Genomic DNA, 55,384 nt, shown 5'->3' with positions numbered 1-55,384 from the left:
CAAAATTGAATCGCGGAAAGCGATGGAAGAAGCCGGTGTTCCAGTAGTTCCGGGTATAACATACCCATTAGCTGATGCGGAGGAAGCGGTGCAGGTAGCCGATCGTATGGGTTACCCGGTTATGCTCAAAGCTTCAGCAGGTGGAGGCGGTATCGGGATGCAGATCGTTCGCAGTGCAGATGAAATTCGAAAGGCGTTTGAGGGGAACCAAAAACGGGCGACGAATTTTTTTGGTGATGGTGCTATGTACATAGAGAAATACGTAGAAAATCCAAGGCATATTGAGGTTCAAATCCTGGCTGATGGATTTGGAAATACAGTTTACTTATGGGAACGTGAATGTTCGGTACAGCGTCGTCATCAGAAAGTGGTAGAGGAAGCTCCCTCATCGTTTCTGGATGAAGTCACTCGCAGCAAGATGGGGGAGGCGTCGGTAAAGGCGGCTAAATCAATCGGATATCGAAATGCTGGTACGATCGAGTTTTTGGTTGATGAGGATAAGAATTTCTACTTTCTTGAAATGAATACCCGCTTGCAAGTGGAACATCCGGTCACGGAAGAAATTACCGGATTGGATTTGGTTGCAGAGCAGCTTCGGATTGCAGCGGGCGATTCATTGAATTTTACGCAGGCGGATGTTACACGTGAGGGTCATGCGATTGAAGTTAGAATCTATGCTGAGGATCCTAAAACATTTTTCCCATCTCCGGGAACAATAACGAAATTAATATTACCTGAAGGTCCTGGAGTTCGTCATGAATTAGCTGTACATGGTCAATCGGTCGTTACTCCTTTTTATGACCCCATGATTGCTAAGCTCGTTGTAAAAGGCGAGGATCGCGACGAAGCGATTGATCGTCTGCAAGATGCGCTAGCCCATTATGAAGTGCAGGGAATTAAAACGAATATTCCGATGTTACAAGAAGTAGCAGCACACCCGGCATTCCGTTCAGGTGATACGACAACCAGCTTTGTGGCTAAGTACTTACAAGAAAAACAAGGAACCGCGATGAACCGCGTGAAATAGGAGGAATAAAGATGGATCAAGTATTATCAAGTATGGCAGGGAATGTATGGAAGATTCTCGTTAAAGTTGGGGATCAGGTGGATGCAGGACAGGATGTGGCCATCTTGGAATCGATGAAAATGGAGATTCCAATTGCAGCGGACTTCGGCGGGACTGTCAAAGAAGTAAAAGTAAATGAAGGAGATTTTGTAAATGAGGGGGACGTATTAGTTGAGCTTGAATAACTATTCCAAATGAAGAAGGGATGGCGGAGGGAACCATGCTTACGAATTTTCCAACCAGCGTAACAATAAAAGAAGTAGGGCCGCGAGACGGACTGCAAAATGAACAGGCATTTATTTCAACGGAGAATAAAATTTCTTGGATTAATCAACTGTCTCTTACGGGATTGAAATATATTGAAATTACTTCTTTTGTAAATCCAAAATGGATTCCTGCACTTGCCGATGCTGTTGAAGTGGCAAAAGGGATTGAGCGAATCCCAGGGGTAACTTATACAGCTCTTGTTCCAAACCGAAAGGGTTTGGAACAAGCTCTCGAGGCTAATGTGGATGAAGTCGCTGTGTTTATGTCAGCTAGCGAAACACATAACCAAAAAAATATTAATAAATCAATTGAAAATACATTTCCTCTTTTAAAAGAAGTAGTGGAAGATTCCTTAAAGGCAGGAAAGTCTAGCCGCGGATATGTTTCAACAGTATTCGGGTGTCCTTATGAAGGTATCGTTGATATAGAAAAGGTTATTAGGGTATCGGAAACTTTGTTCGAGATGGGAATTGGGGAACTGTCTCTTGGCGATACCATCGGTGCGGCTAATCCAAAGCAAGTACAAGACGTGTTAGAGGCCTTATTAAGGCGTTTTCCTGCGAATAAATTAGCTTTACACTTTCATGATACCCGTGGAACAGCCTTGGCTAACATCTTAGTATCGTTAGACATGGGCATTACCACATTTGATGCCTCCCTTGGCGGTTTAGGAGGATGCCCATATGCACCCGGTGCATCTGGCAATGTGGCTACAGATGATCTTCTTTACATGCTGAACAGTATGGGAATTACCACAGGGTTGAATCAGGAAAAGCTGATGTCCGCATCCCGTTTTATTCAGGATAAGGTAGGAAAACCTTTACCGAGCCGGAGTCTTCAAGTCTGCGGCTTGAATGGATAGGCCGGGTTGATTATTCGGCATACATATAGGAGGGGGAAAGAACATGGGGAAAGCTGTGTTGGTCTCAACATTGGATAATGGAATTGTTCTTATTACTTTAAATCGCCCGGAAGCTGCCAATTCATTATCATTACAAATGTTGGAAGAACTTCAAGAAGCGATCGTTACATGTAAATTTGATCGGTCGGTGCGCTGCGTGGTTATCACTGGGGCTGGGGAGAAAGCCTTTTGTGCAGGGGCAGATTTAAAAGAACGTGCAGAAATGGACATGAACCAGGTACGTAAGACAGTTTCTTTGATCCGCGGGAACATTAATGAATTAGAAGCCTTGCCTCAGCCGGTCATTGCAGCCGTGAACGGAGTCGCTTTTGGAGGGGGAACGGAATTGGCGTTGGCTTGTGACATCAGGATCGCTTCAGAAACAGCGAAGTTTGGTCTTACGGAGACTTCACTCGGAATTATTCCGGGTGCAGGTGGAACACAACGTTTGCCGAAATTGGTAGGGAAGGGGCGAGCCAAGGAGCTCATTTTCACTGCCAGACGGATTGATGCCGGGGAAGCACGGGAGATTGGGTTAGTGGAGTATGTGATGCCGGCTGAATCCTTGCTGGACAAAGCATTAGATATAGCCAATCAGATCGTTCGAAATGGCCCCATTGCAGTCACTCAGGCAAAGTTCTCCATCGATAAGGGGTTTGATGTGGATTTAAGCACCGGGCTTGCTATTGAGCAAAATGCCTATGAATTGACCATTCCGACGAAGGATCGATTAGAAGGGCTGCAAGCTTTCAAGGAAAAAAGATCTCCGGTTTTTGTTGGAGAATAATAGAAATTAGTTTAGTAGAGGAGGAAAGACAATGTCAGTTGATGTGAAAACCATGCAGCAAATGCTGCAGGAAAGAATTGAACGGATTCAAAAAGGGGGATCCTCTAAATATCATCAGAAAAATCAAGAGCAGGGTAAACTGTTTGTTCGTGATCGTTTAAAGCTATTGTTTGATCCGGGTTTTGAGCTGGAGGATGCGCTATTTGCAAACTGCTTAGCCGAGGACCTTCCGGCTGATGGAGTAGTAACGGCGATGGGGAAGATCAACGGCCAGGTTGTTTGTGTAATCGCGAACGATTCAACGGTAAAGGCCGGTTCTTGGGGATCCCGAACTGTAGAGAAGATTATTCGGATGCAAGAAACGGCAGAAAAAATGAGGGTGCCACTCATCTACCTTGTAGATTCTGCAGGGGCGCGTATTACGGATCAAGTAGAAATGTTTCCTGGGCGCCGTGGGGCTGGCCGGATTTTTTACAACCAGGTCAAATTTTCGGGTAAAGTTCCACAGATCTGCATCTTGTTTGGTCCGTCCGCGGCAGGGGGAGCTTACATCCCTGCGTTTTGTGACATTGTCATAATGGTGGATGGAAATGCATCGATGTACCTTGGTTCTCCGAGGATGGCAGAAATGGTTATTGGGGAAAAAGTAACGTTGGAAGAGATGGGCGGTGCACGCATGCATTGTTCTGTTTCAGGATGCGGGGATGTACTGGCTAAAAATGAAGAAGAAGCCATTGCGATGGCCCGAAATTATCTCTCTTATTTTCCTGCTAATTTTTCCGAAAAACCGCCGGTCCAGGAAGCATTGGCACCCAAACACTTCGAGAAAACGTTGGAAGAGCTCATCCCATCCAATCAGAATGTCCCTTTTAACATGTATGATCTAATTGACCGGATCATCGATGAAGGTTCGTTTTTTGAAATTAAAAAGCTGTTTGCGAGCGAATTGATCACTGGACTGGCGAGGATGAACGGTAAATCAATCGGAATCATTGCCAATCAGCCACGGGTTAAGGGTGGTGTCTTGTTCCATGATACGGCGGATAAGGCAGCTAAATTTATTACCCTTTGTGACGCGTTTCATATCCCGATTCTGTTTCTCGTTGATGTCCCTGGTTTTATGATTGGTACCAAGGTAGAACGGGCAGGAATCATTCGCCATGGTGCGAAAATGATTTCCGCTATGTCTGAAGCAAGTGTACCCAAAATCTCGGTTATCGTCCGTAAAGCATACGGAGCAGGTCTCTATGCCATGGCCGGTCCTGCGTTTGAACCGGATTGTTGTCTCGCCTTGCCTACAGCTCAAATTGCGGTCATGGGACCGGAGGCTGCGGTGAATGCCGTGTATGCCAAGAAAATTGCCGGGTTACCTGAAAATGAGCGGGCCTCTTTTATTGAACAAAAGCGGGAGGAATATAAACAGGATATTGATATATACCGACTAGCCTCCGAAATGATTATCGATGGGATCATCCCGGCCAATTCGTTACGTGATGAGTTAGTGAATCGATTTGAGGCGTATTCATCAAAGTACGTTGTCTTCTCTGAGCGGAAGCACCCTGTATATCCAGTCTAATCTACGATTATTTTATAGAAAATATGATTTCAAAATAACATTTATAAAAGGAGAATAGTTAGATGAAGATTTTTGTTATTTTAAAGCGAACCTTCGACACAGAAGAAAAGATCTCCATACAGAACGGTAAAATTAATGAGGAAGGCATTGAGTATATTGTCAATCCGTACGATGAGTACGCCATTGAAGAAGCCATTGTTCTTCGCGATAAGCATGGCGGTGAAGTAACGGTTGTGACAGTTGGGGAAGAAGAAGCGGAAAAAGAACTTCGTACGGCTCTTGCGATGGGGGCAGATAAAGCGGTACGGATCGATAGTGAAGACATAGATGAGCTTGATCAATTCACAACGGCCACCCTTCTTGCCGCCTATTTGAAAAATCAGGAGTATGACATCATTCTTGGAGGAAATGTCGCGGTTGACGGAGGTTCTGGACAAGTCGGGCCACGTGTTGCGCAAATTTTAGACATTCCACAAGTGACAACGATTACAAATCTTGAAGTTGCCGATGGAAAAGCGACCATTGTCCGTGATGTAGAAGGGGACGAAGAAACGATCGAAGTATCACTGCCTGTTCTTATCACGGCACAACAAGGTTTGAATGAGCCGCGTTATCCATCGCTTCCAGGGATTATGAAGGCAAAGAAAAAGCCTCTTGAAACGTTAGATTTAGATGAACTTGAGTTAGACGAGGACGATGTAGAAGCAAAGACAACCACCGTTCAAATATTCCTTCCGCCAGCAAAACAAGCTGGAAAAGTGCTTGGGGGAGACGTTCCTGGTCAAGTAAAAGAGTTGGTATCACTTCTAATGTCTGAAGCAAAAGTCATTTAATGGGGGAGATTATGATGGCAAAAAAAGTATTGGTAGTTGGCGAAGTTCGTGACGGGGAGTTACGTAATGTGTCTTTTGAGGCAATCGCAGCAGGTAAAGAAGTGGCAGACGGCGGCGAAGTTGTCGGTGTCCTTCTCGGCGAAAAAGTCGATCATTTAGCAAATAGCTTGCTGCAATATGGCGCTGATCGTGTCGTTGTCGTGAATCATGCTGACCTTAAGAGTTACACAACAGATGCCTATCAACAAGCGCTGCTTCAAGTGATTGATGCGGAAAGGCCAGAAGGGTTCATTCTCGGTCATACAGCAATGGGGAAAGATTTATCACCACGTATTGCAATGAAGCTAAACGCTGGATTAATTTCAGATGCAATTGCCATTGAAAAAGATGGAGACGAAGCAGTGTTTACACGACCGATTTACTCAGGTAAGGCATTTGAGAAAAAGAAAGTCAAGGAAGGCATTGTCTTTGCGACCATTCGTCCGAACAACATTGCACCACTTGAGAAAGATGAAACAAGAACGGGGGATATCTCCAATTTAACGGTTGATATTAAAAATCTTCGTACAATCATTAAGGAGGTTGTTCGTAAAGCAACTGGCGGCGTTGATTTGTCCGAAGCAAAAGTCATCATCGCCGGCGGCCGCGGCGTAAAGAGCAAAGAAGGATTTAAGCCATTGCAGGAGCTGGCCGATGTGTTAGGCGGCGCAGTAGGGGCATCACGCGGGGCATGCGACGCAGAATATTGCGATTACTCCCTGCAAATCGGGCAAACTGGAAAGGTTGTTACACCCGACTTATACTTTGCGATTGGTATTTCCGGTGCCATCCAGCATTTAGCCGGCATGTCAAATTCAAAAGTCATTGTGGCAATTAATAAAGATCCAGAAGCACCAATCTTTGAAGCGGCGGATTATGGTATCGTAGGAGATTTATTTGAAGTTGTGCCAATCTTAACGGAAGAATTAAAAAGAGTGCTGAATGTAAAAGAAGAAATAACGCAATAAGAAGGAAAATAAAAAACTTCTTATATGCCCGTTTAACTGGGGTTCTGGTGCAAAAACGATCAGATAGCAAAACCAAAATGAATATCAGCTGACAAACTGGTACATTTTATTCGCAATCAAACACTTTGGGACGATTAGGCTCGCCTCTTTGTAGGCGGGCCCTTTATTTTGATTTATAGTAAGCAACCAAACACAACATGGTCTATTTTAATGCGTTATTACTTATTTTCCCACTTAAAGTACCCAATTATACTAAGACTAAAGTGCGGTAGAACTGCTTCTTTAACGAACGGGTGGCGATCGTGCAGCGGGGAGCAAACCAGGGGGTACTGACCGTTTCAACAACAAAATTTCTATTTTGTATGTATGGACTCTGTACTGGAATGATTGGGGAAGGATAAAGGGATGCATATTAAGGTAAATAAAACCGCATTTATGATATGGGACAAATCATTTCTGAAATTGTGGATCATCATCAATTTTTTGCATATAAGCCGATGTACGGACAAGCCCTGATTACGGCATTGGCAAGGCTGACTGGTCGTGTTATTAGTATCATTGCCAATCAGCCGAATCGTTATGCAGGAGCAGCAGGACCAAAAGAATGTGATAAAGCGGTCGATAGAGGGAAGAATAAACTACCAACATAAACCGGCGTGAAAGCGGTTAGAGTATAGATGAGGAGGCGAGGACGATGAGTAATCCAAAAGGAAGCCGCAAACATTTCGTTCCGAATCATATTGGTACCCAGCCGCGAGCTGCAGGCGGAAACAAAGGGAAACAAATGCAGGATAAATCCGGCCAGCATGCTCAAGTAATCCAAACAAAAGGTGAATAACTAAGGGGTTGACTCAAAAGCCTTTAGAGGAATCTGTTTTCTACGATGAACCGTCACTGAACCCCTCGATTTTCTTGGATTTTTGATGATAGTTCATCGCAGGAGGATGTCCCTCAAAAAGTGCGCTTTTTAAGGGACACTCTCTTTTGTATCCTTTTTAGTTTACATAATAAAATTATGGTTATTCATTTTAATTATTACCAACAATAATCTTCCCGTTCCTTCACATACTACTTATGTAAGGTCATTATTTTGCAAGGAGGAATGTATGATGGCATGGAACCGCCCAAAACCAGATGACCGCAGCGATAACGTTGAAAAGTTACAATCAATGGTTCAAAACACGATCAAAAATATTGAAGAAGCAGAGGATAGCCTGGCATTTTCCGATTCTGAGGAGCAACGCGAACAAATCAGAGCGAAAAACCAACGCCGCGAAGAGAGCATTCAAGCGATGCGAAATGAAATTCAAGATGAAGCACAGGCACGCGAAAGCGGCTATGCAGGAAGCGAACAAACTTACTAATATACTTGCCTTCTTTTAGCGGCAGTGAATAAAAAGAGTACCAAGCCAGGGGAATGACCCCTGGTTTTTGCTATCTTTTTAATGAAAAAGAAATGGTAGCTTTCTTTTCATATGGATATTTCTTCGTTTTTTCATGGGGAGTCTACAGAGAAAAAAACGTTAAGTTATGTTAAGATAAGCAATGGTACATACATAATCAACTTTTTTAGGACAGGGGGAATACCATGTTAGTCTCAAAAAAAGAGATCGACGTTCGATACGCTGAAACGGACCAAATGGGCGTTGTTTATCATGCCAATTACTTAGTATGGATGGAAGTGGGGCGCACAGATCTTATTCGAAGGCTTGGCTTTAATTATGCAGAAATGGAGCGAGACGGCATTCTTTCGCCGGTAACGGATGTACAAGTATCGTATAAAAAACCGCTTCGATATGGGGATACGGCTGTCGTCCATACATGGATTGAGCATTACGATGGTTTGAGAGTTATCTATGGATATGAAATTTTAACACCCAATGGGGAAATCGCAATAACCGCTACTTCTTCTCATGTATGCGTCAAAAAAGAAAACTTCCGCCCGATTTCCATTCGAAGACTATACCCAACATGGCATCAAGCATACGAAAAGGCGAAAAAGCAGTCTATAGCCGAATAATACATTAAAGAGCCCGCTGCTAAGAAAGCAGCGGGCTCTTTAATGTATAAGAAAGCATAGGGTTTAAGCGGGCTTTCTCCGCTTTTCGTTATTGTCCAGCTCCGAAAGCCAAACCGTACGGTCATTTCCCTTCTTCGTGCGGAGTCAAAAAGCGACTCCTTCTCAGAAGCTCCAATGCCCTATCGGTTTAAGCGGGCTTTCTGCGCTTTATTATTCACTAATTGAGAATTCAGGTTCACCTTTTGTTTCATCAAATGAAACGACCAAGTTCCGGTTTTCAAAATACCACAAATCTTGATCTTCTATGTAAAATGTAATGCCTTCTATTTCTGCCTGGGCACCAATCAGTACCGGCTCCTGTTTTCCGACACCAAGTGAAAACCCTTTTTGAACTGTGCTGCATCCGCCATATCGAACAAAAAACTTCACCTTATCGCCACTTTGTAGGTCGAATTCATCTTTATACCATTGGAAGGCTTCGTTTGTTACTGTAATATTCATGGTTTACATCTCCTTTTTTAAAAGCGTCTATACTTAATTATAAAGAAATCTTTTCCTTTAAACCATTATCATACACGAATGATAGATAAAAGGAATATATGGTTTTGTCGAATTAAGTAAAACTGGGGCACTTTCTATCCATGCAATACTAAAGGCGGGGATGCCTTAACATTCTGTATAATAGTGATTTTCTAACTCTCTCTTAATTTCATCAGGTATTGGCTCTGATTTTTGAAGCTTTATATTATAATTCACATATGTTACATTACCTTTTGCACATAAGATATTGTCTTGATGGATTTCTTCATATAGTTCCAAACTTGAAGTTCCAATCCTTTTGACCCACGTATAAACATCTACCGTTTTTCCAAAGAAAATCTGGCTTACATACTCCACATTCATCTTTAGGATGATCATTTTCCAGTTATTAAAGGAATGATCAGGTGTAAACAATTTAAAAATCTCGTTTCGGCCAGCTTCGAACCATATTGGTATCGTTGTATTATTAATATGGCCCACACCATCAGTTTCAGAAACCCGAGGTTCAATTTTTGTTTGAAACATGTTATCCCGCCTTTTTCATTTTTGGTATATTCATAATCTTTGACGGAAATTTACATTTTCCTCTCTATAAAGTTTGAAATGATGTAAACGCAGCGGATTATGCGATAAAACCGGGATTCGACTTGAATTTTTATTTTTCTGACCTTTCATAAAAATCATAATCGCGTGACAAGAAGGGTGACTTATTTATTGATAAGAAATAAAAGAAAAAGGAAATACAATCTCTATTTTTAAGTTGATAGTCTAACACGAGATGAGTAGAAACAGCGTAAAATAGAATACAAAAGAATTAATCATATCATCCGGGGTGCAAGAAAAGTGAAAATTCTTACAACACGTGAAGATGTGAAGGTAAGTCAAAAAGTATATATCCCAGCAGGAACACCGCTTCAATTGCGGTATCCATTCAGTGGGTATAACACCTTTCAAGCCGTTATCTGGAAAGGGAAGGTAATTTACATTCACAGCAGCTATTTCGTAGAAGTAACGGAAATGGAAAGGGAGTAATTTTAAGAAGATGTACTGCAAAAATGCGACATATCCCAAAAGTACAAAAAAGTACTTTTGGGATATGTCGCATTTTTATATGCCTTTTGAAAATGCAAAAAAATTTTTAGCATGTTTCATGAATTTCAGAGCTGGAACAGGAAATACTAAATGCATATAAGTAACTTGAAGGATAGGTGATATATGCATATGGACAGGGAAAAGATGACTGAGGAACTATTGAAACAGACAAGGGAATATATTAGAGAAGTACATACTTCAGGTCTTAACGCAGAGGCTAGAACGTTTTCCCTGCAGTCTGCTTATGAATCATTTACCAGTCTGCTGCCGGACGAAGGGGAAAGTTAAGGAAACGATTCTGCAGAATTAAAACATTCATTCTTCAAGGTGGGGGAATCGTTTTGAATCGCAAGTCAAAAAAGGATAAGTGGAAATGAAAAAGAGAAAGGCGAAAACGAAAGAAGCAATCCATCCATTATCTGGATTGCTTCTTTCGTTTTCAGATAGAATCGTTGTTCCTTTTACATTAGTTCTCTTTCCTCTGGCTCAAGCAAGGATTCATCGGTTAGTGAAAGTAAATTACCTAAACAACCAGGGCAGCACTCTATACAATCATCCACTTGATAGCTCACTAATCGCCATCCAGGTTCACTCTTGCAATAACCTTCCCGATCCCCTAGACATCTGCTTGCGAGTTTGTCCTCCTCGCCGTCACCGCCTGATTCTTGAAAATATTCGCAACAAGTAGGCATATCCATGTTCCCCCTTTACAATCGATTCCGTCTTATTTTCGCTTCTCTACCCGATTTTATTCAAAAACGCCTTTGCTGGAAAGCGCTGGCTCACACTTCCTCCTGCTGCTTATATTAGTCATTCGCTTATCTTCGTATATTTCTAGTTCACTTCACACATTATGTATGTGTGGAAAAAGAAGACGGGAGCCTTGATAGACAAGGGGGTTGGATGATAAATGTGGTCGTTTGGCCACATTTTGACCACATCAATTATGTTTGGCCATTTCCGCAAAGAAAAAAAGACAATTGGTCCAAAAGCAAAGCGGAATCCTTTACTGAAACCACTCTATGAAGAAACGGCTTTAGCCTAAGTATAAAAGGCTAAGAAGCGAAGGGAGATAAGGACATGGAAGAAGTAGAACGTCAACTGCAGGAATACTCCAGGGAAACATTGCTTCAAAATGAGTTAGACCGAAGGAAACTCAAATTATTAACTTGTTTTTCCGCTATATCTGTGTCTATGTCCTACATCATAAGAGGTAACTGAACATGAGGTCAAACAACAATTAATCAAATATGGACTATATAGAAAGAGGCTAGGAGCATGATCGAAAACAGTTTTCCTTATGCGGGTGTACAAGCTCTTTTCTTTGAAGAACAGGTAACGATTATTAAACCAAATCAAACTATTTTTCAAATTGCGACGGCGCTCAGAATCATCTGTGAGTGCCGTTATTATTTATAAGTCTGATTTGAGAATCAGTGCAAAAGTAAATACAGCCTCTACTTCTCCTCATCTTCCTTTTTGTCATTTTTTTCATCACCCATCCTCATCTTAACTCGGTCGTTACTATCCTTTTTAGTATCTGCTTGTTTTGGTTCTTCTGGGTTTTGATTCTTCTTTTCTGGCTCGTCTTTTGGGGGAGCACACGCAGCTGACAGACACATATGGACAAGTACGGTCATAACAATAAGTAATTTTTTAAACAAACAGTATCCCTCCTTAAATCAGCATTTAAAGATAGATTGTCCATTCTTTATCATATAAACCATTTCTCGTTTTCCTGTGTACTTTTCATATTTCTTGGTGGAATGTCCGATAAAAACCCGACAAAAATAGGGACAAAATAAGGGATAAAATGAGGGACTTTTTTAAAATCAAAAACAGGTACGATCATGCAATGGCAGCATGACCTTTCATGGGTGGCACAGGTTCGAATCCTGTTGTTTGCAAACTAAATTCATGCGGTCATGGACTGGAAACCCGTCACCAGCAATATACTCGCTGTCCCCTCATCATAGACCATCTGTCAAGAAAGCTACTTGATAGGTGGTTTTATTATTTAATGAAACTATGTTCTAAATAAACAATAGAAAATGAGGTGATGAACATGAAACCATGGCTTTCTGATCCGGAAGAAGAACGAGAAGAGAAGCGGAAGAATGGCATAACATTTATGCGACGGAAAAGCACAAAGGTCACAATGTAGAGCTCGGTTTTGACGAAGACGATGAGTTTTATTATGGGATTGTAAATTACAAAAGTACCGTACCTCGTTCATCTAAGTTTTATTGTCATGACCATAGCCAAACAGCAATATTATAGAAAGGTAACTACAATGGAGGTGAAATCATGGCGGTTGTAAGACATACGGAAGCAGATATTAACCTCTTGGCAAGATTACTTAGGGCTGAAGCTGAGGGAGAAGGGAAACAAGGCATGCTGATGGTTGGGAATGTAGGTATTAACCGGATCCGAGCGAATTGCAGCGATTTTAGGGGAATCCGTACCATTCCCCAAATGATTTTTCAACCACATGCTTTTGAAGCCACTATAAAGGGTTATTTCTACCAAAGGGCAAGAGAACCTGAAAGAAGATTAGCCCGTCGAGCTGTTAGAGGAGAGCGGTTATGGCCTGCAAAATTTAGTTTATGGTATTTTAAGCCACCAGGGGCTTGTCCTCCAACATGGTATAATCAACCTCACGTGGGACGTTACAAGGCTCATTGTTTTTATCAGCCAACAGGCAGAGAATGTGAAGAAGTTTATAGATTTTAAGATAAAGAAAAGAATGGGGAGTAAGTGGAGTCACTTGTAATGAGTGGCTTTTTATTTTGAAGGAAATGTGATGAAGGTTGAAGATAGAATCTCACAGGGGTAAATGATTCATTCCGTCGTATGAGCCAAGCGACAAACGGGAAGGAAACGCAATTAAAACAAGAGGCTGCTTATACGCGAATTAAGACAAAGATCGACAACTTTGATATGTTAGATGATCAAATTGTTCAGCTGTTAGCTGGAATGAATCAAAATCAAAGAGTCAAATAATGGCTAAATATCGTATGAAAAAGCGGATGAGTAAGAACACATACTAAATAAGGGTGTTCTTATTTTTATTGCCTAAAGAAGGTGACATACGTTGGAATTTGACTATGAGGAATATGGAGAAGTTGATCATATTGTAATCACTGACAAGGATAACAAAGTGCTAGTATACATTAGTGATGGAGAGGTTATCGTATTCGATGATTTACAAGTATTTTTCGGGGACGGTCGCTTTGTTGAGAAAAATGGAATAACCAAGTTTTTTAAAAGAGACAGTTTTATTCTGGAATAAACGCCTCAATCCATTTAGGATGGGGTTTTTTTATTGACCGAATGATTCATGTAGCTCAAATTTCATTCGTTTTATATCTGCAACAGTTATTTACTCCCTTCCTGCCCAAAGGCAACCATTGCTCATAGAAAGCCGATAGGGGGGAATCGCTATCAGGTCGGTTGCGCCTCCATAATACTCGTTTGGTCATCTGGAATGGAGCGGATACCATCTGGCACAGTAGGATTGGTTACTATCATTATTTTTTCCAAACTGATTATCAGGGGTTTGTGAAGGAAAATGACTACGTACAAAATTGCGTGACATTTGGAGGAGCGCTGATCGTTTTGATGAGGCGGCAGAGACCGTGTCTCTTTGTGTTTTTGGAATATAAAAAGTGGTTACATGAATTGACCACATGACCACACACTATCATGAAATAGTGTGATATAGATTCTTAACCAACTTATATAAAGGAGTAAAACCGTTGATATATGGGCATTTCTATAAAATAGAATCTCATACGATTGTATAGGATTTTAACATTCCACCACATTATGTAAATGGAGGTGAAAACCATGACAAAAGATGATCCATATTTACCGGACATGATAAAAAAGGATTTAAAGCATCCTGAAGCTCCCGAAGGTCGAAAAAGACCATCAGTTAATGAAAGCAGTTCGGCTGATGCCCGTGGGAAAAACGGACAACAAATTGACCCTAGTTAATAACAAAGAGCAACCTTTTGGCTGCTCTTTTATCATGCACCTAGAGATAGTTTACGTCATTTCCCTTTTTTAATACCGGCATTAATCCAGATACACAAGTAAAACGATCAATATATTAACTTGTAAAACTATGTTCTAAATGAAAAATAAAGGATAGCAATCCAGGAACGAAATTGAGGATGTAAATCATACTTGTTATTTATTGTTATTATATTTGTCTAAGCAACTTAGTTAGATTCAGCATATTAAATTAATAACCAATTTAGAAAGAAGTGAGTGCAAGCTCAAGCTATGGGTGTCTTTAGTATACCCATAGTTGGAAAAATGATCTTATTCACCTTAAAAAGGGATGGGGTGATCTGAGAAAAAGAATCTTATAATCAAGAAAATACTTGAAGATTAGTGGCAAAATCGAGAAGGAGAAATAAAGCAGTATCCAATGAACATGAAAAGGGGGCAATGTTTTCATGGGCGCTAAGTGGAATAAGTGGAAACATTACCAAGTGATGAAAGAAGAGGAAGCCCTTCTTAACTATTTACCAGAAACCCAATTATTAACGGAACAATCTTTATGGGAACTTATGAATAAATATAACCATGTGATAATTAAACCCCGCCAAGGCGTTCTGGGGCGTGGTATAACCCAAGTATCCTTTATAGGTAAAGACCTATATGAAATACATGCTGAAAATAGAAAAATTACTTTAACTAGCAGGGAGGAAGTTTATAACAACTTAAACGATCTAAAGAAGCTTCTTCATTATAAACCTTATATTGTGCAACAAAAGATTCCACTAGCTACAATTGACGATTGTCCATTTGATCTCCGAGTCATGGTACAACGCAAAAAAAATTCCGCTACATGGGTGGTAACAGGAAAACTTGCCAAAGTGGCAGCAAAAGGTTTTTTCATTACGAATGTGGCTCAAAACATATTGCCGGTGGAAGAAGCGATTCAACATTCTTCTTTGTGCCAAATCCACCTTCAAATTCAAGATTTATTGTCTCATATTGATAGGAGTGCCCTACTTGCAGCAACGCAACTAGAAACATTTTATCCTAAATACCGTACTATAGGTTTTGATATAGGATTAGACCAAAAAGGAAAGGTATGGATTATTGAAGCAAATTTTAAATCCATGATTTCTATGTTTGATTTGTTAAAAGATAAAACGATGTATCAAACAATTAAAAGTTACGAAGAGGGATAGGAGAAAAAAGAAATATGTACGAAACATTCTATGTCCTTTCGCTCAACTATCACATATTTTATAAAATGAAACACTTCGCATTTTCTGAATATGGCGATGGGAGATACGGCGTTATGATCATTATATATGAGCCTGAAATTAAAAAAAACGATAAAGAAGTAAGGTTGCAGGCAGTATTTGAAGTTGATGGACAGAAAGATGTTCTTTGGTTTGAGGTGGAGGAGAAGTATAGTATATACCTGACTAATGAAAGAGCAGATGCCTTTTTAGTTGGATTATTATGGTATGCATTGAAAAATGGACACGATATAAAAGTGTTATCACCGATGTCTGAAAGACTTTATTATACGGTAAATAAATATCTCGTCCCCGTAATCGCTGAGATCCATGGATACAAGACGATAAAGGTCATGTGTAATCAGCTTGCGGCAAAACCGATATCAAATGCTGGTGCAGTGGGAACTGGATTGTCGTGTGGAATAGACTCTTTCAGCACTATTTGTGATCATATGGGAGATGGTGTCCCTGGAAAATACAAAATTACCCATTTTACTTTTTTTAATGTTGGGTCAAACGGAGATTTTGGTGGTAAACAGGCGTTAAACCTTTTTGAAGAAAGGACAAAAATCGCAAAAGCTTGTGCCGATGAACTTGGTAAAGAATTAATAATGGTAAACAGTAACTTAAGTGAGATATTGCATATGAGCTTCAGGCAAACAGATACGCTCAGGAGTATGTCTGCAGTTTTAGCTCTTCAAAAGTTATTTAAAGTATATTATCACTCTTCGACTGTTCATATAAAAGATTTCAGATTAAGTAAATCGCTTCTAGCATGTAGTGATATTTTTAATTTGAACATGTTATCTACTGAAAATACCAGTTTATTTTCATCTTGCGCTAATTATACTAGGGTGGATAAAACTCGTATGGTGGCAAAATTTGAGCCGTCATATAAATACCTTAACGTTTGCACAAAGGATAAATTTAATTGCGGTAAATGTTCTAAATGCTTAAGAACACTATTAACGTTAGAAATCATTGGAGCAATTGATAAGTATGCAGCGGTTTTTCCTCTTGATGTTTATCGCAAGAAAAGACCCAAATATATAGCGAAAGTTCTAGCTAATCGGGATACTGATATTTGGATGAAAGAAATTTATCATGAGATGGTGCGTACCAATTATTTATTGGAAGTGGAAGCGGCCCAGGAGGAACGTGAATAAAAGAAAAAAGGTCTGCTTCGCTGGCTTCTTCAAAAAAACTCCCATGAGCTTGAATTCGCTACTTTAATTCAAAAGCCTCTTGTATAAATTGTGAATAAAAGAGAGCTTGGGATTGTATATTTATTGCGTTTTATCATGAATCAGCGTCCATTGTATTTTGTACAAAATATTGGATGTTATTCATTGTAACAAAAAACTGAAGGATCTTCCTTCTCATAGCGCCCGTTATGTCAACCTCTCTTGTTTCAAGAGAGGTTTTTTTGGGGGGTTTCTTGTTTAACTAAATTGAAGCCATTACTTTATCTAGTTTTTTAACAATTTTCTCTCCTTTCTTTTTCGTTTCATCTATTTAATTAATGAAACATGAGCAACTGCTCATGATTTACACATTTTATCAAAGGAGTGAGGTCGGTTATGAGTTATTTGATTGCATTAGATGACGGACATGGAATCAATACACCAGGGAAGCGGACACCAACTTTTTCTGATGGGAGTGTAATGAAAGAAAATGAATTCAATCGACGAGTTGTCGCTCTTTTATATGTGGAGCTAAAAAGATGCGGCTTTCGAATCTTGTTAGTGGCTCCAACTGGCGAGGATATACCGCTTGGTACACGGGTAAAACGAGCCAATGATGCCAAAGCGGACTTTTATTTATCCGTCCATGCGAATGCTGCAGGTGGAATGTGGGGAAAGGCTGAAGGGATTGAAACATACGCCGGTAAAACCGAGGCATCCAAGCGGGCTGCTCGAATTCTTCAACGCTACCTTATCCAAGGAACAAAATTAAAAGATCGCGGGATCAAAGACGGATCCTGGCTGTATGTCGCCAAATATACAAACATGCCGACTGTGTTAGTCGAATGCGGATTCATGGATAACAGGCGGGAAGCAGAACTGCTTCGAAGTGAAGCGTATCGCCAAGAATGCGCTGTAGAATTGGCCCGAGGATTATGTGAATATTTTTCAGTCCCTTATGTTCCGGAGCCAGCGGTTCAGGGAATCGCTGATGATGGTAAAACATACCGATTGAGAACAGGAACGTTTAAAGGTATTACCACCGCCACTCGATTCAAAAACGAGCTGGAACGAAAATTCGGCTGGACCGTATACATTGAAGAGACGGATGCTTAGGGGAATATATGATAGTCGTCTATCAAAAGGCAGGAAGGATGAAGAACACCGAGGGCCTGCATCAGGCTCTCGGTGTTTTGGACAACCATTTGACTTTTGGTTCAGTTTTGTTCATAATACGCTGAATGTTTGCACGGTGGCGCCAGATGACAAAACTGGCTAGGAGCCCAACGACGATAATGAACGGTATATCTCTCGTAAAAAGTGTATAAATGAAGGCGAAAATACCTGTTATGATCGATGAAAGCGAGACGTATTTCGATACATACAAGCTTACAAAAAAGCAGGCGAGCATGGCGACAAAAAGAAGGGGACTGTAAAATAGCAAAACTCCACCAGAAGTCGCGACTGCTTTTCCTCCTTTAAAATTAGCGAATAGCGGGTACACATGACCGACTACCGCAAACATCCCGACAAATAACGGATGTAGATCTGCGTTAAATAAAACAGGAAGAGAAGCAGCGAGTGTTCCTTTTAAAATATCGGCGCTCGTTACAATTAAACCCGCTTTGACCCCCAGTGTGCGAAACGTATTTGTCCCGCCAAGATTGCCGCTTCCGTGTTCGCGGATATCAATTCCATATCCGACTTTCCCCACAACTAAAGCAAACGGAATGGATCCGATTATGTATGCAAGAATGGGTAAGATAAATTGCATATATATTTCTCCTTTTTCTCTCTTGTTATTTCATTTTACCACGAGTTCAAGAAAACTCCATCCCTTATTCATTCTTACTTTACCTCTGAAAATCCTTTTCATAACCATAGAGGATTTTAACAGGAACCTTTTGAAACTACAACCGGCAATTCATAGAGAGTGGTCAAACTGTGGGGCAAACAGACGGGGCATAGGAGAAAACTATACTCATCCGATGGGTTGAGCGACAAGAAATTGGTGATAATAAGCAGGAAATCGGGTATACATACAGAACGTAATACATCAGACACTTGTTTAAAGGAGAGATAATCATGCAAATGGAGATTCCTTCACGTGAAGAGCTGGGAAAAATCTTAAAAAATAGTAAGCGAATTGCGGTAGTGGGATTGTCGGACAATCCCGCCAAAACATCTTATATGGTATCCAAAGCTATGCAAGATGCCGGCTATGAAATTATTCCGGTAAATCCGAATGCGGATGAAATATTAGGGGTTAAAGCCGTAAAATCGTTAAAGGACATCGAAGGACATGTCGATATTGTCAACGTCTTCCGCCGCTCAGAGCATTTGTTGGATGTAGCGAAAGAGTTTTTGGAAATTGATGCGGATGTATTTTGGGCCCAGCTTGGATTAGCCAATGAAGAGGCGTATCAATTATTGAAGGAAAAAGGTTACACTGTTGTCATGGACCGCTGCATTAAAGTGGAACATGCTTTAACTAAATAGTCATTTTTTATGGAAAATCCTTGTTAAATACAGGGATTTTCTTTACTTTTTCATAATTTTAGTTTTAGAATTATCCATTTCTCGCTAAAATAGTGCTAAGATATGTATGATAAGTGAAGGGTCTGCCACTCATTAGAACGAGATAAAATGAGCAATGATATTTAAAAATCGAACAAGTTATGTTAAAATCAAACATACGTTCTTGTTTTCGGGCAAAGAGGCTAACAGTAAGGAACAGTTGCCCCTCAGCGGAGATTAGAGTGAAAATGAAAGAAAGACCATATCTCTTCAATCTGATTAGTTGGAACGTTTCAGACGAAGCCAAGTTTTTATAGGAGATACTGGATTGTGGATTAATTGAAAGGGGTATGTATTTTTGAGTAAGAAACAAATATTTGACTATAATGATGACGCGATTCAAGTCTTAGAAGGACTGGATGCGGTTCGAAAACGGCCAGGCATGTACATCGGCAGTACCGACAGTCGCGGTTTGCATCACCTTGTTTATGAAATTGTTGATAACTCTGTCGATGAAGCGTTAGCCGGATACGGAAACTACATAAAAGTAACCATACATAACGATAACTCCATTTCTGTTCAAGATAAAGGGAGGGGGATGCCTACCGGGATGCACAAACTCGGAAAACCGACGCCCGAAGTCATCTTAACGGTGCTTCATGCCGGAGGTAAATTCGGTCAAGGCGGCTACAAAACAAGCGGAGGTCTCCATGGAGTGGGTGCATCTGTAGTAAATGCCCTGTCGGAATGGCTGGTAGTGACCATTAAACGTGATGGTCTTGTGTACCAACAACGTTTCGAAAACGGTGGAAAACCTGTTACCACTCTTGAAAAAATCGGGAAAACGCGGGAAACAGGGACGAAGATTCATTTCAAACCTGATGCCCAGATTTTCAGTACAACTGCTTATAACTATGACACATTAAGTGAACGATTACGGGAATCTGCCTTTTTATTGAAGGGATTAAAAATTGAATTGGTCGATGAACGATACGATCAGCAAGATGTGTTCCAATATGAAAGCGGAATTGAAGCCTTTGTTTCGTACATAAACGAAGGCAAAGACTCACTACATCCGGTGCTGTTTTTCGACGGCGAACAAAACAACATTGAAGTGGAATTTGCGTTTCAATTTAACGATGGTTATTCCGAAACCATTCTTTCGTTTGTCAACAATGTTCGCACCAAAGACGGCGGAACGCACGAGTCTGGTGCGAAAAGTGCGATGACCCGCATTTTTAATGAACATGCCCGTAAAGTCGGATTGTTGAAGGAAAAAGATAAAAACCTGGAAGGAACGGATATTCGTGAAGGCTTAGCGGCCATTGTCTCTGTCCGAATTCCAGAAGAATTACTGCAGTTTGAAGGCCAGACAAAAGGAAAACTTGGGACAAGCGAGGCACGCTCTGCTGTCGATGCGGTCGTCTCCGAGAAATTAGCGTACTTTTTACAAGAAAATCCGGACATTAGCTCCCTGTTGGTGAAAAAAGCCATTAAAGCGGCCCAAGCACGGGAAGCAGCGCGCAAAGCGCGTGAAGAAGCAAGAAGCGGAAAAAAACGAAGCAGGAAAGAAACTGTTTTAAGCGGGAAACTAACACCTGCCCAATCACGAAACCCGCAAAAAAATGAACTGTATTTAGTAGAGGGTGATTCAGCGGGTGGTTCGGCCAAGCAAGGACGGGATCGCCGCTTTCAGGCCATCTTGCCTCTTCGCGGGAAAGTCATCAATACAGAAAAGGCGAAGCTCTCGGATATTTTCAAAAATGAGGAAATCAATACGATCATTCATGCCATCGGTGCCGGCATCGGAGCCGAATTCGTTTTAGACGATGCGAATTACGATAAAATCGTGATCATGACCGATGCTGATACAGACGGTGCCCATATCCAAGTGCTATTGCTGACATTCTTCTATCGCTATATGAAACCGCTTGTGGAAGCAGGCAAAGTGTTTATCGCACTTCCTCCTCTATACAAAGTAAGCAAAGGAACCGGCAAAAAAGAAGTGGTAGAATATGCGTGGAATGAAGATGAATTAAAGGGCGCCATCAAAAAAGTCGGCAGGGGATACATGATTCAGCGGTACAAAGGGCTTGGCGAAATGAATGCCGATCAGCTCTGGGAAACGACCATGAACCCTGAAACCCGTACACTCATCCGTGTTCGTATTGATGATGCCGCTCGTGCGGATCGCCGTGTTACGACCCTTATGGGAGACAAAGTCGAGCCTCGACGAAAATGGATCGAAAACAATGTCGCCTTCGGCCTGGAGGAAGACCCAAACATCTTAGATAATGAAAACGTAACGGTCGCAAAGGAGGAAGAATAAGATGACACAAGCAGAACGCTTTTTAGACTTGCCTCTTGAAGATGTACTTGGCGACCGCTTTGGACGATACAGTAAGTACATCATTCAAGAACGCGCGCTGCCGGATGCAAGAGATGGATTAAAGCCGGTTCAGCGCCGGATTTTATATGCGATGCATGTAGACGGCAATACAGCGGAAAAAGGGTTTCGAAAATCGGCAAAAACCGTTGGTAATGTCATTGGTAACTACCACCCGCACGGTGATTCATCCGTGTATGACGCAATGGTCAGGATGAGTCAGGATTGGAAGCTTCGCAATTTGCTGATTGAAATGCACGGGAATAACGGAAGCGTCGACGGGGATCCCCCGGCCGCCATGCGTTATACGGAAGCGAGGCTTTCCGCCATTGCATCCGAGCTTTTGCGCGATATCGAAAAACAGACGGTGGAATTTGTTCCGAACTTTGATGATACAAGCAAAGAGCCGGTTGTTTTACCGGCCATGTTCCCGAATCTACTAGTGAACGGCTCAACCGGGATTTCAGCAGGATATGCAACGGAAATCCCTCCCCATCAATTAGGAGAGGTCATCGATGCAACCATCATGCGCATTGACAAGCCTTCTTGTACGGTAGAGGATTTGATGACCGTTATAAAAGGGCCGGATTTCCCGACAGGCGGTATCATTCAAGGTGTGGATGGCATTAAAAAAGCGTATGAAACAGGAAAGGGAAAAATCATTATTCGCGGAAAAGCGGACATCGAATCAATTAGAGGCGGCAAACAGCAAATTGTCATCACTGAAATCCCATTTGAAGTGAATAAAGCAAATCTGGTGAAAAAGATTGACGAATTGCGCCTTGACCGCAAAGTTGAGGGGATTTCAGAAGTACGTGACGAAACGGATCGTACCGGCTTGCGCCTTGTGATTGAGCTAAAGAAAGAAGCCAATGCGGAAGGAGTTTTAGCCTATTTATACAAAAATACGGACTTGCAGGTACCGTATAGCTTCAACATGGTTGCCATATCAAGAAAACGTCCTAAATTAATGACGCTTCCTGCTATTTTGGATGCCTATATTGAACATCAGCGGGAAGTGATCACTAACCGCTCGCAATATGAGCTTGATAAAGCACGCGAACGGGAGCATATTGTCCAAGGGCTCATCAAAGCCTTATCAATTTTAGACGAAGTGATTGCTACGATTCGTGCATCGAAAGACAAAAGGGATGCAAAAGACAATTTGATCGTCCGATTTGATTTTACGGAAGCACAGGCAGAGGCAATCGTCTCATTACAGCTATATCGCTTAACAAATACGGATGTGACCGCTTTACAAGCAGAAGCGAAAGAGCTGGAAGAAAAGATTGCCGAACTGGAGCTGATTTTGAGCAGTGAAAAGAAACTGCTGCAGGTCATTAAAACGGATTTACGCAAAGTGAAAAAGCAATACAGCGATAAGCGCCGCACAAAAATCGAAGCAGAAATTGAAGAGCTGAAAATTAACCTGGAAGTAATGGTTCCGTCGGAAGATGTCATGGTGACGGTGACAAAAGACGGGTATGTCAAACGGACAAGCCTTCGTTCATACGCGGCCTCTAACGGCCAGGATTTTGGCATGAAAGACACAGATCGTTTGATTGCCAAACTGGAAATCAATACAACAGAGACTCTGCTGCTGTTTACGAATAAAGGAAGTTACTTATACTTGCCGGTCCACGAACTTCCGGATATTCGCTGGAAAGATATGGGGCAGCATGTGACAAACATCGTTCCGATTGAAAAAGAAGAAACGATTGTACAAGCCATCCCGGTCGCCAACTTTGAAGAAGAAAAATTCTTGCTGTTTGTAACGAAAAACGGTATGGTGAAAAAATCGGAACTTGCGAATTACAAAGCCCAGCGCTATTCCCGTCCGCTTGTAGCGATTAACTTAAAAGGGGATGATGAAGTCGTCGATGTCCATATGACCGACGGTAAACAAGAGGTCTTCCTGGCAACAAGACAAGGGTACGGATTATGGTTCCCCGAGGAAGAAGTGAATGTGGTAGGGGCAAGAGCGGCCGGTGTAAAAGGCATCAATTTAAAAGACGGCGATTATGTTGTAAACGGCAAGGTATTCCGAGAAGGTGACTCTTGTGAACTCATCATGGTGACACAGCGAGGTGCCGTAAAGAAAATGAGCATGAAAGAATTTGAACGATCATCAAGAGCGAAACGAGGACTCGTCATGATTCGTGAAGTGAAGAGAAATCCTCATGAAGTCGCCGCAATCGAATTTGTTACACGGAACGACCTTCTATGGATACAAACCGAAAAACTGGTGACAGAACAAGTGGATCCAGTTTCTCTCAGACTGAATGACCGTTACAGCAACGGCTCCTTTATTGTGGATCAAGATGAAGCAGGAAGTGTGATCATGATGTGGAAAGAGCCGAAATCATCGTAAAATAGAAAAAGACATTGGACCGAGCCAATGTCTTTTTTCATGGGAAGACGGATAGATAAAATGCCAACAAAATATCTCTCATAATCTCAATCTTTTTACAATACATTGTAGCGTTAGGGAAAAGAAGAGGATGAGGTAGATACCTATCCCGCATTAGGTTCATATGGCATTGAAAAGGATCGAGAACGGAAGCAATATTTCTTGCGCGATGTCAACACAAGCAGGCTGAATCGATGTCCATTTCTTATGAAAAGGAGTGTAGAGAATGCACATAAAAAAGGCTTTTATTAAAAAAGGAACTGGCGGCCATCTTGAAGAATTAGTGAGGGGATTGCTTCCGAAAAATACTGATTATGCAGAAGTCCAGGATGACGTGATTCACCACAAGCATACAACCCATACACATCTGACAGATGAGATTTTGCATGTATTGGAAGGATCCATTTATTTTTATACCGAAGGGGGGACGACCCTGTGTGAAGCAGGCGACTGTATGGCTCTTCCTAAAAATACCGTTCATTCTCCTAAACCCGGTCCGAACGGCTGCACATATGTTATTTCAATTTTAAAAGAATATCAAAAGTAAAGGATGATGGATTAGATGGCACAAAGTCGCCCCGTATTAGTCGTAGTCGACGTTCAAAAAGGATTTGAGGAGCCCGTGTGGGGGATACGGAACAACCCTCGTGCTGAAGAACAAATGCTTAGGCTGATTCAAGCCTGGCGTATAAAAGAATACCCGATCATCCATGTTCAACATGCCTCCCAAAATCCGGACTCTCCCCTGCATCCAGCGCAGCCAGGTTTTCCATTTAAAGATAAATTTGGTCCGATTGAAGATGAATATTTGGTTCGGAAGCACGTTAACAGTTGTTTCATCGGCACAGAGCTTGATACGTATTTGAAAGCCAATGGCTATCACACACTCGTGATCATCGGCCTTACCACTAATCACTGTGTTTCCACGACTGTGAGAATGGCTGGAAATCTCGGATATCTCGTTTATGCTGTTCATGACGCAACGGCTTGCTTTGAGACCGTGTCCTATGATGGAACACACTATGATGCCGATACCGTTCATCATCTGGCACTTGCTTCTCTTCATGGAGAGTTTGCTCAAGTCGTATCCACCCAAGAGGTTCTGGATGTCGTGGATGCACTTGAAAAGAATTCAGCGATTCGTTAGAAGGAGGGCCAAGGGACACTCCTTTTTTGATGTTAACTTTTCGACAGTTACGTTCATATTCTTGTTTATATACGCAAGCACGCTCTTCCTGTTTGGAATATCTTGTTTGATCGAGTACCATTTCACATCAAAGGGTGTTTCAACAATGAAAAAACTTATCGTTTTTATTTTTATCGGTTTTTTAGCACAGCTAATTGACGGGTCACTCGGCATGGCGTACGGTGTGACATCCACCTCGTTATTATTAACCTTTGGAATCGCTCCTGCTGTTGCCTCTGCCTCTGTTCATTTAGCGGAAGTCGTGACAACGGCAGCTTCCGGAGCGGCCCATATCCGATTTGGAAACGTAGATCGTTTTTTGGTCAAAACCATGATTATTCCGGGATCAGTCGGGGCCTTTGTCGGTGCATGTTTCTTGAGCAGCCTACCGGGAGAAGCGGTCAAACCGTTTATCGCCGGGTTTTTATTCTTTCTTGGCGCCTATATTTTATATCGCTTCACCTTTCCGTCACGCATAAAACAACAGGAAACGAAGCCTTATACGAAAAAGGCACTCATTCCTCTAGCATTATTCGCCGGATTTGCGGACGCAACAGGAGGGGGAGGATGGGGACCGATATCCACCCCTGTATTACTCGCCAGACGGGGGATTGAGGCAAGAAAAGTGATCGGATCGGTAGACACAAGCGAATTTGTCATTGCAGCATCAGCAAGTCTCGGGTTTTTCCTCTCGTTAGGATGGCAGGAAGTGAACTGGTACTGGGTTCTCACCTTAATGGTTGGAGGACTGGCGGCCGCCCCAATTGCAGCCTGGCTTGTCAAAATGATCCCCCCACATTATTTAGGGGTTCTTGTCGGGGGATGCATTCTGCTGACTAACGCACGTACGGTTGCTGCATCCGTATCTTTACCAAAAAGCTCGACATGGATTTTATATGCGGTTATTTTATTTGGATGGAGCTGCTGCTTGGCCTATCTTATTTACACGCAAAAAAATAACATGAGTTAACTGACCATTCACGCGCATATCATGACTATGCGTGTTTTTTATGCATTGATGAAACAGAGGCTGATCCATAAATTCAAAAAATAATGGGTTTTATGTTTTATGCAAAACGAGTGGATAAAAAGACAAAATTATTACATTTTTATTACAGTATAATGATACCGGAGTTTAAAGAAAAAATTTTTGTATAATCTTTTATATGGACTTACAATGAAAGAAAGAGGGAAAATAGATGAAATCTACTGGTATTGTACGCAAGCTGGACAGCCTTGGACGTGTGGTGATCCCCATTGAACTTAGAAGAATGCTTGGAATTGATGAGAAAGATCCTGTAGAAATTTTCGTGGAAGATAATCGCATTATCCTCCAAAAGTACGAACCCTTTGGTGCATGTGCCCTCACAGGAGAAATATCATCAAAAAATATTCGAATTGCAGAAGGAAAAATCACGTTAAGCCCAGAAGGAATGAAAATGCTATTGAAGGAATTAGGACGTTACACAAAAACCTCATAAATTAAAAACCGCTGCCAATTCGACTTGACGAAGCGGTACGCAGCTAAAAACCACCCAACATCGTTACAATAAAAGCGGGGAGAATCTCCCCGCTTTTATTGTGCGGACAACCGGATATTATAACGATAAGTTTCTTAACCATAGTACCCATTTATACATGAGCAGTCACCATCTATTTAAATTAAAGGCAGGGAATGTCCTATCTTTCATGCCTATGCATAAAGAAGTTAGCATGGGCATTTTTTGCCTATGTCAAATGATTTATGCATAAGCGGCTGCCAATCTCCCTTATGGGCTCTTGCCAGCCGCTTATACGAAGACCTTTGTCAGCTCATTCAAGATGAAAAAACAGAAACGCGCAAATAGAAGAAGGATCGGTGACAAAGGTTAAAAAATTAAGTTGGATTTATATAAACAAAGGCTTTTAACTTAGACAAGCTTTGAAATAGCATCATATATTAAAGTATGGTTGGTCAAATAGATCCGGTCTCCCTTTCTTGTACAATTTGCGGCCAGATCTAAGTACAAAAGCAATACCCTTTTAATACGGGTATTGCTCTTTTTATGGAAACGTTCGTTTAGCAGGTAAAAAGGTTGGTTGAAATCTAGACACTTTCAGCGGTCTTCTGTTGTGACATCTGCTCCTTCATTCATCTCTTGGGGCAGCCGATCTGAAGCACTGGGAGCTTTTTTGGGCTCATAATTAATGGATTCCGAGGAGTAAATCGTGACGATCATTCTAGCTCCATATGTTTTAGCACGAATCAATATGGGCTGGTTGTAATTGTTTTGAAAGCGAAAATCAGGACCGTACCAACTTACCGTAGCGTCACGGCCAGGCGGAACATAAGGAACGCGTCTGCTGTGGGAGTAGCGCTGAACAATTTTGATCCCAGCATTGTCGACGGCATTATACAGTGTAGATGATACCTGGCAAATTCCTCCGCCAATCCCTTCTGACATTTCTCCTTTGACGATCACAGGAGCACGCATATATCCTTTGTCTTCTGTTCTTTTGCCGACAACCTTGTTAAATGAAAATGTCTCGCCGGGAAATACAACGTAATTGTTGATGGCTTTTGTAGCAAGTGAGATATTATGCGAGCGTGTTTTATTGTTGGAGTTAAAATAAGTCATATATTGACCAATCCGTTGTACCCGAATGTTTGAAAGCAACTCGCTGTCGACTTTTGGATAAATGGTAAGCAAGGGTACTTCCACCGTAGATGGTCCTTTACTAAAAAAATAAGTATAAAATTTCTCCGTAAATGCTTGCCGGTACAGCTTGTGTCCTGTATGACCGGGAAGAATTTTACCTTGATCATCAATTGCGGCATTAACGGGCGCCTGATACACTTGTTGGTCTAATTTTTCGATAAACCGATCGTATTTATTGGTGTCTATCATTTGAACACCGGGCAAGGATGTCGTAAAATCAGCCCGGTTAACGATGGCAATCGTTTGTTCGTGCTGTTTAACCGACAAGCTGTCAGGAAGATTAAGTTGTTGAACGAGCAGCAATAGTCCAGCCATCCATGTTAGTTTCATAAGCAGGCATCCCTCCCCTAGCTTATTATAAGTAGGAATGGACCATTTCATGTGGAACTGGTCAAAAAAGAGAAAATAAAAACACCACCTGCTCAAGATAGTGTTTTTATTGAAGATTTTCCTATAAAGGAAATATTCGGATAATCAATGTTCTTTTAAGCTATGTACAGGAACTTCTTGTTGAATTTCCGGTTGTTCGAGATGATAGATACTCGCTGTTCCATCCTGTTCGTTTACACGTTGAATATAGACTTGGGCTCCATTGTGAGTTACATGCGCCATGACTGGAGAAGCGGCAATTTCTTGTGCACGTTGTGCATCCATAATCATAACCTCCTTTTGATTTACGCTATATAATATTTCCTCCAAATTGTTTAAGTATTCCTAAAACAATCGCCTAGAGGCGGTTTTTATGGTCTTTTGACCTGATTCGGATGTTATGGTTCTTTTATAAAGCTTTGTTTTAATCAAGAGGCGGCAGGAGTTCGAGAGCAGCATGTTGAAGGTAGTTGTAGCACAGAATATAAGAGAAAATCACTCGTTTACAGGCTATTACCGCCTCTCTAAAGGAAAAGAGAATAAGTAATAAATTAAAGGAAGGTAACAATACCTTAATTGTATCATTTAGGAGGAGAATGATGAAATATAGAGTCGAAAGAGATACAATGGGCGAGATAAATGTTCCGGCAGATAAGTTGTGGGCAGCGCAAACACAGAGGAGCAAAGAGAATTTTCCGATTGGGATTGAAAGAATGCCGATTGAAGTCATTAGGGCCTTTGCGATTTTAAAAAAGAGCGCAGCCATCAGTAATCAAAAACTTGGAAAGTTAGGAAAAGACAAAGCAAATGCCATTGTGGAGGCAGCGGATGAGATTTTAGAAGGCAGATGGAATGACCATTTCCCTCTTGTCGTTTGGCAAACAGGAAGCGGCACCCAGTCCAATATGAATATAAACGAAGTCATCGCTAACCGCGGCAACCAATTGCTTGAAGAAACAGACAGTAAGCATCGCCTTCATCCAAACGATGATGTGAACATGTCGCAAAGTTCCAATGATACCTTTCCGACAGCCCTCCATGTAGCAGGCGTTTTGGCCATTGAAGATCAATTATTGCCTGCCCTGGGAAATTTGAAAGAGACATTCCGGCAAAAGTCAGAGGAATTTCAGGATATCATTAAAATTGGGCGTACACATCTACAGGATGCTACCCCCTTAACATTGGGTCAAGAAATCAGCGGCTGGCACCGTATGTTGGAAAAAGATGAAAAGATGATCATGGAAAGCGTTGAATTCATGAAGGAACTTGCTATTGGCGGTACAGCCGTTGGAACAGGCATTAATGCGCACCCTGAATTCGGGGACATGGTCGCAAAAGAAATCAGCGTCTTCACGCAAAAAACATTCGTTTCGGCACCAAACAAATTCCATTCCTTAACAAGCCATGATGAAGTGGTGTATACGCATGGTGCATTAAAAGCCTTGGCTGCGGATTTGATGAAGATCGCCAATGATGTGCGTTGGCTCGCAAGCGGTCCCCGCTGCGGCATTGGTGAATTGGCCATTCCTGCAAATGAACCCGGAAGTTCAATTATGCCCGGTAAAGTGAATCCTACACAAAGTGAAGCACTGACCATGGTGGCAGTACAGGTGATGGGAAATGATGCGGCCATCGGCTTTGCGGCAAGCCAGGGTAATTTTGAACTAAATGTCTTTAAACCGGTTATTGCTTATAACTTATTGCAGTCAACGAGATTGCTGGCTGATGCCATGACGGCCTTCAATGATAAGTGTGCTGTTGGAATTGAACCAAAACGTGAAACAATCAAACGATACTTGAATCACTCGCTGATGCTCGTGACATCATTAAACCCTCATATTGGTTATGAAAATGCGGCAACCATTGCGAAGCTTGCACATAAAGAAGGACTGACTTTAAAAGAAGCGGCTTTAAAAACGGGATTGCTGACAGAGGAGCAATTCGACCAAATCGTTAAGCCTGAAAACATGATTGGGCCAAAGGAATAAAGGCTCCAACGAAAGATAACATCCAAAGGAAACGAGGTGAGGGGATGAGAGTTGTTTCACTTTGCCCAAGTAACACGGAACTGATTGCTTATTTGGAATGTCTAGATTTCCTGGTAGGGGTGGATGACTACTCTGATTGGCCTGCAGCCATACATAATCTGCCGCGCGTTGGACCAGACTTGAACATTCAAATGGACCTTGTGGAAGACCTTCAACTTGTGTCAATTTATTCGGTCATATTGATAAGGCCAGTATACAAACGGATTGGGAAGAAGTGAAAAAGAGAGAGCCGGACCATATTTGTTTGGCTTGGGTGGGGGTACAGACGAACAAAATCAATCCTTCCATTCTGTTTAAAAGGCCGGGTTGGAGCGATATGAAAGCCATAAAAGCCAACCACATTCATGTTCTGGAAGAGGCCCTTTATTGCCGGCCATCACCGAGATTGCTGCTAGGACTTAAACAGTTGGCTCCGATTATTCATCCTGATAGGTTTCCGTCATTTGACGGGCTGGATCCGTTATTGGAAACGCCAATGTAGCATCTCATATAATAAGGCAGAGGCAATAGAGGGAAAGGACAGGGAGAATGGGAAATCCCCCCCGCTGACGTCCTGTATGCCGTATGCAGCATCCCATTCATGCAGAAGCGCCTTCATTCAAACTTGTTCTGTATGATTCTATTGTTTGTGACAGTAAAGGAATGATAGAGCATATGAAGAAGTGACGAATTAAAAGAGGATGACTCAAAAGGTATAAAAAGACATACCTTTTGAGTCATCCTCCTGAAAGGGACCCGTCATGAAAATCCTGCAAAATCAAAGAATTCCGTGACGGGTCCTTTCAGTAAAGATCAACTTTTGCCATTGATTAGAGACTTATGGGACAGCCTCTTACTCAATTTATTTCTGCTGATTCTGAAGATGATTTTCAGCCATGGCTACTAAGCGTTTGGTTATTTCACCACCAACGGAACCATTTGCACGAGCCGTCGTATCGGGGCCTAATTCCACTCCCATTTCATTCGCTATTTCCTCTTTCATGGAATTTAGAGCATTTTCCGCACCTGGCACGACCAATTTGTTTCTTGCCATGAGATAACACCCCTTTGAATGTAGTAGGAAATGTGAACACCGATAAGATGCTCATTTTTATCATTTCCTCAAGACTGAATTTTATGATTGCCGGTGCCGAAAATCGGGAAATGGGAAGGAAGCTTTTATAAGCGTTGGAAATAAAGAATCGTCCGATGGTTTTCGCGCTTATTGACCAAATGATTCGTCATCATGTGAGTGATTCTCTAAATAGGAATTGACCAATTGCTCCAGCTGTTCCGGATTTGGGCTGTTTCCTTCAAACGTGAATTCAATTTCTTCAAGGAATTCTCCATGTTTGTATACATGCAATCCACCTTTTTGAAGCAGCACGCTGTATTCGGGTTCAAATCGGTATCCTCCTTGCTCAATGGCTCCCATTTTTTATCCTCCCTGTTTCATAAGTGTTTTTAGTATTCCCTTTTTACGGGAATACATGAAGGGAAGGTTCGTTTAGGAGTGTTAGGCCTTTATACTGGAGGAACGTTTCTTCATGGTTCTCTTGCGAATTCCGGCTGAATCTCTTCTGACTCGATCGTTTACATACTTTTTCTTCTGAAGGAAATAATGGAGGGGAAAACATGAAAATAGAAAAATTGATAACCAAACTACACAATCGAACTCCTGCCATTTTAGGCAGTGAAAATTTTTCGAAATACGCTGTTCTTGTACCACTAATCGAAAAAAACGAGGACATCCACGTCCTATTTGAAGTTCGAGCTCTTGATTTAAGAAGACAACCCGGAGAAATTTGTTTTCCAGGGGGCAGAATTGACAATACCGACAAAGATGAACGGCATACAGCTGTTCGTGAGACATCAGAAGAACTAGGAATACAGGAAAGCAGCATCAACAACGTTTTTCCTTTGGATTATATGATTTCTCCTTTTGGCACCATTGTCTATCCGTATGTCGGCATCATTGAGCATCCGGAACAAATGAAACCAAACCCTTCTGAAGTAGGAGAAGTTTTTACGATACCACTCTCTTTTTTAAAAGAGATAGAACCTGATGAGTATAAAATCAATTTTAAGGTGGAACCGGAACAAAACTTCCCGTTTGATTTAATTGTCGGCGGGGAGAATTATAATTGGCAAGCCCGTACGATGGATGAGTATTTCTACTACTATGACGATAAAGTCATCTGGGGATTGACCGCAAGAATTCTCAAGCACTTTCTCGAGGTAGTTCATGAGGAATGACGGGAGAAAAAGCGGATTTATTCTTTTTTGTAAGGCAATATAAAGCGGATCGTTGTTGATAAAAGGCTAAGAACATGTTGGCCGCGCCGCTCAGTGTCAAACGCTTCGACCAATAAGAGCCGTTTTACAGTTCAGCAAGGATTCTGTCTTGAAAAATAAGTATATATGAACAAAAAGAAGGAGGGTGTCCCAAAAGTTGCAAAGAACATACTTTTGGGACACCCTCCCGCGATGGACCGTCATTAAAAATCCAGGAAAACCAAGCATGGCGGTGACGGCCCATCACAGAAAAAGTGGATGATTACCGTCATCTAGAGGCTTTCGAGTCGGCCCCATCTTTTTGTATTGTATTAGTCTTTGAAGGAATTCACGATACGTAAAATATCGAGAAACAAGTTGATAAAGTTTAAATATAAGTCCAATACCGCTCCTGGCACATCTTCTTCACTGAAGGTGGCATGCTTCATTCTGGATACGTCATACAGCATATATCCCGAGAAAATGACGACTCCAATCCACGCTAGTGTCAGATGGAAAAATTCCGCTTGAACGAACAATCCCCCAATCGATAACAGGATAAGTGCCAGCAAAGCGCTAAATAACGTACTGCCTAAAAACGTAAAGTCTCGTTTCGTAAAATACGTATAAACAAACAATGAACCAAATAAAGTGGTCGTTACACCAAAGGCCAACACCACTAAAGAAGCTCCCATCGATGAGATGTAAGATGCAATAGCCGGATAAATCCCAATCCCCATTAAAAAGGTAAGCGTATGGACAAAAGGCATTGAGAATTGGACGCCATAATTGGACACTTTCCGGTCTTTTGCCCGTTTAATGGTCGCTGCAATCAGCACGATCAGAACCACAAACGAAACTGCAATCGCAATGCCTGCAGGGATAAAGGCCATCCCTAATAACATGCCGATAAAACTAATCAAAAGGGTTAAAAAGAAATGCGGTAACACTCGTTCTACAAGTAAATTTCGAGAACGGACGATTTCCATTTATTCATCATCCTCACTTATTTTCTTTTCTTTCTATACGAATATACAGGACGATGGTTTCAACGGGAAGATCATTTTTTTATTTTTTGCTTCCAGCCGTTTGAAAGGTGTGTGGAATAGCGCTTTAAAATAAAAGCTCTATTAATGAACAATATTGTAAAACTTAGTGTCTATTTAATCGTTATTGGTACTGGTATCGCAAAGTTCCTTGTAGTTACAGCGCCGACAGCGGAATATATGGGAGGTTCGCTGAAATTCCTCCAGCGGTACAGGTTCGTTTTTCGCGGTGTCAAGCTTGTAATGATTCATATATTGTACACTTGCATCCATTTGTTCCAACATGGCCTGAATATCGCCCGGTGTAAGATGGTAGGTGTGGCAACCGCCAGTCAGCAAGTATTCATTGCGAATCTCGATTTTTTCAAGCGGAACGTTCCATTCTTTCATCAAATACAGCGCATAAACAGCTAATTGGCCCACATCATCAGATGATTTGCTGCCTGTTTTCCAGTCCACGATCACCCATTTATCACGCTGCAAGTCTCGATAAAGCAGGTCCATCACGACATAAAGTTTTACACCATTAATTTCTACTGTGCGAAATCGCTCCGATTCGAGAAAATGAATGTGTCCACCTGATGTCATCTCTCGAAAGGATTTACTGTGTAAAAAGTGTTTTAAACACACGTCCAGGCGATCATGAATCTCCTGGACACCCGCTGCTGGAAGTTCTCCGCCATAATACATTTCAAACAACATCGTATAGCGGCTAGGTTTATGCAGCCAAAGGTCTTTACGATCACGAGAGTCAAGAAATGCCGTTCGAAGGCTTAGCCGAACACGCCGCTCCAACTCTTTCGTGCTTGGAATAGCCCCGGTTTTTATGTTGTGTTTGATGGTACTCTCAATGACATCATGAACGGCTTGGCCAAATAAAATAGGAAGATTCACGATTTTTTTCAAGCGGTATGCATGCTTGTTCAGTGGGGAGGAATCAAAGAGCCAGCCGTTATGAGAGAAGTAATACTCATATCCATACTTCCGCACACAGTCCGTCAATGTTTTATGTCGGGAATACGACCATGAAAATTCAGGAAAAGCTTTCACTTTAAACAAGGTCTGTCACATCCTTATAAAATCTAGACTTCTATAAAATTAGTATACTAGCTTGTAAAAGATAATAGTTCTCCGATTATCAAAAAGAGACGGATTGGAAATGGGCAAAGCAATTCAAAAGAAATTTTTTATTAAAATGATGAAACTTACTTCAGGCAAAAGTGGTCTAATATTCTGAAATCTTTATTTGTTGGAACATTTCAACGCATTTCGTTTCAGTATTAAAGGGACGAAAGAACTAAAGAAATGGTATTTACCTAACAATGGAAAGAGAATATAATCGGATAGAAAGTATTTGGAGAAGATTGGGTGTTTTGTTGTTATAAGACAAAATCTTTTTTCATATAGATAATAGGTATGGTGAGGGGGAACAGAGTTGATATTACATCGTATCTGAACGAGATTAATAGGTGCAAAGCCTATGGTTTTCTGATTTATAGTTTATAAATGGCATAAGTATCCTTATAAAGAACTATTGAAAAACTCCTGAAATTGTATATAATTCCTATACTGTATCAGAGTGGAAGAAAAATAATGAGATAGAAAAGGTTGGAAGACAGATGAAGAAACTGGGGGCAATTATAGGATTATTTTTTTTGTTAGCCGGATGTGCAAGTCAGGAAGCGAGTGTAACTGCAGCTCAAGAGCTTGAAGCGCCAAAAGAACATTCAATGCATGAACAGGCATTAGGAAAGAAAGAAATAAAGCCTGAGTATTTTGTTTATAGTTTAAAAGATTCGAGGACAGGCCAAGTACTCAAAGAATATAAACCGATACATTTCAGTAATAAAGAAGTGTATGAAAAAGAGATAAAGCAGTTAGCCAGGGAAATGGCTGAGAAAATTGACAAACCGATGAAAAATGCGAAAATTGATGCCAACGGGAATTTGATAAACGGAACAAAAAAAATCGTGTTAAGTGAAAAAGAGTTAGTGGAAAATCTAAAAAACTTAAAGCCAACTCAACTGGATGTGAATGTGCCGATATATGAGACGATGCCAAACGTCACACCCGAAAGTGTACGGGGAATAAATGAAGTCGTGATTGGCTCTTATAAAACGGGATTCCGAAAAACAGACACGGGAAGAAATCGCAATATCGAGTTATCGGCCCGGGCGATCAATAATGTAGTAATCGGCCCTGGCGATTCCTTTTCATATAATGAAACAGTAGGACAAAGGACAGCTGAAAGAGGATATCAGCCCGCCCATGAAATTATCAACAAGGAATTGGTGATGGGAATAGGAGGAGGCATTTGCCAAACATCCTCCACCTTGTTTAATGCAGTCGATCAAACAGGCGCAACCATTACAGCCATCACGCATCACTCCAAAACGGTCGGATATGTGCCGGTAGGAAGAGATGCAACAGTGTCCTGGGGAGGACCGGACTTTAAATTTGTGAACAACAAAGATTATCCGATTGTGATCAAAACATTCGTGGATAAAAAACAAGGACACATAACGGTAGAAATAAGAACAGCAAAAAGGTATGTTTAACATAATTTTTGGAAGAAAGAGGAACCGTTTTCAAGCAGCATAAATAAAAAACTCTACTCATTATTTATGAGAAACAGAACCCACCCGATTCATGGAAAGGTGGGTTTTTCTGATTGTTTATTTCTTGTTTTTATACAGAGGATTTTTAAAGACATGCTGAAAGATGGAAAAAAGATTGTAGTTGATTCATATAAAAGCGATAAATCTCTTGATAAAAGGAAAAAATAGTCTAATAATAAAATAATGAATGAGACACCTTTTTGACGGAGGAAACATCCATGATTATTACTTTAACTATGTTTGCCATGGGAACCTTGCTTGGATTTATAGGAGCGGGAGGAGCGGGCTTTATTATCGCCATTTTAACTCTCGTTTTTGAGGTTCCAATCCATACAGCGCTTGGCACATCGCTTGCAGCAATGGCTTTTACTAGTTTATCAGGTGCATACAGCCATTATAGAGAAGGGAATATGACGCTTAAGATTGGATTAATAGTAGGCGGGTTTGGAGCTCTCGGAGCTTTTATCGGATCAAAAATTGCTGCCGTCATCCCTACACACTCTCTCCACTGGTTAACAGCCGGTATGTTATTCCTATCTTCTCTTTTGTTGGTAGTTCGTCTGTATTTGGTGAAAAATATCACAAAGAGAGACGAAAAAGAAAATAACCTTCATTTTATGACAATAGGAAAAGCGGCTTTATTAGGCATCATCACCGGTGTATTATCGGGAAGCTTTGGAATCGGTTCTACCCCTTTCATTCAAATCGGACTGCTTACGCTGCTGGGATTGTCGATTCGCCAATCCATCGGTACGACGATGCTGGTGATTCTTCCAATCGCATTGGGCGGTGGGGTCGGATATAACTTGGAGGGGTATTTAGATTTGACGCTACTTTTGCAAGTATTGACAGGAACCATGTGCGGCGCTTATGTAGGTGCTAAGTTTACCGGTTTTGCACCCAAAAACCTTTTAAAGATGACCATGATCATGACTCCTGCATTTGCCGGTTTTTTATTGTTATTTCAATAAGCATTTGAAGGGATTCCATGATTCATCCACAAAAAAAAACGGAGCTGACTCAAAAGTCTTCGGGGAATGACAATCATCTATTTTTTGCGATGAACCGTCACCGAAATCCTTGATTTTCTTGGATTTTTAATGACGGTTCATCGCATGTTTTTTATCCCGCATTAACAGGCAGCAAGACCTCCACTGATGGAAGTTTCTTTTATTGATTGAACTCTTTCATTGTATTGAATGTACATGTTTGCGTAAAGGGAATGGGTTGCTTAAAATGATAGAATAGGGTTTGGACTCATTTGTTAGATCCCAGTGTCAAGCAAGATCAGCAGGAAGAAGGTCATATTATTGAAACTAAGCGTTCTTGATCAATCGGTTATTCGTAAAGGCGGTCATGCACGTCAGGCTCTTCAGGAAACGGTGCAGTTAGCTCAAATGGCGGAAGAATTGGCGCTAAGTCAAGATATGTGGCTGTTAGCGGTGGAAAATGGAATAGATACGAGGATACCTTCCGTTGAAGAGGCAAAAAGCATGTCCTTGACGAAAGAAGTGAAGGCTAAAATACAAGAAAATCGAAACCGTATGATTGTTTGTTATTCATAAAAAGTATCATCTTAGGTTTTTCAGTTTCTGCTCCAGTAGGGCCAATCGGGTTATTATGTATTTCAAAGAACTCTTTCTAAAGGTAAAATGGCAGGGTACTATTTCTTCTGTATTTAGGACTTAAAACCTTTTTAAGAAAACCTGCTGAAAGGGCAGCATCTTTAGAGGGAAACGGATTAGCCGGGATGTATTTGTCCACATTGTTCCTAATGATAACTAATCCTACCACTATCCTAAATTTTGCAGCTATGTTTGCTGGATTAGGTTTTAATAAAGCAGCGAGTTCTACTTCAACGGCATTTACATTCGTTTTTGGTGTGTTTTTGGGGGCAATTTTCTGGTGGATCCTATTAAGTTTAGGTGTAAGTATAGTTAGAAGTAAGATTACACCTCATTTAAAGTCAGTAAACAAAATAGCTGGAGCTTTGATCATTATCCTTGGGTGCCTCGCATTCTTGAGGTAAATATCTTTCACGAACGGGGGCATTCCTTGAATATGGGTGCCGCTTTTTTTATTGAATAAACGGAGCAGGATATCATATTTAATAGGGCCTAGCGTACAGTCTCTTTGTTGAAGCCGGGATTTTGAAAAGAGGGGCGTAGTAAACACAAACGAGTAAGTAAGTTGCCCGGAAGCTAAAAGAAATTAACCTTGGCTTTTCCTTGCCTTTTTAAATGGTTTCAAAATAAGGGAGATTAGTATAACAGGCAGGAGAAAAATTGACAAAGCAATAAAAAATCCAGTGTTAATGATATGGTCATATATCCAATCATACATCAAAATCACCTCGCTGTTTGTTAATTAGTATGGAGACAAAACAAAAGATGATACGTGATGGAAACAAAAGCATCACCTATTAGAATCTGTTTTATTGCATTCAATGAAAGGATAGTTCCGTTGCCACAAAAAGCCACTGACATGTCATCCTGCTTTAGAGCAAAAAAGACTAGAAGGGGGGGACCTTCTAGCCTCAGTAAGGGGGAGATTTGTCATGGGTGACAATTAAATGATACTTCATTTTGTTGGTTTTTTGAAATATTTTGCCTGGTACGAAAGACTGGAACCAAATAAGCAAATGGCAGAGGCTTATGCATAAAGAATGCAGCATGGGCGTTTTTTGCCCATATTATATTCTTTATGTCGATTTATATAGAAACGAAATTTGTATGATGTTTCCTAAAAAACTTTCCAGCTGAGAATTTCAACTAAAAAATTTAAATATTTCGCCTATTTATCAATGACTAAAAAAATATCGAAAAATGTCGAATTTATATAAAGAAACACAAGGGAAGTGATGTCTCTTGAAAGTTTTAAAGGAGGCGGGACACATGGAAAATAATTTTCCGGTTATGGATATTGCAAGCATCATGGAATTAGTCATTGATTAAACGAATGCAATGGATTGATAGGAAAGAACCAAGGTTTACAAGCGAATAAATGTCCAAGAGCGAGAGCGTGAGGACACTAAATGAGCAGCATAAGCTGTTTGTTTGGTGTCCTTTTTATGTTGTTAATTACAGAATGAACTAAACAGTGTGCTAAATAATCAATATCATTATATATGAATTTTCACGGGTGTAACTTATAGATAAATGATTATTCTCTGCATATAAAATTCTACTTTCAAACATTATATGAAAGAAAAATCATAGTTTGGAGGAGATTATATGCCAAGAATGGGCGGACCATTGGGAGACATCACGATCACTAACAGAAATGGAGAAGTCCTAACTGGAGTCCGTGATCAGGTTACTTCCGCTTTAGGGATTGATTTAAGTGATGCAGATGCCAACACGGTAATGAACATGACAAATGACAAAGCTTTAGCCTACAAAGAAGAAATGGGGGGGACTGGAAATTTTGATGATTGCGTCACAATAGTAGCAGCCGGATGTGCCGCTGGCGGTGCTGCATTGGGTGGACCTGTAGGGGCAGCATTAAGCACGGGTGCAGGAGTTCCAGCTGCAAGATTAGCTTGCGGTCGTATTTATCGAAGACCAGAATAATCTACCTTTTAGACAAGCTTCGAAATTTGTGAGGTGTTTTTTCAAAAGTCCTTGAAGTCAAGATTTGACTCTTGTTTTATCATGTCTTGGGATGGGAAAGTTGCAACTTATTTGAAGACGATTATGGAGGATGCAATATGGCAGAGAAATTGGAATTTAGTCAAGAAAGAACGCTGACTTCAAAAGGAATGGTTACGGGTGCGATCATCGGAGGAGTTTTGGGGGCAGCAGCCAGTCTCTTGAATCAACCGACGGGTATTTTATTTATTCCCGGAATCGGAGCCATTACCGCAACAGTAGCAGGTGTTCTGATTGGCGGAACACTGGGTGGCATAATTGGATTTTATCTTTTACAACGCAAAGCTGCCGGACATGACTCATATGGGAATACCGGCAAAATCTCAGAGCATGTTATATCTGGTGCGGATCATGACGTAAAGCTCCAGCTTCGCAAAGAACAGTTGGATATCTCCAAGAAATGGGTACAAACAGGAGCAGTCACCATGCACAAAGAGGTTGTCACGGAGGAAAAAACAATTGTCGTGCCTGTGACCCATGAGGAACTTGTAATTGAGAAGAAAGTTTTAGATGCAGAAAATCCGGATGACAAGAGTGAACATGCAGAGACCATCCGAATTCCTATTAGCGAAGAACGCATTGAGGTCGTCAAGCATCCGACTGCTTTAGAAGATGTCGCAATTTATAAACGGCAATTCCAACAGACTGAGCATGTTGAAGAAACTTTGAAAAAAGAAAAGGTGCGTGTGGAAACTATCGGAAACGCTAAAATTATAGACAAAGAGGCGGAAAAACATTCCTGATTAATCTAATGAAAATTAATACTATTAATAAAAAAATTCCTTTGTTCCCAAAAATTTCAAATTAATTGATCAAAATTATGATCCTCGAGAAAATAGGATTAAAGATATCGCGACAGAAAAGAGGACATTTATGTATGTATTTGCATATATATCGTTAGCTATAACCGTGTTTGTTATTTGGTTTATGCCTAAACGATTGTCAAGACAAGAGATATATGTTACGTGGGGGATCATGGCAACACTTGCCCTCAGTGTTGATTTAATTTTTGGAATGGTATATGACCTTTATGATTTCGTAACGAAAGACATTCCTGTTAAAGACATTTTTTTACAAGATGCATTACCGCCATCATTTGGTGTTATTTTTCTAAACTTTATGCCTAAAAGAAGGTTACATTTTATTATTTATCTTTTTTTTGTTACGGTTTGTTCGATTTTGTATGAACTGTTATCAATCAAATTCGGCTATCTTATATATAAAGGGTGGTCTATTTGGTATTCTGTACCTTTTTATTTTATAGGTATGTTATTTTTACGGTGGCATCTATTTTTCATTAGAAACAGGTAATGTACTTGTGTCTGTACTCCCTTACCAGCTCATATCGTTTGTTAACATTTTTTAAGTACCCCTGAAAATCCTCACTTTTTCGATGAAATTTAATTTTGTTATTCAATAAACGGGTGGCGTTAAGTCAAAAACAATTATGAAAAGATCGGTTGTTTTTGCCATTTTTTTTGATAAAAAATCAACAATGAAATTTAACAAAGCCAATCATCGAAGTGGAAATAATACCACCAACGAATGAGACTAAATTCTATTTTGTATTTTTATAATAAATCTTATACATAAAATTCTAGAAAATCTTCGAAAAAGACCTCAATAAATCTATTTTTTTGTGGTAATTTAATCCATTTTTTGCTTTTTTATTTTCAGTTCATTAAATGACTATTTTAATTAAAAAAGTGAACGAAATGTCTTGTCCTGTATGGAAAGACCCCGCTGGAAACAATTTCATTATCTTTTAATAATAATTATTATATGTAATGTTGATGTAATGTATTTAATATCCCTAAAATATTGTTACATTCTTTGTTACTGATTTTGCTAGATTCATATGTTATGGTAATACAAGATAATATTTCTGGAGGTACGACAAGATGAAATTACGTAATATGAAAAAATGGTTAGTAACAGCCGCTGCCGCTTTTACATTTATGGCTGCTCAGGGTGCTGCAGAAGCATCTACGGTGGATAAAGTTCAATATGGAGAATCTATTTGGGAGCTTGCGAATAAATATGGAGTTCCCGTTACAGAAATTAAAAAAGTGAATAATAAAAAAAATGACATGTTATATATTGGTGAAAATCTGACAATTCCAACTTCTCCTTTAACACCATATGAAAAAGATTTGCTTGCTCGCTTGGTTAATGCTGAAGCGAAAGGAGAGTCTTACGCGGGGAAAGTAGCAGTAGCTACGGTCGTGTTAAATCGTGTGGAATCTAAAGATTTCCCTAATACCATAAAAGGTGTTATTTATCAAATTTCGAACGGACATTATGCTTTTACACCCGTTCAAAACGGTGCAATTAACCAACCTGCATCTGCAGAAGCTAAACGTGCAGTAAATGAAGCAATTGCTATGAAAGGATTAGGAAATGGTTCTTTATTCTTCTATAATCCGAAAACTGCCAAAAGCCATTGGATTGCATCTCGTACGGTAACAACAGTTATTGGTAATCATGTATTTGCAAAATAATAAAAGGACTCGTGTTTTTTAAGCCGTTCTCTTTTGGAGTACCCGCAGCTTTAAAAACATGTATAAAAGTAGTGCATTTCGCATATGAAATCGCACTACTTTTTTTGTGATGGGCCGTTACCGCCATGCTTGATTTTCCTGGATGTTTAATGACGGTCCATCGCGGGAGGGTGTGCCAAAAGTATATTCTTTGTACTTTTGGCACATCCTCTTTACTTAAAGTTTAAATTTGTTGATTAGTAGCTCCAAATAACGGATCCCACAATAATTAGTAAAATGAACAAGACAATGATTAACGCAAAATTGAAGTTACTTCCACCGTAGCCGGCGCCTCCATAGCCAACACCGCCATAACTTCCATATCCACAGCACATAAGTTATTCGCCTCCTGTTGAGTAGTAAGGAATTGCTGAATACCCCATCCCTCTTTTTAAGTTATGTTCATAAGAAAGAGTTTGATTGAACAAACGCATCAACCGCTAAGAAAAGTAAGCATTCGTCCAATTAAGTCAGCCATACTAAAAGCGTATGTTGTAAACATACGCTTTTAGCAATGATAGAAGGAGGTGCGTGTTGCAGAAGATGTCTATAGCGGTTACATGAGAGACTGCTATCTCTCATATTGTAAGATATGCAACATATAATAAAGGGTAATGGATAAAGGTCGATATAAAGCGTGGAATTTTTAGTAATCAATAATGATATAAAGGGACCTCTAATTTGGTCGGTATCCTTCAATTATTCATATAATATAGGAAACTGTGTATCGACTTACTGTGATTTTCTATAATCATTTTTATTCCCATTTTCTAAAAAAGGGGAGATATCATAGGTGATAAAGATTAATCAAAAGTTGATAGAGGTTAGCCAAATCGGCTACGGGATTTCATCAAGTGAAAAATCTAAAATCCTCGAACTAATGGGGAAATACAGTAAGGTTTATGAGTATGAGACAATGGAGCAGCTTGAATTTGAACTGGAGATTAGGCTTCAAATCATTCGAGCTGCTGTTTTGTTATATAAAAGCGGGGTCAAATTTGCAACCTTTAGCAGATCTAAATGTAACGAAAAATATTGGAGACTTACCGAAAAAGGAGCTTTTGTCCTCAAACCAAATGTTTTACCTCAAACTGCGATTGAAGATATCTTCCTTAATGGAAGCAAGTATGCTTTTGAATGTGCTACAGCTATAGTGATCATATTTTATAAGGCTGTTTTAGAATCGATTGATAAGGAGCAGTTTAATCGCCTTTTTTCAGGCCTTTATCTATACGATTGGCAATATGACCAGGATCTTGATCTTCGTACTCATGAGGGAACAGATTTTTTACCCGGAGATTGCGTTTACTTCAAAAATCCTGAGTATGACCCTAAAACTCCACAATGGCAAGGTGAAAACGCGATTATATTAGACGAGAATCTCTACTATGGGCATGGAATCGGGATTACAACTAGACAGGTAATCATTAATTTTTTAAATACAAAAAGAAAGAAAAATTCCAATAAATCGGCATATTTAACACATCGAATAACACGTCTGAATGTTAATTATTTAAGTCAGTTTAGATTAAAAACATTTCGTGAAAATTCTCTTATATGTCAGCATGTTTGTCATTTTTCTAATTTAATCATTTCTGAAATTGGTTCAAACACTTATCTTTTATAATTTTTTTAAAACGCGGCCTTTGAATCTTAAAAAATAGCAGCGATTAAGAAGGAGGGGATTTTTGTGTTTTCCCCTCCTTTCTGACACAGGATATGATTTTGTAGGAGGAGGTACTTGACTCCCATAAATGATTGTGAAAATTGTATAGTTTAATAAAAGGGGGTGACTCAAAAGGAGAAAAATCGCCCCTCTTGAGTCACCCCACGCAAAATGGACCGTTATATAAATCCATTAATACCAAGGGTTTTGATTGACGGTCCATTTTGCATAAAACATAAAACCCATCATTTTTTTGAACTTATGGGTCAGCCTCTTTGCCCTTTCGGTAAGCAAAGCCAACCCTTCACATTAAATAATGGAATTCAAGGGAACGTTTAATGTCACCATATGGGAAATTAATAACCGCCAAATCCCGTACAAGAACATCCTACAATGATGAGTAAAACGAATAAGACAACCACTAAAGCAAAAGCACTGCGTAGTCCATCGCCCATATTTAACACCTCCTATTGAGTAGGAAGGGATTGCTGAATATCCCATCCCTCTTTTTAAGTTATGTTCTTAAGAAAGAGTTTGATTGGACAAACTCACTAATTGATAAAGGAATTCAATATTTTTCTGTTTTTTACCAATTAATTGTACTTCTACTCATGTTCATTCATGCATACGGATATATGAGCACTAAAAAACGCAGATCTATTTCAGCTAAGCTAGAAGGTTCTCCATGTGTCAGGTGGATGCTGACTGAGAGACTGCTATCTCTCATATTGTAAGATATGCAGCATATAATAAAGGGGAATGGACAAAGGTTGATATAAAAGAGCGGAATTTTTAGCAATCCATGATCACATACAGGGATATCTAATGAATAGTCAGATGCTCCAGTTTAATAATTCCATCTGGTAAACATAATCGGTTATGGTTGTTCATAAAATGGACAAGAAGTATACCGGGGCAGAAAAGAGACGAAAATGGAGGCTGACGGTGAAGGTGTTAAAAAAAAGAAAGGGAAATAATAAACTATTAACAACTATAATATATAGACTACTGATAACCTATGGCCATTTAGCATGCGGGGCTATTATTCAAGGAATAGGAATGGCGTTATTTCTATTTCCCAATGCCATTCCATCAGGCGGGGCAGCTGGAATAGCGATCCTCTTAAATTATTGGCTGCATCTTTCACTTGGTTTTTCTTTATGGTTTGTTAATTTTATTTCACTTACCATAGCCATCAAATATTTTGGTTATGAATGGACATTTCGAACAATGTTTTCAGTAACGATTACTTCTCTCACCGTCAGTTGGGTTAGTGCTTTTTGGCATATCCCCCACATTAATATAGGAATGGATATACTATTTGGTGCCCTGTTATTTGGCATCGGTGTTGGGATTTTAATTCGGAATGGTGCTTCTAGCGGGGGACTGGTAATCCTCGCTCTCATTATTGCGGGCCATAAAAAGTGGTCACCTGGAAAAGCAATGTTTTGGGTAAACATGTCTGTATTTATACTAACCGCTTTAGTGATTGATATAAAAATTGTATTATTTGCAACCATTTGCCAACTGTTATCGACTAGGATTATCGATTTCGTACATAACTTCAGAATTGGGCATACTCTTTTGCCAAATATGGGATGGAGGAAAAGATAAATGGAACTAATACCTGAGTCCACAAATTTAAAAGACTATTTGGAAGAATTAGATGTGGTTAATTACACTCATCCTTTAATTAAGGAAAAGATTAATGAATTGTTTAATGATGAGCAGTCAGAAATTGAAAAGGTCAAAGTTGCTTTTCACTTTGTACGGGACAAGATTTCCCATTCTTGGGATATCCAAAGCAAAAGAGTTACTTGTAAAGCCTCCGAGGTTCTTAAATATCAGGAAGGCATCTGTTATGCAAAATCTAATTTGTTAGCAGCCTTACTAAGGCCAGTAGGGATCCCAACAGGTTTTTGTTATCAACGGTTAATGATATTTGATACACCTGATAAGGGTTATTCTCTTCATACACTTAATGGAGTTTTCCTTGAATCATTGAATCGATGGATACGTATAGATGCGCGCGGAAACAAACCAGGAGTACAAGCAGAATTTTCTACACATGAAGAAATCTTAGCATTTTCAATTCAAGCAGGGTTTGACGAAAAAGATTATCCCATCATTTATACTAAACCTAATTCCAAAACTATTGCTGCTCTAGAAGCAAATACGGATGCGTTAGAAATGTATAAGCATCATTTACCAGATTATTTATAAATATTCAACTGCTGTAATATGACTCTACATAACTTGTTGAACGGGGGGAGCTAGTTGAATAACAACCAAATAGGAATCTGATTTCTCAAACAATATAACAATATTTCTATATGAAAAATTTTCTTCAAGAAATCAGGGATATATACCTGAACTATATGATAGATAAGGGGATGATTCTTAGGAAAAAAGCGACGCTTTACGCCGCTTTTCTTTTTTAGTATGCTGTTTAAGATTTTGTATAATTGAGATCCCCAATCACTCCAAAGCAATCCTTGACTTTAGCAAATTTTGCTCCCCAGAATGTATCCTGTAATTCCATTAAAACAGAACCTCTCTGACTTAATGCATGATATAACTTTTGAATTTCTTCTTCACTTTCCATTTCAAGTGCTAATGAAATGTGATTTCCAACCTCAATCGACTGACCTGGAAATGCATCGGACACCATGATAAATAAATGATCTTTTTTAAATTGGGCATGCATAATTCTGTCATCAACTTCTCGAGGAGTCGGATAATCTGCCTCACCAAAGGTTTGGATACCTAATATTTCTCCCTCGAATACCTCTTTATAGTACTCCAATGCTTCTCTAGCATTGCCATCGAATGTAAGATAAGGGGTTGCTTGATGTTTCATTTGTAACACTCCTTTGATATTTTTCTCTCTTTTTTTCCTTTTTTATAAAACTTACAATTTAACTGTTATATTCAGACTCAGCAACGTTTTTCACTCGATTGACAAAGTCAACAGCTACTACAATCAATCCCGAGACGGTCATTGCTTTACAAAACGGCGGCGGAGTTCGTGCTACCATTCAACCGGGTGACATTACTTTAGACGAAGTCTTTCAAGTTATGCCTTTTGGAAACTCACTTGGAATCTTGGATTTAACGGGTGCAGAAATTAGAGAAGCACTTGAACTTAGTGTAAAGGATGCACCTAATCCTTTTGGCGGATTCCTTCAAGTGTCCGGTCTTAAATTTACCTATGACAGCAGAAAGCCAGTCGGTGAAAAAGTTATAACAGTAGAAGTGAAAGAAAAAGACGGAAACTATGTACCGCTTGACGATGCCAAACATTACTTCGTGGCAACAAACACGTTTACCGCTAAAGGCGGGGATGGATATACGATGTTTAAGAAAGCGTATGAAGAAGGGCGGCTTAGCGAACCAGGATTTGTAGACTGGGAAATGTTCAGAGACTATTTAACAACTAACCCGAATGCAGTGCCGACGGTAGAGGGGCGCATTGTTGATGTAGCATTAAATTAATAGAAGGGAGGCTAACGATGGGAAGAAATTTTCCAATTGAAGAAGTACGAAATCAATTTTCGGCTTTAAAAAGAATGTAGCCGCTAACTAAGGAAACAACCGACTTTTAAAAAAAGGATAGCCGCTGGTTCGTGCGGCTATCCTCTTTTAGTAATATGTAATAAAACGGACCACGAAGCCGCAGCAACTACAAACATGCAGATGAGAGTTCAGGGTTCTTGAGTTTGATTGGACTGTTGCAGAACAATTTGTTGGGCGGGCATTAATATGTTATGATCATAAATCTTTTGTGCTAACAATTCTTTCGCTTCTTGTGCCGCTGATAGATAGTCGGTATCGTTGACAGTCGCTGTAATGGAAAATTTATATCCAATCGGGCTCACGTCCAACGAATGTAAGCCGTACAATTGATATTCTTCTATAAATTCACCTGTTAGTCTGTCCACTTTTAAGTAATCTTTTTGTTTGTCATTTAACTCATGACAAACTTCTTGTAAAAGCTCTTTTACTCTGCTGGGATTTTCATTGAAAGAAACAATGACACTTTCAAATACCCGTCTTTTTTCTACCGAACCATTGACCATCTTTCGAATTTCCCCGTTAGGAATGGTGACTAATTTTCCGTTAACCAGGCGAATTTTCACCACTCTGAATCCCAATTCTTCTACTGTTCCTCCTTCAGGCTCACCATTTATATTCACAAAGTCACCCTTTTGAATGGTCTGCTCAAAAATCATGAACATACCGCTCAATAAATCGTTGATGACTTTTTGAGCACCAAAACCGATGACGGCCGCGATGATTCCTCCAGCGAGCATCACTTCTTTTAAGTTGCCCACAAACGGCTGAATAGCAGCGATTAAAACCACTACAAACAGCACATAGTTCGAAGTGTTTCGAACGACGCTTTCAATCGTTTGTTCCTTCTTTTCATCGAGGAAATGGGTTCGTTTAAATGTTTGATGCAAAAGAAATCGGAGGACCCCGATGACCAGATAAGCTGCTGCAGCGGTCAGAAATAGAGAAAGAAGATAGTCTTTTACTTCTCCCCAGTCTATTTCAAAAAATTCCACGATGATTTTTGTTATTTCTCTCATGTATCATCCTCCATTTTCTAATCTCCCTTAACACAAGCATATTATAGCGTCTTTTTCCCCATTTTGTGAAAGAATGTGTAAGAAGATCTTTTTTTTGGAGAAATAAAGTAGGATGAGAATAGAGGAGGATTTAAATAGGCCCGTCCTTTCTCTCGCGCTTATAAAACGAACGGTTAATGATTAAAATGAAGGTACAGGAGTGATCGCATGGATGCAAACTTAAAAAAACTGAAGAAAGTAAAACGAATCCGAGAGAGGTTTGAATTAATGGACTCGGTGGAAGCGGGAAAATTTTATACTGCTTTTGATCAGGAACAAACCCTTCGGACCCTCTTGCAGCAATTAAAAGGAACCATCAATAAAAAAGAGCGATTATATGAAAACGAAAGCGGACTTGAAGAGGCGAATCGATTGGCCGGCCAAATAAAAGAGAGGATTCGAGAAGTCTCAAAAGGGATGTTAGAGGAATTCAATCAGCATTACCGAACGGATTTTACATTGGAAGAAATCATAAGAGACCATGAAAACTTTTATTATTCCGAAGGGCTCATGGCTATCATTAGACGAAAAAACCTCTTGCAGCACGTCTTTAATAAAGAGATAAGCACCATTCTTCCATCACACCCAAAAGATGAATTTCCTGAAACAAGGAAACTGAAACGAAGTTTTGTCATTCATGCCGGGCCAACAAACTCCGGGAAAACACATCATGCTCTTCAACAGTTAAAGAAGGCGCAAAACGGACTATATCTTGCCCCTTTGAGACTTCTGGCGCTTGAAGTGTATGAACGGCTAAACGCGGAAGGGGTTCGCTGCAATCTCGTTACAGGTGAAGAGGAAATTAGCCATCCTCGTGTTCGCCATACATCTTGTACGATCGAGAAGGCCGATTTCTCACGAATCCATGATATGGTGGTCATTGATGAGGCCCAAATGATCGGGGATGCTCAAAGAGGAAATGCCTGGACGAAAGCCATTTTAGGAATCCGGGCGAAGGAAATTCATATATGCTGTTCTCCGATTGCCTTACCAATCATCCAGAAGCTTTTAGATGATTGCGAAGATGACTATGTGATAGAGGAACACGAGCGCCAAACCCCTCTCGTATTTGAAAATCGACCGTTTCGCTTCCCGAGAGACGTAAAAAAGGGGGATGCTTTAATCGTATTTTCTCGGAAAATGGTTCTTCAAGTAGCAGCCTCTCTCGCTGATCAGAAACTTAGTGCGAGTGTTATTTACGGTAATTTACCTCCTGATACCCGAAGGAGGCAAGTGGAGCGATTTCTAAGCGGCAAAACAGATGTGGTCGTAGCGACCGATGCCATTGGAATGGGGCTGAATTTACCGATTAAACGGGTCGTATTTTTAGAAACGGAGAAATTTGATGGAGAAGAACATCGTCCGCTGCGTGTGCAAGAAGTGAAACAAATCGCTGGAAGAGCGGGACGAAAAGGGATATATGAAGAAGGATTCGTGAATACATTTACGAGGAGAACACTCATTAAGTCATCGCTTTCAAAAGGTGAATCTTCTCTTCAATCGGTGTATTTGGCTCCCATGGAGGAAACCATCCTGCAGTTACCCTTCGGGACACTTGAGGAGCGTTTGCGGGCATGGGCAGATTATGAGATTGAAGTACCTTATTTTGAAAAAACAGACATCAGCACACAATTGGATTTGCTAGTGTATGCGAAAAGTTTCGAAAATGTCTTAACGAACGAACAACTCTATAAAGCAATCCACATTCCATTTTCTGAACGAAATGACATCCTTGTGTCTCAGTGGCTGAAATATTTGGATGAACTGTCTGAACATGAATCGTCTTTATCGAAACCATATCCAAGAAGCAAGGATTTAGCGGGGCTTGAAACGTATTTTAAGGCGCTTGATTTGTACTACTCGTTTTCCAAAATGTTTCATCTCGATATGGATTATACATGGATTGAAGAAGAGCGAGATCATATATCAAAAGAAATCCATCGGTTATTGACAACCAAAATCAAACATTACCGAAAAAAATGTTCCTCCTGCCGAAAACCATTGCCATGGAATGCGATACACGGAATTTGCGATAAATGTTATGGCGGCAGGTGGGAGAATGATTGGTGAAGAAGGGGTATTATACCGGAGTCTTTCTTAAAAAATTGAATGGAAATCAGTCCTCCTTTTTGTTTGTTTTATGATACATAAGGGTTAAATTGGATAAATCATACAACAGGAAGGAGATGTCCATGAACAGGGATGAATTTCGTTTTTTTAATCGACAGCGAGATGTTTATATTGATTACATATTAAACAAGTATCCGGAACGAGAGTTTGGAGAGAAACGGAAACAGCTTCTCATGAAATTAGAACAATGGTATAATGTCGCCGTAAAAAAATTCAGTGCAGGTGTGTATATGAATTTGCCGAATGAACGTTAACTTCGTTCGACTGTTTCTGCTGAAAACATGTTACCCGGTTGTAAAAAGTCATTTTGTTAGAGTTTGAGTGTACAATATAAGAAGTGACCGGGCAGTTTAACTGAAGAGTTTGAAACTAAACAAATTTTTAAACGTATCTATTATGGAATCTTGTAAAAAATAATTTTTTCACGAAAGAAGGTTTCAGCCATATGTGGACATCGACCATCGGATTACTACGTGGAATTGGTATTATTGAAGGAATTTCTTATTTAGTTTTACTTTTTATCGCTATGCCGCTTAAGTATTTTGCCAATCTTCCTATTTTTGTTCAGATCTTTGGAATGGCACACGGTATATTGTTTGTTCTTTTCGTCCTAATGTTGCTTATTGTATGGTTTAGGCATGGTTGGTCTTTAATTCGTGTTTTAGGCGCTTTTATGGCATCACTGCTGCCGTTCGGTACTTTCGTGCTAGACGCCCGTTTGCGAAAAGAATTGTAATTTATGTGCGGTAGACAGAGCCGGGAACTAAATGGATTGAAAGGACCCTTAAACAAACTTATTAAAGATGTTGAAAAATTGTAATAAAATATCTTTGAAAAGCAAGTGTAATATTTATCTTTTTTAAATGTAATTCCAATATAAATGAACGGGTACTTGATTTTAACACTGGGGTTACTGCGTTAGCTCTTTTTCTTCTTCAACGAACGGGGCATTAGTAAAAAATTATAGAAGGTGATCGGATAAATATGAGTATTAAAGGTTGGCACCGCTTAGGAATGCCGCTATATCTTCAGCATTTCTATACCATTCTTTGTTTAGCTGATTCACCAAGGCTTCCTTTCCGGTGTTTGATAGATTTTAAGATTTTGACTCCAACTAAAATCACCCCGTCCTTCCTAGTAAACTATGCAATTTGTTTCTTTATTCAAAATAAATCTTCATAATCCATTCCCTTCAAAAAGGGCATTTACTCATTCCCGTGATCATCGAGATGCTGTTATGCTTCATTGACAGAGTTATCAACAATTTCATAAAGTAGGTGTTGTGCTATTTAGCCGCCGCGGTCATATTTATCGCAATCATAAAGCACGGTTAATTTAAATTGTGTTATAATAGTCGTATTGAATGACGGAGGGGATTTTCGTTGGAGAAAACGTTACAAGCCATTCTCGAATCGCTAAACCGCATTGAAGATCGACTGGTCGGCGTTGAACAGCGTTTGGATCGATTAGAAGAAGGACAGGTGAGAATTGAAAGTAAAATCGCAGGCATTCCGGAAAGTTACGAGAATTTAGAGCAATTCGTCGGCAAGCAGCAACGGATTATTGACGAATTAGCAGCTCGTTCCGTTGAGTATGGCGTTGAAATTAAAACGTTAAATAAAGTAGTGCGAAATCAATAAGGCGGGCGGATAGCTTCGCCTTTTTTCGTTCCAAGAACCGGCAAAGATGTCGATTACGATGATTTCTAGTCGATGTGACGGGAAGAAAGTAAAGATATTAAAGAGTGTGTTAAAGAATCATTTTACCTTAACAAAGTATATTTTCTATCTTAGTCCATTAGAAAGTAAAGGAGTGTTAGTATGCGTCGTAAATATAAAAAATCATTTAAAGAACTGGTGCAAGAGAATAAACAAGAATTACTTAGTGATAAACAAGCGCTAGAAAAAATTGGAAAACGTATAGAGAAACGCCATGAACTTAAAAAGCTAGCTTAACAGAGCTAGCTTTCTTGTATTTTTATAAAAACAGTTTACGTAACACCCGTTATTGGAAGTTAGTGAAAACAGAAGAAGATCCTAATTATGATCTATGTGAGTCCCAGGGATGATTTGTTGTTAAAAACGCGGCTAACTCTTTACTTTTTTGCTTTCTTTCTTTGCGCATTCTTGCTCGCTCTGGTGCGGTTTCATGTAATTTTCTCTCTTCTTCTGTTTCCGGAATGACTTCCGGAACACGTGCGGGACGTTTATGTTGATCAAGTGCGACAAATGTTAATAGGGCAGTCGCTGCAATTTTACACTCACCACTTATTAAATCTTCGGCAATAATCTTTACGAAAACCTCCATTGATGATGTGCCTGTCCATGTCACATACGATTCAAAACAGACTGAATCTGTTGGTCGAACGGGATGTAAAAAGTCGACTGAATCTGTTGAAGCAGTTACACATTCTCTTCGACTGTGACGCGCTGCAGAAATAGACGCGACTTGATCCACATCACTCATTAGTCGACCACCAAATAATGTATTGTGATTGTTTACATCGTTTGGGAATACACGACTTGTTCGTATAACTCGTGATTCTTTACAATATTTTGCTTCCATATATATGTCCCCCTAAATTATATAAACCTCTTGGCATGAAAACATAAGTATTCTAGAAGGTAATATCGATGAAACCTTTCTTATGAAACTTTTACCTTCTAAATAATAAAGACCCTGGATCTTCCAATAGCTCTTTTACAATGGTCAGGAAGGAATTGCTTCTTTTCCGTCTACGATTCGGTGCTTGTAACGCAGAGCAATATACATCCTCGGGCGGTTTTCAAGGTTCTCGTCTAAACCGCGAATGTTGTAAAAATAGGCATAAAAAAATAGTGTAGACACTGAACATTTTGGCATCCCTTATTAAATAAAGTAATGCTACTTCTTAGTTATAGCTTAGATTCAATATATGGAGGTGAACGCACAGGACGATGCATCTCCAATATAACTAAGGCATAAGCAAATACTCCGATTCCAATATTCATACCTATTACTATGAGCAACCGAAGAAACTTCTGTAGTTTTCTCTTTCTAGGAAACTTTGAAAGCTGAATAACATTGCTCATAAAATATCCCCTATTTCTTTTAATTATACTAAATTTTCAAAATATTAAAATGATAAAACTTTAAAATCACCTAATTTTTTGAGTAATATCAATAGGTTTAAGCCATTGTTAATATGCAGGCCAATAAAAAACCAACTCCTCAAATGAAGGAATTGGTTTTGTCAGGGCACATTTCATCTAGCTATTCCATTATGTTTACTGATTGATTCTTTGCTCTCTTTTATGCAGGATTGCATCATTGATAAGAATCCCTTCATTTTTTATCAAATTCAAAACCCACCTATCCATACGGATGTACAGCATATGAGGCTTTATAGCAAAGAAAAAGGCAGAACGGCTAATGAAGCTGTTCTGCCTTTTTCGATAAGCCAATAGTAGGAACGATTTTTCGATCACGCTTGAATAAACGGAAAGGATATTATGATAATTGGTAAACGCAAACCTTTTTTGAACTCATCAACCGATACAAAAAAGCTCCAAAATGATGAGAATGTATTTAAAGCGTTCCAAGAAAAGTATAAAGGGCAGTACACAAAATAGAAACTTTACTGTTGAAATACCGGGAGGATAGTTTACCCATTAGTCCGAACAAAAGTAAAGAAGGACAAAAATCAAAGAAAACAGTGCAAAATTAATAGGGGAAGTGACCTAAAGCGACCTTGTTCCTCCTTATTAGAGTGACAAGGTCGCTTACACAATTCTTTCAATTTTTAGACTTCTTCTTAATCTTATTTGTTATGCACGACCACGATTATTACCCATTCTTCTCATAACAAAGCTTACAATCAAGGCTAAAAGGACTGCACCAATAATGGCTGGGATAAGCTCAAAGCCACCAACTTCCGGTCCAAAGTCCCCAAAGATAGCTGTTCCTAACCATGCTCCAATGAAACCGGCGATAATATTTCCAATAATACCTCCTGGAATATCGCGACCTGTTAACAGGCTTGCTACCCAACCAATAATGCCGCCGATAATTAAGCTCCATATGAATGACATAGATTATAACCTCCTTTTGGAATAATATCGTTTATTTGTTTTTACCCAAAAAGGAGGTAATCTATTCATGGAACATTAGTTTATTTAACTGAGGCTGACTCGTTTTTTAAAAGAATTTTGGGAGCAAAAGGGGCAGGGGCATGAATGGATTAAGAAAGGGGATACATCTTTTGGAATGACTAGGTTAGTCCATACAGCCTTGCTTGGTTTTCTTAAAATCGGCAATAGAAAAGGCATGTACAGATGAAAGGTACATGCCTTTTCTTCACTGAATCAGGATGGCAGTTCCGCTTCTTCTAAGGGAGAAGGAGATACCGCTGTTCGGAAGGCTTCTATTCGTTTAATGTGATGCTCTTTTATATCAAGAACCTTGAATTCATATCCATCCAATGACAGGGATTCGCCTTTCTTGAGATCAAATTTCCGAGTGAGCATCCAACCACCGAGCGTATTCACATCTTCTTCTTCAATCTTGGTTCCCAATAAATCATTGACTTCGTCAATTAAAACTTTGGAGTCAAAGATATAATGGTTCTCCTTTATTTTTTGAATTTCAGGTATTTCATCGACGTCGAACTCATCCCGAATTTCACCCACGATTTCCTCCAAGATATCCTCTACTGTT

General features: G+C 40.0%; 65 protein-coding genes and 3 pseudogenes (1 of these 68 cut by a window edge). 49 read left to right on the top strand and 19 right to left on the bottom strand.

The genetic code is table 11. The features are described from left to right. From ACFOU2_RS22085 to ACFOU2_RS22035, 11 genes are all read left to right on the top strand, one after another. A protein-coding gene (locus tag ACFOU2_RS22085; protein ID WP_377918433.1) for an acetyl-CoA carboxylase biotin carboxylase subunit crosses the window boundary here: on the top strand, positions 1 to 1,027 show its 3' portion. 344 nt of this gene lie to the left of the window's left edge; 1,027 of the gene's 1,371 nt are visible here — the last part of the coding sequence; its start codon lies off the left edge, out of view; the stop codon is at positions 1,025 to 1,027. Positions 1,028 to 1,038: 11 nt separating this feature from the next. Beyond that, a complete protein-coding gene (locus ACFOU2_RS22080; RefSeq protein ID WP_377918432.1) occupies positions 1,039 to 1,251 on the top strand; it encodes an acetyl-CoA carboxylase biotin carboxyl carrier protein subunit in 213 nt (70 codons plus the stop codon). Positions 1,252 to 1,286: 35 nt separating this feature from the next. Beyond that, a complete protein-coding gene (locus ACFOU2_RS22075; protein WP_377918431.1) occupies positions 1,287 to 2,195 on the top strand; it encodes a hydroxymethylglutaryl-CoA lyase in 909 nt (302 codons plus the stop codon). A 43-nt stretch (positions 2,196 to 2,238) separates the two neighbouring features. After that, positions 2,239 to 3,021, top strand: coding sequence for an enoyl-CoA hydratase (locus tag ACFOU2_RS22070; RefSeq protein WP_377918430.1), 783 nt, complete (start codon positions 2,239 to 2,241; stop codon positions 3,019 to 3,021). A 52-nt stretch (positions 3,022 to 3,073) separates the two neighbouring features. After that, positions 3,074 to 4,597 carry an acyl-CoA carboxylase subunit beta gene (locus tag ACFOU2_RS22065; RefSeq protein WP_377918702.1) on the top strand — a complete coding sequence of 508 codons (1,524 nt, stop codon included), beginning with the start codon at positions 3,074 to 3,076 and terminating at the stop codon, positions 4,595 to 4,597. 62 nt (positions 4,598 to 4,659) lie between these two features. Further along, the gene (locus ACFOU2_RS22060; RefSeq protein ID WP_377918429.1) at positions 4,660 to 5,430 is read left to right on the top strand and encodes an electron transfer flavoprotein subunit beta/FixA family protein; all 771 of its coding nucleotides are present in this window, start codon (positions 4,660 to 4,662) and stop codon (positions 5,428 to 5,430) included. Between the two features lie 14 nt (positions 5,431 to 5,444). After that, entirely contained in the window at positions 5,445 to 6,437 is a 993-nt protein-coding gene (locus ACFOU2_RS22055; protein WP_377918428.1) for an electron transfer flavoprotein subunit alpha/FixB family protein, read from the top strand. Positions 6,438 to 6,877: 440 nt separating this feature from the next. Further along, positions 6,878 to 7,087, top strand: coding sequence for a carboxyl transferase domain-containing protein (locus tag ACFOU2_RS22050; protein WP_377918427.1), 210 nt, complete (start codon positions 6,878 to 6,880; stop codon positions 7,085 to 7,087). Positions 7,088 to 7,131: 44 nt separating this feature from the next. Next, the gene (locus tag ACFOU2_RS22045; RefSeq protein ID WP_377918426.1) at positions 7,132 to 7,275 is read left to right on the top strand and encodes an acid-soluble spore protein N; all 144 of its coding nucleotides are present in this window, start codon (positions 7,132 to 7,134) and stop codon (positions 7,273 to 7,275) included. A gap of 271 nt (positions 7,276 to 7,546) precedes the next feature. Beyond that, positions 7,547 to 7,801: a small acid-soluble spore protein Tlp gene (tlp, locus tag ACFOU2_RS22040; RefSeq protein WP_377918425.1), complete on the top strand. Its 255-nt coding sequence runs from the start codon at positions 7,547 to 7,549 to the stop codon at positions 7,799 to 7,801. A gap of 224 nt (positions 7,802 to 8,025) precedes the next feature. Then, a complete protein-coding gene (locus ACFOU2_RS22035; RefSeq protein ID WP_377918424.1) occupies positions 8,026 to 8,457 on the top strand; it encodes an acyl-CoA thioesterase in 432 nt (143 codons plus the stop codon). A 210-nt stretch (positions 8,458 to 8,667) separates the two neighbouring features. Here ACFOU2_RS22035 and ACFOU2_RS22030 read toward each other — a convergent pair whose 3' ends face one another. Both ACFOU2_RS22030 and ACFOU2_RS22025 read right to left on the bottom strand, forming a co-directional pair. After that, positions 8,668 to 8,958 carry a HesB/YadR/YfhF family protein gene (locus ACFOU2_RS22030; protein ID WP_377918423.1) on the bottom strand — a complete coding sequence of 97 codons (291 nt, stop codon included), beginning with the start codon at positions 8,956 to 8,958 and terminating at the stop codon, positions 8,668 to 8,670. A gap of 165 nt (positions 8,959 to 9,123) precedes the next feature. Then, positions 9,124 to 9,522 carry an acyl-CoA thioesterase gene (locus tag ACFOU2_RS22025; protein WP_377918422.1) on the bottom strand — a complete coding sequence of 133 codons (399 nt, stop codon included), beginning with the start codon at positions 9,520 to 9,522 and terminating at the stop codon, positions 9,124 to 9,126. 318 nt (positions 9,523 to 9,840) lie between these two features. Here ACFOU2_RS22025 and ACFOU2_RS22020 point away from each other — a divergent pair, with 318 nt between their 5' ends. Together ACFOU2_RS22020 and ACFOU2_RS22015 are read left to right on the top strand one after the other, a co-directional pair. Beyond that, the gene (locus ACFOU2_RS22020) at positions 9,841 to 10,029 is read left to right on the top strand and encodes a hypothetical protein (RefSeq protein WP_377918421.1); all 189 of its coding nucleotides are present in this window, start codon (positions 9,841 to 9,843) and stop codon (positions 10,027 to 10,029) included. 189 nt (positions 10,030 to 10,218) lie between these two features. Then, positions 10,219 to 10,377 (top strand): hypothetical protein, encoded by a 159-nt coding sequence (locus ACFOU2_RS22015; RefSeq protein ID WP_377918420.1) that lies wholly within the window; start codon positions 10,219 to 10,221, stop codon positions 10,375 to 10,377. Positions 10,378 to 10,550: 173 nt separating this feature from the next. On the opposite strand, the gene ACFOU2_RS22010 is transcribed toward ACFOU2_RS22015, so the two are convergent. Further along, the gene (locus ACFOU2_RS22010; RefSeq protein ID WP_377918419.1) at positions 10,551 to 10,781 is read right to left on the bottom strand and encodes a hypothetical protein; all 231 of its coding nucleotides are present in this window, start codon (positions 10,779 to 10,781) and stop codon (positions 10,551 to 10,553) included. 586 nt (positions 10,782 to 11,367) lie between these two features. On the opposite strand from ACFOU2_RS22010, the gene ACFOU2_RS22005 reads away from it, so the two are divergent. After that, entirely contained in the window at positions 11,368 to 11,508 is a 141-nt protein-coding gene (locus ACFOU2_RS22005; RefSeq protein WP_377918418.1) for a hypothetical protein, read from the top strand. 38 nt (positions 11,509 to 11,546) lie between these two features. On the opposite strand, the gene ACFOU2_RS22000 is transcribed toward ACFOU2_RS22005, so the two are convergent. Next, a complete protein-coding gene (locus ACFOU2_RS22000; protein ID WP_377918417.1) occupies positions 11,547 to 11,753 on the bottom strand; it encodes a hypothetical protein in 207 nt (68 codons plus the stop codon). Between the two features lie 643 nt (positions 11,754 to 12,396). Between ACFOU2_RS22000 and ACFOU2_RS21995 the strand changes: the two genes are divergently transcribed. From ACFOU2_RS21995 to ACFOU2_RS21965, 7 genes are all read left to right on the top strand, one after another. Further along, positions 12,397 to 12,822 (top strand): cell wall hydrolase, encoded by a 426-nt coding sequence (locus tag ACFOU2_RS21995; RefSeq protein WP_377918416.1) that lies wholly within the window; start codon positions 12,397 to 12,399, stop codon positions 12,820 to 12,822. Positions 12,823 to 12,942: 120 nt separating this feature from the next. Then, the gene (locus ACFOU2_RS21990; protein ID WP_377918415.1) at positions 12,943 to 13,092 is read left to right on the top strand and encodes a hypothetical protein; all 150 of its coding nucleotides are present in this window, start codon (positions 12,943 to 12,945) and stop codon (positions 13,090 to 13,092) included. A gap of 91 nt (positions 13,093 to 13,183) precedes the next feature. Continuing rightward, positions 13,184 to 13,381 carry a hypothetical protein gene (locus tag ACFOU2_RS21985; protein ID WP_377918414.1) on the top strand — a complete coding sequence of 66 codons (198 nt, stop codon included), beginning with the start codon at positions 13,184 to 13,186 and terminating at the stop codon, positions 13,379 to 13,381. 557 nt (positions 13,382 to 13,938) lie between these two features. Then, positions 13,939 to 14,088, top strand: a complete 150-nt coding sequence (locus tag ACFOU2_RS21980) for a hypothetical protein (RefSeq protein ID WP_377918413.1) — start codon at positions 13,939 to 13,941, stop codon at positions 14,086 to 14,088. A gap of 467 nt (positions 14,089 to 14,555) precedes the next feature. Continuing rightward, positions 14,556 to 15,299, top strand: coding sequence for a YheC/YheD family protein (locus tag ACFOU2_RS21975; RefSeq protein WP_377918412.1), 744 nt, complete (start codon positions 14,556 to 14,558; stop codon positions 15,297 to 15,299). A 14-nt stretch (positions 15,300 to 15,313) separates the two neighbouring features. Continuing rightward, entirely contained in the window at positions 15,314 to 16,522 is a 1,209-nt protein-coding gene (locus ACFOU2_RS21970; RefSeq protein WP_377918411.1) for a hypothetical protein, read from the top strand. Between the two features lie 414 nt (positions 16,523 to 16,936). Continuing rightward, entirely contained in the window at positions 16,937 to 17,656 is a 720-nt protein-coding gene (locus ACFOU2_RS21965) for an N-acetylmuramoyl-L-alanine amidase family protein (protein WP_377918410.1), read from the top strand. Between the two features lie 61 nt (positions 17,657 to 17,717). Here ACFOU2_RS21965 and plsY read toward each other — a convergent pair whose 3' ends face one another. Further along, positions 17,718 to 18,314, bottom strand: coding sequence for a glycerol-3-phosphate 1-O-acyltransferase PlsY (gene plsY / locus ACFOU2_RS21960; protein ID WP_377918409.1), 597 nt, complete (start codon positions 18,312 to 18,314; stop codon positions 17,718 to 17,720). A 311-nt stretch (positions 18,315 to 18,625) separates the two neighbouring features. Here plsY and ACFOU2_RS21955 point away from each other — a divergent pair, with 311 nt between their 5' ends. The 8 genes and pseudogenes from ACFOU2_RS21955 (at position 18,626) to ACFOU2_RS21920 (ending at position 26,520) form a co-directional block, all read left to right on the top strand. Next, positions 18,626 to 19,039 carry a CoA-binding protein gene (locus tag ACFOU2_RS21955; RefSeq protein ID WP_377918408.1) on the top strand — a complete coding sequence of 138 codons (414 nt, stop codon included), beginning with the start codon at positions 18,626 to 18,628 and terminating at the stop codon, positions 19,037 to 19,039. 376 nt (positions 19,040 to 19,415) lie between these two features. Continuing rightward, positions 19,416 to 21,386, top strand: coding sequence for a DNA topoisomerase IV subunit B (parE, locus tag ACFOU2_RS21950; RefSeq protein ID WP_377918407.1), 1,971 nt, complete (start codon positions 19,416 to 19,418; stop codon positions 21,384 to 21,386). Between the two features lies 1 nt (position 21,387). After that, positions 21,388 to 23,814: a DNA topoisomerase IV subunit A gene (parC, locus tag ACFOU2_RS21945; RefSeq protein WP_377918406.1), complete on the top strand. Its 2,427-nt coding sequence runs from the start codon at positions 21,388 to 21,390 to the stop codon at positions 23,812 to 23,814. A gap of 138 nt (positions 23,815 to 23,952) precedes the next feature. Continuing rightward, a pseudogene (locus ACFOU2_RS21940) lies at positions 23,953 to 24,105 on the top strand (YqcI/YcgG family protein); the annotation flags it as partial. Then, positions 24,080 to 24,400, top strand: a complete 321-nt coding sequence (locus ACFOU2_RS21935) for a cupin domain-containing protein (protein WP_377918405.1) — start codon at positions 24,080 to 24,082, stop codon at positions 24,398 to 24,400. The pseudogene ACFOU2_RS21940 and the gene ACFOU2_RS21935, both read left to right, overlap by 26 nt. A 15-nt stretch (positions 24,401 to 24,415) precedes the next feature. Further along, a complete protein-coding gene (locus ACFOU2_RS21930) occupies positions 24,416 to 25,000 on the top strand; it encodes a cysteine hydrolase family protein (RefSeq protein ID WP_377918404.1) in 585 nt (194 codons plus the stop codon). Positions 25,001 to 25,145: 145 nt separating this feature from the next. Further along, the gene (locus ACFOU2_RS21925; RefSeq protein WP_377918403.1) at positions 25,146 to 26,009 is read left to right on the top strand and encodes a sulfite exporter TauE/SafE family protein; all 864 of its coding nucleotides are present in this window, start codon (positions 25,146 to 25,148) and stop codon (positions 26,007 to 26,009) included. Positions 26,010 to 26,238: 229 nt separating this feature from the next. Beyond that, positions 26,239 to 26,520: an AbrB/MazE/SpoVT family DNA-binding domain-containing protein gene (locus ACFOU2_RS21920; protein WP_377918402.1), complete on the top strand. Its 282-nt coding sequence runs from the start codon at positions 26,239 to 26,241 to the stop codon at positions 26,518 to 26,520. Between the two features lie 615 nt (positions 26,521 to 27,135). Here the strand turns inward: ACFOU2_RS21920 and ACFOU2_RS21915 are convergent. Both ACFOU2_RS21915 and ACFOU2_RS21910 read right to left on the bottom strand, forming a co-directional pair. After that, a complete protein-coding gene (locus tag ACFOU2_RS21915; RefSeq protein ID WP_377918401.1) occupies positions 27,136 to 28,068 on the bottom strand; it encodes a VanW family protein in 933 nt (310 codons plus the stop codon). A gap of 144 nt (positions 28,069 to 28,212) precedes the next feature. Continuing rightward, positions 28,213 to 28,392 (bottom strand): H-type small acid-soluble spore protein, encoded by a 180-nt coding sequence (locus ACFOU2_RS21910; RefSeq protein WP_377918400.1) that lies wholly within the window; start codon positions 28,390 to 28,392, stop codon positions 28,213 to 28,215. A 314-nt stretch (positions 28,393 to 28,706) separates the two neighbouring features. Here ACFOU2_RS21910 and fumC point away from each other — a divergent pair, with 314 nt between their 5' ends. Together fumC and ACFOU2_RS21900 are read left to right on the top strand one after the other, a co-directional pair. After that, the gene (gene fumC, locus ACFOU2_RS21905) at positions 28,707 to 30,095 is read left to right on the top strand and encodes a class II fumarate hydratase (protein WP_377918399.1); all 1,389 of its coding nucleotides are present in this window, start codon (positions 28,707 to 28,709) and stop codon (positions 30,093 to 30,095) included. Between the two features lie 44 nt (positions 30,096 to 30,139). Further along, positions 30,140 to 30,636, top strand: a pseudogene (locus ACFOU2_RS21900) (hypothetical protein). Between the two features lie 360 nt (positions 30,637 to 30,996). On the opposite strand, the gene ACFOU2_RS21895 reads toward ACFOU2_RS21900, so the two are convergent. Together ACFOU2_RS21895 and ACFOU2_RS21890 are read right to left on the bottom strand one after the other, a co-directional pair. Continuing rightward, positions 30,997 to 31,188, bottom strand: coding sequence for a small, acid-soluble spore protein, alpha/beta type (locus ACFOU2_RS21895; protein WP_377918398.1), 192 nt, complete (start codon positions 31,186 to 31,188; stop codon positions 30,997 to 30,999). Positions 31,189 to 31,356: 168 nt separating this feature from the next. Then, on the bottom strand, positions 31,357 to 31,569 hold the full coding sequence (locus ACFOU2_RS21890) for a DUF5370 family protein (protein WP_377918397.1): 213 nt from the start codon (positions 31,567 to 31,569) through the stop codon (positions 31,357 to 31,359). 200 nt (positions 31,570 to 31,769) lie between these two features. On the opposite strand from ACFOU2_RS21890, the gene ACFOU2_RS21885 reads away from it, so the two are divergent. Beyond that, positions 31,770 to 32,390, top strand: coding sequence for an NUDIX hydrolase (locus ACFOU2_RS21885; RefSeq protein ID WP_377918396.1), 621 nt, complete (start codon positions 31,770 to 31,772; stop codon positions 32,388 to 32,390). A gap of 350 nt (positions 32,391 to 32,740) precedes the next feature. Here the strand turns inward: ACFOU2_RS21885 and ACFOU2_RS21880 are convergent, their stop codons facing one another. Together ACFOU2_RS21880 and ACFOU2_RS21875 are read right to left on the bottom strand one after the other, a co-directional pair. Continuing rightward, the gene (locus tag ACFOU2_RS21880; protein WP_377918395.1) at positions 32,741 to 33,397 is read right to left on the bottom strand and encodes a Bax inhibitor-1/YccA family protein; all 657 of its coding nucleotides are present in this window, start codon (positions 33,395 to 33,397) and stop codon (positions 32,741 to 32,743) included. Positions 33,398 to 33,571: 174 nt separating this feature from the next. Further along, positions 33,572 to 34,504, bottom strand: a complete 933-nt coding sequence (locus ACFOU2_RS21875) for a PD-(D/E)XK nuclease family protein (RefSeq protein ID WP_377918701.1) — start codon at positions 34,502 to 34,504, stop codon at positions 33,572 to 33,574. Positions 34,505 to 35,073: 569 nt separating this feature from the next. Here ACFOU2_RS21875 and ACFOU2_RS21870 point away from each other — a divergent pair. The 8 genes from ACFOU2_RS21870 to ACFOU2_RS21835 all read left to right on the top strand — a co-directional run bounded on the left by ACFOU2_RS21870 (position 35,074) and on the right by ACFOU2_RS21835 (position 42,223). Further along, entirely contained in the window at positions 35,074 to 36,012 is a 939-nt protein-coding gene (locus tag ACFOU2_RS21870; protein WP_377918394.1) for a VanW family protein, read from the top strand. A gap of 278 nt (positions 36,013 to 36,290) precedes the next feature. Continuing rightward, on the top strand, positions 36,291 to 37,043 hold the full coding sequence (locus ACFOU2_RS21865; protein WP_377918393.1) for a sulfite exporter TauE/SafE family protein: 753 nt from the start codon (positions 36,291 to 36,293) through the stop codon (positions 37,041 to 37,043). Between the two features lie 339 nt (positions 37,044 to 37,382). Then, on the top strand, positions 37,383 to 37,637 hold the full coding sequence (locus ACFOU2_RS21860; RefSeq protein ID WP_377918392.1) for a hypothetical protein: 255 nt from the start codon (positions 37,383 to 37,385) through the stop codon (positions 37,635 to 37,637). 107 nt (positions 37,638 to 37,744) lie between these two features. After that, positions 37,745 to 38,101, top strand: coding sequence for a LysE family transporter (locus tag ACFOU2_RS21855; protein ID WP_377918700.1), 357 nt, complete (start codon positions 37,745 to 37,747; stop codon positions 38,099 to 38,101). Between the two features lie 1,204 nt (positions 38,102 to 39,305). Next, positions 39,306 to 39,644 carry a hypothetical protein gene (locus ACFOU2_RS21850; protein WP_377918391.1) on the top strand — a complete coding sequence of 113 codons (339 nt, stop codon included), beginning with the start codon at positions 39,306 to 39,308 and terminating at the stop codon, positions 39,642 to 39,644. 137 nt (positions 39,645 to 39,781) lie between these two features. Then, positions 39,782 to 40,465 (top strand): YsnF/AvaK domain-containing protein, encoded by a 684-nt coding sequence (locus ACFOU2_RS21845; protein WP_377918390.1) that lies wholly within the window; start codon positions 39,782 to 39,784, stop codon positions 40,463 to 40,465. Positions 40,466 to 40,595: 130 nt separating this feature from the next. Further along, entirely contained in the window at positions 40,596 to 41,033 is a 438-nt protein-coding gene (locus ACFOU2_RS21840) for a hypothetical protein (RefSeq protein ID WP_377918389.1), read from the top strand. Positions 41,034 to 41,623: 590 nt separating this feature from the next. Continuing rightward, positions 41,624 to 42,223, top strand: coding sequence for a cell wall hydrolase (locus tag ACFOU2_RS21835; RefSeq protein WP_377918388.1), 600 nt, complete (start codon positions 41,624 to 41,626; stop codon positions 42,221 to 42,223). 236 nt (positions 42,224 to 42,459) lie between these two features. Here the strand turns inward: ACFOU2_RS21835 and yjcZ are convergent, their stop codons facing one another. Next, a complete protein-coding gene (gene yjcZ / locus ACFOU2_RS21830; protein WP_377918387.1) occupies positions 42,460 to 42,597 on the bottom strand; it encodes a sporulation protein YjcZ in 138 nt (45 codons plus the stop codon). Positions 42,598 to 43,055: 458 nt separating this feature from the next. On the opposite strand from yjcZ, the gene ACFOU2_RS21825 reads away from it, so the two are divergent. Then, complete coding sequence (locus ACFOU2_RS21825) at positions 43,056 to 43,889, top strand: protein-glutamine gamma-glutamyltransferase (RefSeq protein ID WP_377918386.1); 834 nt, start codon at positions 43,056 to 43,058, stop codon at positions 43,887 to 43,889. A gap of 395 nt (positions 43,890 to 44,284) precedes the next feature. Here the strand turns inward: ACFOU2_RS21825 and ACFOU2_RS21820 are convergent, their stop codons facing one another. Continuing rightward, positions 44,285 to 44,383, bottom strand: coding sequence for a YjcZ family sporulation protein (locus tag ACFOU2_RS21820; protein WP_377918385.1), 99 nt, complete (start codon positions 44,381 to 44,383; stop codon positions 44,285 to 44,287). Between the two features lie 490 nt (positions 44,384 to 44,873). Between ACFOU2_RS21820 and ACFOU2_RS21815 the strand changes: the two genes are divergently transcribed. Both ACFOU2_RS21815 and ACFOU2_RS21810 read left to right on the top strand, forming a co-directional pair. Continuing rightward, positions 44,874 to 45,542: a YitT family protein gene (locus ACFOU2_RS21815; RefSeq protein WP_377918384.1), complete on the top strand. Its 669-nt coding sequence runs from the start codon at positions 44,874 to 44,876 to the stop codon at positions 45,540 to 45,542. Next, positions 45,543 to 46,151, top strand: coding sequence for a transglutaminase-like domain-containing protein (locus ACFOU2_RS21810; RefSeq protein ID WP_377918383.1), 609 nt, complete (start codon positions 45,543 to 45,545; stop codon positions 46,149 to 46,151). It begins immediately after the preceding gene. 226 nt (positions 46,152 to 46,377) lie between these two features. Here ACFOU2_RS21810 and ACFOU2_RS21805 read toward each other — a convergent pair whose 3' ends face one another. Further along, positions 46,378 to 46,788, bottom strand: coding sequence for a VOC family protein (locus ACFOU2_RS21805; RefSeq protein WP_377918382.1), 411 nt, complete (start codon positions 46,786 to 46,788; stop codon positions 46,378 to 46,380). A gap of 98 nt (positions 46,789 to 46,886) precedes the next feature. Here ACFOU2_RS21805 and ACFOU2_RS21800 point away from each other — a divergent pair, with 98 nt between their 5' ends. Then, on the top strand, positions 46,887 to 47,423 hold the full coding sequence (locus tag ACFOU2_RS21800) for a 5'-nucleotidase C-terminal domain-containing protein (RefSeq protein ID WP_377918381.1): 537 nt from the start codon (positions 46,887 to 46,889) through the stop codon (positions 47,421 to 47,423). A gap of 209 nt (positions 47,424 to 47,632) precedes the next feature. On the opposite strand, the gene ACFOU2_RS21795 is transcribed toward ACFOU2_RS21800, so the two are convergent. Then, positions 47,633 to 48,520: a mechanosensitive ion channel family protein gene (locus tag ACFOU2_RS21795; RefSeq protein WP_377918380.1), complete on the bottom strand. Its 888-nt coding sequence runs from the start codon at positions 48,518 to 48,520 to the stop codon at positions 47,633 to 47,635. Positions 48,521 to 48,727: 207 nt separating this feature from the next. Here ACFOU2_RS21795 and ACFOU2_RS21790 point away from each other — a divergent pair, with 207 nt between their 5' ends. The 5 genes from ACFOU2_RS21790 (at position 48,728) to ACFOU2_RS21770 (ending at position 52,644) form a co-directional block, all read left to right on the top strand. After that, entirely contained in the window at positions 48,728 to 50,629 is a 1,902-nt protein-coding gene (locus tag ACFOU2_RS21790) for a helicase-related protein (RefSeq protein ID WP_377918379.1), read from the top strand. Between the two features lie 122 nt (positions 50,630 to 50,751). Continuing rightward, positions 50,752 to 50,943 (top strand): hypothetical protein, encoded by a 192-nt coding sequence (locus ACFOU2_RS21785; protein WP_377918378.1) that lies wholly within the window; start codon positions 50,752 to 50,754, stop codon positions 50,941 to 50,943. 191 nt (positions 50,944 to 51,134) lie between these two features. Then, a complete protein-coding gene (locus ACFOU2_RS21780) occupies positions 51,135 to 51,425 on the top strand; it encodes a DUF3817 domain-containing protein (protein WP_377918377.1) in 291 nt (96 codons plus the stop codon). Between the two features lie 646 nt (positions 51,426 to 52,071). Continuing rightward, positions 52,072 to 52,329, top strand: a complete 258-nt coding sequence (locus tag ACFOU2_RS21775) for a hypothetical protein (RefSeq protein WP_377918376.1) — start codon at positions 52,072 to 52,074, stop codon at positions 52,327 to 52,329. 180 nt (positions 52,330 to 52,509) lie between these two features. Continuing rightward, entirely contained in the window at positions 52,510 to 52,644 is a 135-nt protein-coding gene (locus ACFOU2_RS21770) for an FbpB family small basic protein (protein ID WP_377918375.1), read from the top strand. A gap of 85 nt (positions 52,645 to 52,729) precedes the next feature. Here the strand turns inward: ACFOU2_RS21770 and ACFOU2_RS21765 are convergent, their stop codons facing one another. The 4 genes and pseudogenes from ACFOU2_RS21765 to ACFOU2_RS21750 all read right to left on the bottom strand — a co-directional run. Continuing rightward, positions 52,730 to 53,254 (bottom strand): acyl-CoA thioesterase, encoded by a 525-nt coding sequence (locus ACFOU2_RS21765; protein WP_377918374.1) that lies wholly within the window; start codon positions 53,252 to 53,254, stop codon positions 52,730 to 52,732. 91 nt (positions 53,255 to 53,345) lie between these two features. Further along, positions 53,346 to 53,488: pseudogene (locus ACFOU2_RS21760) on the bottom strand (2-oxo acid dehydrogenase subunit E2); the annotation flags it as partial. Between the two features lie 1,007 nt (positions 53,489 to 54,495). After that, positions 54,496 to 54,759, bottom strand: coding sequence for a GlsB/YeaQ/YmgE family stress response membrane protein (locus ACFOU2_RS21755; RefSeq protein ID WP_377918373.1), 264 nt, complete (start codon positions 54,757 to 54,759; stop codon positions 54,496 to 54,498). Between the two features lie 273 nt (positions 54,760 to 55,032). Further along, positions 55,033 to 55,384 (bottom strand): transporter associated domain-containing protein (locus tag ACFOU2_RS21750; protein ID WP_377918372.1); only part of this gene is annotated, 352 nt, incomplete at its 5' end.

The organism is Bacillus songklensis, assembly GCF_042649685.1.
GTDB classification, from domain to species: domain Bacteria; phylum Bacillota; class Bacilli; order Bacillales; family Bacillaceae_H; genus Bacillus_BA; species Bacillus_BA songklensis.
Note: the sequence above shows the minus strand (reverse complement) of the source record. Positions and strands in the feature narration are given on the sequence as shown.

Excerpts from the sequence above, each read along its gene's own strand:
- ACFOU2_RS22080 (WP_377918432.1), top strand. The coding sequence starts at position 1,039 with ATGGATCAAGTATTATCAAGTATGGCAGGGAATGTATGGAAGATTCTC.
- ACFOU2_RS22075 (WP_377918431.1), top strand. The coding sequence starts at position 1,287 with ATGCTTACGAATTTTCCAACCAGCGTAACAATAAAAGAAGTAGGGCCG.
- ACFOU2_RS22070 (WP_377918430.1), top strand. The coding sequence starts at position 2,239 with ATGGGGAAAGCTGTGTTGGTCTCAACATTGGATAATGGAATTGTTCTT.
- ACFOU2_RS22065 (WP_377918702.1), top strand. The coding sequence starts at position 3,074 with ATGCAGCAAATGCTGCAGGAAAGAATTGAACGGATTCAAAAAGGGGGA.
- ACFOU2_RS22060 (WP_377918429.1), top strand. The coding sequence starts at position 4,660 with ATGAAGATTTTTGTTATTTTAAAGCGAACCTTCGACACAGAAGAAAAG.
- ACFOU2_RS22055 (WP_377918428.1), top strand. The coding sequence starts at position 5,445 with ATGGCAAAAAAAGTATTGGTAGTTGGCGAAGTTCGTGACGGGGAGTTA.
- ACFOU2_RS22050 (WP_377918427.1), top strand. The coding sequence starts at position 6,878 with ATGGGACAAATCATTTCTGAAATTGTGGATCATCATCAATTTTTTGCA.
- ACFOU2_RS22045 (WP_377918426.1), top strand. The coding sequence starts at position 7,132 with ATGAGTAATCCAAAAGGAAGCCGCAAACATTTCGTTCCGAATCATATT.
- tlp (WP_377918425.1), top strand. The coding sequence starts at position 7,547 with ATGGCATGGAACCGCCCAAAACCAGATGACCGCAGCGATAACGTTGAA.
- ACFOU2_RS22035 (WP_377918424.1), top strand. The coding sequence starts at position 8,026 with ATGTTAGTCTCAAAAAAAGAGATCGACGTTCGATACGCTGAAACGGAC.
- ACFOU2_RS22030 (WP_377918423.1), bottom strand. The coding sequence starts at position 8,958 with ATGAATATTACAGTAACAAACGAAGCCTTCCAATGGTATAAAGATGAA.
- ACFOU2_RS22025 (WP_377918422.1), bottom strand. The coding sequence starts at position 9,522 with ATGTTTCAAACAAAAATTGAACCTCGGGTTTCTGAAACTGATGGTGTG.
- ACFOU2_RS22015 (WP_377918420.1), top strand. The coding sequence starts at position 10,219 with ATGGACAGGGAAAAGATGACTGAGGAACTATTGAAACAGACAAGGGAA.
- ACFOU2_RS22010 (WP_377918419.1), bottom strand. The coding sequence starts at position 10,781 with ATGCCTACTTGTTGCGAATATTTTCAAGAATCAGGCGGTGACGGCGAG.
- ACFOU2_RS22005 (WP_377918418.1), top strand. The coding sequence starts at position 11,368 with ATGATCGAAAACAGTTTTCCTTATGCGGGTGTACAAGCTCTTTTCTTT.
- ACFOU2_RS21995 (WP_377918416.1), top strand. The coding sequence starts at position 12,397 with ATGGCGGTTGTAAGACATACGGAAGCAGATATTAACCTCTTGGCAAGA.
- ACFOU2_RS21990 (WP_377918415.1), top strand. The coding sequence starts at position 12,943 with ATGAGCCAAGCGACAAACGGGAAGGAAACGCAATTAAAACAAGAGGCT.
- ACFOU2_RS21980 (WP_377918413.1), top strand. The coding sequence starts at position 13,939 with ATGACAAAAGATGATCCATATTTACCGGACATGATAAAAAAGGATTTA.
- ACFOU2_RS21975 (WP_377918412.1), top strand. The coding sequence starts at position 14,556 with ATGGGCGCTAAGTGGAATAAGTGGAAACATTACCAAGTGATGAAAGAA.
- ACFOU2_RS21970 (WP_377918411.1), top strand. The coding sequence starts at position 15,314 with ATGTACGAAACATTCTATGTCCTTTCGCTCAACTATCACATATTTTAT.
- ACFOU2_RS21965 (WP_377918410.1), top strand. The coding sequence starts at position 16,937 with ATGAGTTATTTGATTGCATTAGATGACGGACATGGAATCAATACACCA.
- plsY (WP_377918409.1), bottom strand. The coding sequence starts at position 18,314 with ATGCAATTTATCTTACCCATTCTTGCATACATAATCGGATCCATTCCG.
- ACFOU2_RS21955 (WP_377918408.1), top strand. The coding sequence starts at position 18,626 with ATGCAAATGGAGATTCCTTCACGTGAAGAGCTGGGAAAAATCTTAAAA.
- parC (WP_377918406.1), top strand. The coding sequence starts at position 21,388 with ATGACACAAGCAGAACGCTTTTTAGACTTGCCTCTTGAAGATGTACTT.
- ACFOU2_RS21935 (WP_377918405.1), top strand. The coding sequence starts at position 24,080 with ATGCACATAAAAAAGGCTTTTATTAAAAAAGGAACTGGCGGCCATCTT.
- ACFOU2_RS21930 (WP_377918404.1), top strand. The coding sequence starts at position 24,416 with ATGGCACAAAGTCGCCCCGTATTAGTCGTAGTCGACGTTCAAAAAGGA.
- ACFOU2_RS21925 (WP_377918403.1), top strand. The coding sequence starts at position 25,146 with ATGAAAAAACTTATCGTTTTTATTTTTATCGGTTTTTTAGCACAGCTA.
- ACFOU2_RS21920 (WP_377918402.1), top strand. The coding sequence starts at position 26,239 with ATGAAATCTACTGGTATTGTACGCAAGCTGGACAGCCTTGGACGTGTG.
- ACFOU2_RS21915 (WP_377918401.1), bottom strand. The coding sequence starts at position 28,068 with ATGAAACTAACATGGATGGCTGGACTATTGCTGCTCGTTCAACAACTT.
- ACFOU2_RS21910 (WP_377918400.1), bottom strand. The coding sequence starts at position 28,392 with ATGGATGCACAACGTGCACAAGAAATTGCCGCTTCTCCAGTCATGGCG.
- fumC (WP_377918399.1), top strand. The coding sequence starts at position 28,707 with ATGAAATATAGAGTCGAAAGAGATACAATGGGCGAGATAAATGTTCCG.
- ACFOU2_RS21895 (WP_377918398.1), bottom strand. The coding sequence starts at position 31,188 with ATGGCAAGAAACAAATTGGTCGTGCCAGGTGCGGAAAATGCTCTAAAT.
- ACFOU2_RS21890 (WP_377918397.1), bottom strand. The coding sequence starts at position 31,569 with ATGGGAGCCATTGAGCAAGGAGGATACCGATTTGAACCCGAATACAGC.
- ACFOU2_RS21885 (WP_377918396.1), top strand. The coding sequence starts at position 31,770 with ATGAAAATAGAAAAATTGATAACCAAACTACACAATCGAACTCCTGCC.
- ACFOU2_RS21880 (WP_377918395.1), bottom strand. The coding sequence starts at position 33,397 with ATGGAAATCGTCCGTTCTCGAAATTTACTTGTAGAACGAGTGTTACCG.
- ACFOU2_RS21870 (WP_377918394.1), top strand. The coding sequence starts at position 35,074 with ATGAAGAAACTGGGGGCAATTATAGGATTATTTTTTTTGTTAGCCGGA.
- ACFOU2_RS21865 (WP_377918393.1), top strand. The coding sequence starts at position 36,291 with ATGATTATTACTTTAACTATGTTTGCCATGGGAACCTTGCTTGGATTT.
- ACFOU2_RS21850 (WP_377918391.1), top strand. The coding sequence starts at position 39,306 with ATGCCAAGAATGGGCGGACCATTGGGAGACATCACGATCACTAACAGA.
- ACFOU2_RS21845 (WP_377918390.1), top strand. The coding sequence starts at position 39,782 with ATGGCAGAGAAATTGGAATTTAGTCAAGAAAGAACGCTGACTTCAAAA.
- ACFOU2_RS21840 (WP_377918389.1), top strand. The coding sequence starts at position 40,596 with ATGTATGTATTTGCATATATATCGTTAGCTATAACCGTGTTTGTTATT.
- ACFOU2_RS21835 (WP_377918388.1), top strand. The coding sequence starts at position 41,624 with ATGAAATTACGTAATATGAAAAAATGGTTAGTAACAGCCGCTGCCGCT.
- yjcZ (WP_377918387.1), bottom strand. The coding sequence starts at position 42,597 with ATGTGCTGTGGATATGGAAGTTATGGCGGTGTTGGCTATGGAGGCGCC.
- ACFOU2_RS21820 (WP_377918385.1), bottom strand. The coding sequence starts at position 44,383 with ATGGGCGATGGACTACGCAGTGCTTTTGCTTTAGTGGTTGTCTTATTC.
- ACFOU2_RS21810 (WP_377918383.1), top strand. The coding sequence starts at position 45,543 with ATGGAACTAATACCTGAGTCCACAAATTTAAAAGACTATTTGGAAGAA.
- ACFOU2_RS21805 (WP_377918382.1), bottom strand. The coding sequence starts at position 46,788 with ATGAAACATCAAGCAACCCCTTATCTTACATTCGATGGCAATGCTAGA.
- ACFOU2_RS21795 (WP_377918380.1), bottom strand. The coding sequence starts at position 48,520 with ATGAGAGAAATAACAAAAATCATCGTGGAATTTTTTGAAATAGACTGG.
- ACFOU2_RS21790 (WP_377918379.1), top strand. The coding sequence starts at position 48,728 with ATGGATGCAAACTTAAAAAAACTGAAGAAAGTAAAACGAATCCGAGAG.
- ACFOU2_RS21785 (WP_377918378.1), top strand. The coding sequence starts at position 50,752 with ATGAACAGGGATGAATTTCGTTTTTTTAATCGACAGCGAGATGTTTAT.
- ACFOU2_RS21780 (WP_377918377.1), top strand. The coding sequence starts at position 51,135 with ATGTGGACATCGACCATCGGATTACTACGTGGAATTGGTATTATTGAA.
- ACFOU2_RS21770 (WP_377918375.1), top strand. The coding sequence starts at position 52,510 with ATGCGTCGTAAATATAAAAAATCATTTAAAGAACTGGTGCAAGAGAAT.
- ACFOU2_RS21765 (WP_377918374.1), bottom strand. The coding sequence starts at position 53,254 with ATGGAAGCAAAATATTGTAAAGAATCACGAGTTATACGAACAAGTCGT.
- ACFOU2_RS21755 (WP_377918373.1), bottom strand. The coding sequence starts at position 54,759 with ATGTCATTCATATGGAGCTTAATTATCGGCGGCATTATTGGTTGGGTA.